General features: G+C 71.8%; 49 protein-coding genes (2 of these 49 only partly in view). 18 read left to right on the forward strand and 31 right to left on the reverse strand.

Going from position 1 to position 57,133, the window contains the following annotated elements; translation table 11 throughout:
* The 6 genes from RM812_RS22320 to RM812_RS22345 all read right to left on the reverse strand — a co-directional run.
* On the reverse strand, positions 1-939 hold the 5' portion of the coding sequence (locus RM812_RS22320; protein ID WP_311575004.1) for a CpaF family protein. It extends 399 nt beyond the left edge of the window; only the first 939 of its 1,338 coding nucleotides appear in the window; the start codon lies at positions 937-939; the stop codon falls past the left edge of the window.
* Positions 940-972: 33 nt separating this feature from the next.
* Positions 973-1,365, reverse strand: coding sequence for a TadE/TadG family type IV pilus assembly protein (locus RM812_RS22325; protein ID WP_311575005.1), 393 nt, complete (start codon positions 1,363-1,365; stop codon positions 973-975).
* Position 1,366: 1 nt separating this feature from the next.
* Positions 1,367-1,780 (reverse strand): TadE/TadG family type IV pilus assembly protein, encoded by a 414-nt coding sequence (locus RM812_RS22330; protein WP_311575006.1) that lies wholly within the window; start codon positions 1,778-1,780, stop codon positions 1,367-1,369.
* Complete coding sequence (locus RM812_RS22335; RefSeq protein WP_311575007.1) at positions 1,777-3,054, reverse strand: AAA family ATPase; 1,278 nt, start codon at positions 3,052-3,054, stop codon at positions 1,777-1,779. Before RM812_RS22335 ends, RM812_RS22330 begins: the two co-directional genes overlap by 4 nt.
* Positions 3,055-3,062: 8 nt before the next feature.
* On the reverse strand, positions 3,063-3,770 hold the full coding sequence (cpaB, locus tag RM812_RS22340) for a Flp pilus assembly protein CpaB (RefSeq protein ID WP_311575008.1): 708 nt from the start codon (positions 3,768-3,770) through the stop codon (positions 3,063-3,065).
* Positions 3,771-3,854: 84 nt separating this feature from the next.
* Positions 3,855-4,769 (reverse strand): hypothetical protein, encoded by a 915-nt coding sequence (locus RM812_RS22345; RefSeq protein ID WP_311575009.1) that lies wholly within the window; start codon positions 4,767-4,769, stop codon positions 3,855-3,857.
* Positions 4,770-5,154: 385 nt separating this feature from the next.
* Here RM812_RS22345 and RM812_RS22350 point away from each other — a divergent pair, with 385 nt between their 5' ends.
* Positions 5,155-6,861: a chitinase gene (locus RM812_RS22350; protein ID WP_311575010.1), complete on the forward strand. Its 1,707-nt coding sequence runs from the start codon at positions 5,155-5,157 to the stop codon at positions 6,859-6,861.
* A 73-nt stretch (positions 6,862-6,934) separates the two neighbouring features.
* Here the strand turns inward: RM812_RS22350 and RM812_RS22355 are convergent, their stop codons facing one another.
* The 7 genes from RM812_RS22355 to RM812_RS22385 all read right to left on the reverse strand — a co-directional run bounded on the left by RM812_RS22355 (position 6,935) and on the right by RM812_RS22385 (position 14,991).
* The gene (locus tag RM812_RS22355; protein WP_311575011.1) at positions 6,935-8,851 is read right to left on the reverse strand and encodes a hypothetical protein; all 1,917 of its coding nucleotides are present in this window, start codon (positions 8,849-8,851) and stop codon (positions 6,935-6,937) included.
* Positions 8,852-8,995: 144 nt separating this feature from the next.
* The gene (locus RM812_RS22360) at positions 8,996-10,318 is read right to left on the reverse strand and encodes an Nramp family divalent metal transporter (RefSeq protein ID WP_311575012.1); all 1,323 of its coding nucleotides are present in this window, start codon (positions 10,316-10,318) and stop codon (positions 8,996-8,998) included.
* A gap of 65 nt (positions 10,319-10,383) precedes the next feature.
* The gene (locus RM812_RS22365; RefSeq protein WP_311575013.1) at positions 10,384-11,079 is read right to left on the reverse strand and encodes a hypothetical protein; all 696 of its coding nucleotides are present in this window, start codon (positions 11,077-11,079) and stop codon (positions 10,384-10,386) included.
* 75 nt (positions 11,080-11,154) lie between these two features.
* Positions 11,155-12,633, reverse strand: a complete 1,479-nt coding sequence (locus RM812_RS22370) for a GntP family permease (RefSeq protein WP_311575014.1) — start codon at positions 12,631-12,633, stop codon at positions 11,155-11,157.
* Between the two features lie 113 nt (positions 12,634-12,746).
* Positions 12,747-13,166: a RidA family protein gene (locus tag RM812_RS22375; RefSeq protein WP_189228921.1), complete on the reverse strand. Its 420-nt coding sequence runs from the start codon at positions 13,164-13,166 to the stop codon at positions 12,747-12,749.
* Entirely contained in the window at positions 13,163-13,948 is a 786-nt protein-coding gene (locus RM812_RS22380) for an IclR family transcriptional regulator (RefSeq protein WP_311575015.1), read from the reverse strand. Before RM812_RS22380 ends, RM812_RS22375 begins: the two co-directional genes overlap by 4 nt.
* Complete coding sequence (locus RM812_RS22385) at positions 13,945-14,991, reverse strand: sugar kinase (RefSeq protein ID WP_311575016.1); 1,047 nt, start codon at positions 14,989-14,991, stop codon at positions 13,945-13,947. The genes RM812_RS22380 and RM812_RS22385 overlap by 4 nt, the downstream gene beginning before the upstream one ends.
* Positions 14,992-15,118: 127 nt before the next feature.
* Here RM812_RS22385 and RM812_RS22390 point away from each other — a divergent pair, with 127 nt between their 5' ends.
* Together RM812_RS22390 and RM812_RS22395 are read left to right on the forward strand one after the other, a co-directional pair.
* Entirely contained in the window at positions 15,119-16,420 is a 1,302-nt protein-coding gene (locus tag RM812_RS22390; protein ID WP_311575017.1) for an amino acid deaminase, read from the forward strand.
* A gap of 11 nt (positions 16,421-16,431) precedes the next feature.
* A complete protein-coding gene (locus tag RM812_RS22395) occupies positions 16,432-18,042 on the forward strand; it encodes an N-acyl-D-amino-acid deacylase family protein (protein WP_311575018.1) in 1,611 nt (536 codons plus the stop codon).
* 31 nt (positions 18,043-18,073) lie between these two features.
* On the opposite strand, the gene RM812_RS22400 is transcribed toward RM812_RS22395, so the two are convergent.
* The gene (locus RM812_RS22400) at positions 18,074-19,843 is read right to left on the reverse strand and encodes a P-loop NTPase fold protein (protein ID WP_311575019.1); all 1,770 of its coding nucleotides are present in this window, start codon (positions 19,841-19,843) and stop codon (positions 18,074-18,076) included.
* Positions 19,844-20,058: 215 nt separating this feature from the next.
* Between RM812_RS22400 and RM812_RS22405 the strand changes: the two genes are divergently transcribed.
* Together RM812_RS22405 and RM812_RS22410 are read left to right on the forward strand one after the other, a co-directional pair.
* Positions 20,059-21,270: a pyridoxal phosphate-dependent aminotransferase gene (locus RM812_RS22405; RefSeq protein WP_311575020.1), complete on the forward strand. Its 1,212-nt coding sequence runs from the start codon at positions 20,059-20,061 to the stop codon at positions 21,268-21,270.
* 91 nt (positions 21,271-21,361) lie between these two features.
* Entirely contained in the window at positions 21,362-21,784 is a 423-nt protein-coding gene (locus RM812_RS22410; RefSeq protein ID WP_311575021.1) for an SCO4983 family protein, read from the forward strand.
* Between the two features lie 111 nt (positions 21,785-21,895).
* Here RM812_RS22410 and RM812_RS22415 read toward each other — a convergent pair whose 3' ends face one another.
* Together RM812_RS22415 and RM812_RS22420 are read right to left on the reverse strand one after the other, a co-directional pair.
* Positions 21,896-22,072: a hypothetical protein gene (locus tag RM812_RS22415; RefSeq protein ID WP_311575022.1), complete on the reverse strand. Its 177-nt coding sequence runs from the start codon at positions 22,070-22,072 to the stop codon at positions 21,896-21,898.
* Between the two features lie 315 nt (positions 22,073-22,387).
* A complete protein-coding gene (locus tag RM812_RS22420; RefSeq protein ID WP_311575023.1) occupies positions 22,388-24,232 on the reverse strand; it encodes a phosphoenolpyruvate carboxykinase (GTP) in 1,845 nt (614 codons plus the stop codon).
* 285 nt (positions 24,233-24,517) lie between these two features.
* On the opposite strand from RM812_RS22420, the gene trhA reads away from it, so the two are divergent.
* The 3 genes from trhA to RM812_RS22435 all read left to right on the forward strand — a co-directional run bounded on the left by trhA (position 24,518) and on the right by RM812_RS22435 (position 26,684).
* Entirely contained in the window at positions 24,518-25,222 is a 705-nt protein-coding gene (trhA, locus tag RM812_RS22425) for a PAQR family membrane homeostasis protein TrhA (RefSeq protein WP_311575024.1), read from the forward strand.
* A gap of 61 nt (positions 25,223-25,283) precedes the next feature.
* A complete protein-coding gene (locus tag RM812_RS22430) occupies positions 25,284-25,919 on the forward strand; it encodes a TetR/AcrR family transcriptional regulator (protein ID WP_449657845.1) in 636 nt (211 codons plus the stop codon).
* 33 nt (positions 25,920-25,952) lie between these two features.
* A complete protein-coding gene (locus RM812_RS22435) occupies positions 25,953-26,684 on the forward strand; it encodes a Mut7-C RNAse domain-containing protein (RefSeq protein ID WP_311575026.1) in 732 nt (243 codons plus the stop codon).
* Positions 26,685-26,773: 89 nt separating this feature from the next.
* Here the strand turns inward: RM812_RS22435 and RM812_RS22440 are convergent, their stop codons facing one another.
* The 7 genes from RM812_RS22440 to RM812_RS22470 all read right to left on the reverse strand — a co-directional run bounded on the left by RM812_RS22440 (position 26,774) and on the right by RM812_RS22470 (position 37,012).
* Entirely contained in the window at positions 26,774-29,218 is a 2,445-nt protein-coding gene (locus RM812_RS22440; RefSeq protein ID WP_311575027.1) for a galactose oxidase early set domain-containing protein, read from the reverse strand.
* The gene (locus RM812_RS22445) at positions 29,215-30,405 is read right to left on the reverse strand and encodes a glycosyltransferase (RefSeq protein ID WP_311575028.1); all 1,191 of its coding nucleotides are present in this window, start codon (positions 30,403-30,405) and stop codon (positions 29,215-29,217) included. The genes RM812_RS22440 and RM812_RS22445 overlap by 4 nt, the downstream gene beginning before the upstream one ends.
* A complete protein-coding gene (locus tag RM812_RS22450) occupies positions 30,402-32,051 on the reverse strand; it encodes an ArnT family glycosyltransferase (protein WP_311575029.1) in 1,650 nt (549 codons plus the stop codon). Before RM812_RS22450 ends, RM812_RS22445 begins: the two co-directional genes overlap by 4 nt.
* Positions 32,048-33,310, reverse strand: a complete 1,263-nt coding sequence (locus tag RM812_RS22455) for a glycosyltransferase (RefSeq protein WP_311575030.1) — start codon at positions 33,308-33,310, stop codon at positions 32,048-32,050. Before RM812_RS22455 ends, RM812_RS22450 begins: the two co-directional genes overlap by 4 nt.
* Positions 33,311-33,520: 210 nt before the next feature.
* Entirely contained in the window at positions 33,521-35,551 is a 2,031-nt protein-coding gene (locus RM812_RS22460) for a thioredoxin domain-containing protein (RefSeq protein WP_311575031.1), read from the reverse strand.
* A gap of 199 nt (positions 35,552-35,750) precedes the next feature.
* Complete coding sequence (locus tag RM812_RS22465; protein ID WP_311575032.1) at positions 35,751-36,590, reverse strand: NmrA family NAD(P)-binding protein; 840 nt, start codon at positions 36,588-36,590, stop codon at positions 35,751-35,753.
* Entirely contained in the window at positions 36,587-37,012 is a 426-nt protein-coding gene (locus RM812_RS22470; RefSeq protein WP_311575033.1) for a nuclear transport factor 2 family protein, read from the reverse strand. The genes RM812_RS22465 and RM812_RS22470 overlap by 4 nt, the downstream gene beginning before the upstream one ends.
* A gap of 94 nt (positions 37,013-37,106) precedes the next feature.
* Between RM812_RS22470 and RM812_RS22475 the strand changes: the two genes are divergently transcribed.
* Together RM812_RS22475 and RM812_RS22480 are read left to right on the forward strand one after the other, a co-directional pair.
* Positions 37,107-37,706 (forward strand): TetR/AcrR family transcriptional regulator, encoded by a 600-nt coding sequence (locus RM812_RS22475; protein WP_311575034.1) that lies wholly within the window; start codon positions 37,107-37,109, stop codon positions 37,704-37,706.
* A gap of 183 nt (positions 37,707-37,889) precedes the next feature.
* Positions 37,890-41,099: a tetratricopeptide repeat protein gene (locus RM812_RS22480; RefSeq protein WP_311575035.1), complete on the forward strand. Its 3,210-nt coding sequence runs from the start codon at positions 37,890-37,892 to the stop codon at positions 41,097-41,099.
* A gap of 265 nt (positions 41,100-41,364) precedes the next feature.
* Here RM812_RS22480 and RM812_RS22485 read toward each other — a convergent pair whose 3' ends face one another.
* Together RM812_RS22485 and mca are read right to left on the reverse strand one after the other, a co-directional pair.
* The gene (locus RM812_RS22485) at positions 41,365-41,610 is read right to left on the reverse strand and encodes a hypothetical protein (RefSeq protein WP_311575036.1); all 246 of its coding nucleotides are present in this window, start codon (positions 41,608-41,610) and stop codon (positions 41,365-41,367) included.
* The gene (gene mca, locus RM812_RS22490) at positions 41,603-42,484 is read right to left on the reverse strand and encodes a mycothiol conjugate amidase Mca (RefSeq protein ID WP_311575037.1); all 882 of its coding nucleotides are present in this window, start codon (positions 42,482-42,484) and stop codon (positions 41,603-41,605) included. The genes RM812_RS22485 and mca overlap by 8 nt, the downstream gene beginning before the upstream one ends.
* A 212-nt stretch (positions 42,485-42,696) precedes the next feature.
* On the opposite strand from mca, the gene RM812_RS22495 reads away from it, so the two are divergent.
* Positions 42,697-43,095 (forward strand): DUF4307 domain-containing protein, encoded by a 399-nt coding sequence (locus RM812_RS22495; RefSeq protein ID WP_311575038.1) that lies wholly within the window; start codon positions 42,697-42,699, stop codon positions 43,093-43,095.
* A gap of 193 nt (positions 43,096-43,288) precedes the next feature.
* Complete coding sequence (greA, locus tag RM812_RS22500; protein ID WP_311575039.1) at positions 43,289-43,786, forward strand: transcription elongation factor GreA; 498 nt, start codon at positions 43,289-43,291, stop codon at positions 43,784-43,786.
* A gap of 428 nt (positions 43,787-44,214) precedes the next feature.
* Here greA and ilvA read toward each other — a convergent pair whose 3' ends face one another.
* Positions 44,215-45,444, reverse strand: a complete 1,230-nt coding sequence (ilvA, locus tag RM812_RS22505) for a threonine ammonia-lyase (protein WP_311575040.1) — start codon at positions 45,442-45,444, stop codon at positions 44,215-44,217.
* A 169-nt stretch (positions 45,445-45,613) separates the two neighbouring features.
* Between ilvA and RM812_RS22510 the strand changes: the two genes are divergently transcribed.
* The 3 genes from RM812_RS22510 (at position 45,614) to RM812_RS22520 (ending at position 47,084) form a co-directional block, all read left to right on the forward strand.
* Positions 45,614-46,114, forward strand: coding sequence for a MarR family winged helix-turn-helix transcriptional regulator (locus tag RM812_RS22510; RefSeq protein WP_449657846.1), 501 nt, complete (start codon positions 45,614-45,616; stop codon positions 46,112-46,114).
* 132 nt (positions 46,115-46,246) lie between these two features.
* Positions 46,247-46,765: a sigma factor-like helix-turn-helix DNA-binding protein gene (locus RM812_RS22515; protein WP_311575041.1), complete on the forward strand. Its 519-nt coding sequence runs from the start codon at positions 46,247-46,249 to the stop codon at positions 46,763-46,765.
* A 61-nt stretch (positions 46,766-46,826) separates the two neighbouring features.
* Entirely contained in the window at positions 46,827-47,084 is a 258-nt protein-coding gene (locus RM812_RS22520; RefSeq protein ID WP_311575042.1) for a hypothetical protein, read from the forward strand.
* 16 nt (positions 47,085-47,100) lie between these two features.
* Here the strand turns inward: RM812_RS22520 and RM812_RS22525 are convergent, their stop codons facing one another.
* On the reverse strand, positions 47,101-48,255 hold the full coding sequence (locus RM812_RS22525) for a cystathionine gamma-synthase (protein ID WP_311575043.1): 1,155 nt from the start codon (positions 48,253-48,255) through the stop codon (positions 47,101-47,103).
* Between the two features lie 97 nt (positions 48,256-48,352).
* On the opposite strand from RM812_RS22525, the gene RM812_RS22530 reads away from it, so the two are divergent.
* Positions 48,353-49,471, forward strand: a complete 1,119-nt coding sequence (locus RM812_RS22530; protein WP_311575044.1) for a hypothetical protein — start codon at positions 48,353-48,355, stop codon at positions 49,469-49,471.
* A 108-nt stretch (positions 49,472-49,579) separates the two neighbouring features.
* Here the strand turns inward: RM812_RS22530 and msrA are convergent, their stop codons facing one another.
* Positions 49,580-50,092, reverse strand: a complete 513-nt coding sequence (msrA, locus tag RM812_RS22535) for a peptide-methionine (S)-S-oxide reductase MsrA (RefSeq protein WP_311575045.1) — start codon at positions 50,090-50,092, stop codon at positions 49,580-49,582.
* A gap of 306 nt (positions 50,093-50,398) precedes the next feature.
* On the opposite strand from msrA, the gene RM812_RS22540 reads away from it, so the two are divergent.
* On the forward strand, positions 50,399-51,622 hold the full coding sequence (locus RM812_RS22540; RefSeq protein ID WP_311575046.1) for an FG-GAP-like repeat-containing protein: 1,224 nt from the start codon (positions 50,399-50,401) through the stop codon (positions 51,620-51,622).
* Here RM812_RS22540 and RM812_RS22545 read toward each other — a convergent pair.
* Together RM812_RS22545 and RM812_RS22550 are read right to left on the reverse strand one after the other, a co-directional pair.
* The gene (locus RM812_RS22545) at positions 51,619-52,917 is read right to left on the reverse strand and encodes a vanadium-dependent haloperoxidase (RefSeq protein ID WP_311575047.1); all 1,299 of its coding nucleotides are present in this window, start codon (positions 52,915-52,917) and stop codon (positions 51,619-51,621) included. The two genes, RM812_RS22540 and RM812_RS22545, sit on opposite strands and share 4 nt — an antisense overlap.
* A 235-nt stretch (positions 52,918-53,152) precedes the next feature.
* A complete protein-coding gene (locus RM812_RS22550) occupies positions 53,153-54,193 on the reverse strand; it encodes an NAD(P)-dependent alcohol dehydrogenase (protein ID WP_311575048.1) in 1,041 nt (346 codons plus the stop codon).
* A gap of 168 nt (positions 54,194-54,361) precedes the next feature.
* On the opposite strand from RM812_RS22550, the gene RM812_RS22555 reads away from it, so the two are divergent.
* The gene (locus RM812_RS22555) at positions 54,362-55,234 is read left to right on the forward strand and encodes a helix-turn-helix domain-containing protein (protein ID WP_311575049.1); all 873 of its coding nucleotides are present in this window, start codon (positions 54,362-54,364) and stop codon (positions 55,232-55,234) included.
* A 96-nt stretch (positions 55,235-55,330) separates the two neighbouring features.
* Here the strand turns inward: RM812_RS22555 and RM812_RS22560 are convergent, their stop codons facing one another.
* Positions 55,331-57,133, reverse strand: partial view of a S8 family peptidase gene (locus RM812_RS22560; protein WP_394816503.1) — the 3' portion only. 1,587 nt of this gene lie beyond the right edge of the window; the window shows 1,803 of its 3,390 coding nt (coding positions 1,588-3,390); the start codon falls outside the window, past its right edge — the gene reads right to left on this strand; it ends in the stop codon at positions 55,331-55,333.

Consider the following 57,133-nt stretch of genomic DNA (forward strand, 5'->3'; position numbering starts at 1 on the left):
GGAGCCGTCGTGGCCGGTCGACATGGCCTGGAGCATGTCCAGGGACTCGCCGCCGCGGACCTCACCGACGACGATGCGGTCGGGACGCATCCGCAGCGAGTTGCGGACCAGGTCGCGGATCGTCACCCTGCCCTTGCCCTCGACGTTCGGGGGGCGCGCCTCCAGGCGGATGACGTGCGCCTGCTGGAGCTGGAGTTCCGCCGAGTCCTCGATGGTGATGATGCGCTCGGTCTCGGGGATCAGGCCGGACAGGGCGTTGAGGAGGGTGGTCTTCCCGGTGCCCGTCGCGCCCGAGACGATGATGTTGAAGCGCGCCTGCACCAGCCCGGCCAGCAGGTACAGCATGTGCTCGTCGAGCGAGCCGAGGCCGATCAGCTCCTGGAGGGTGAAGGAGCGCGGGAAGCGGCGGATGGTGAGCGTGGCGCCGGTCAGCGACAGCGGCGGGATGATGACGTTGACGCGCTCGCCGGAGGGGAGGCGGGCGTCGACCATCGGGTTCGACTCGTCCACGCGGCGGTTGACCGTCGAGACGATGCGCTCGATGGTCTGCATGAGCTGGTCGTCGGAGGCGAAGCGGAGGGGGAGCTGTTCCACGCGGCCGCCGCGCTCGACGAAGATGGCGTCGGGGCCGTTGACCATGATCTCCGTGATCGAGGCGTCCTCCAGCAGGGGCTCCAGGATGCCGAGGCCGAGGGCCTCGTCCACGACCCGGCGGATCAGCTGGGACCGCTCGACCGTCGACAGGACCGGTCCCTCACGGCTGATGATGTGCCCGAGGACCCGCTCCAGGCGGGCGCGGCGTTCGGCCGGCGCCAGTGAGCTCATCTCCGCGAGGTCGATCTCCTCCAGGAGCTTGGCCCGGTAGGAGGCGACCAGGTGTCCGTCCTCGCCCCGGCTGCCGGGCTCCTCGGGAGTGTGGATGCGTGCGCGCAGGCTCATGCGTCCGGTGCTCCTTGCTCCTCGTTCACGACGTCACTCCCCCGCCCGGTGGTCGAGGGGCATCGTGGCGGTCTTCCGGGCGGGGTCGAAGTCCCAGCCGGGGACGATGGAGGGGATGTCGACGGTGGCGGTGACGGTGACCTCGTCGCCCCCTTCGGCGGCCCCGCATGTGGTCCCGTCGGCCAGCCAGTCGCTGACCGCGGCCGCGCACGCCTCCTGCGCGCTGCGCTGGAGCGAGGCCCCGCGCGCGCCGGCGCGGGCGGCGGTGCCGGCCTGCTGGGCGGTGTACGCGATCAGGCCGAGCTGTACGGCGGCCATGGCGACGATGATCAGGATCGGGAGGAACCCGAGGTACTCGACGGCCACCTGGCCCCGGTCCCTCGCGCCGGCGCGGACGGAGTACGGCGTGCGCACGGAGTACGGCATCTCAGTCGTCCTCCTCCTCGACGGCCCCCGCGTGCCCGTGCACGGTGAACGGGAAGCCGACCGTGCCCGGGAAGAGGATGGGCACCCGGAGCCGCACGTCGGCGGTGACGTAACCGCCCGCGGTGCCGCAGTCCACGCCGGCGCCCCCCTCCCACGCGCCCGGCAGCTTGTCGCGGCCCGCGTCCTGGCAGGCGCCCTGCCGCGCCCCCCGGTCGGCCGCCGTCGCCGCCCGTACCGCCTCGTCCGCAGCATTACCCGCGAGCGTGTACGTGTATCCCACGAGGACCAGTTGCCACAGCACCACCAGCGTGACGATGATCGTCGGGGTCATGCCGAGGAACTCGATGGTGACCTGACCGCGGTCCCGGTCCGGGTCCCGGCCCGCTGCCCGCACCCGACCGCGTGCGGCGCTCATCCCGCCCCGTCCTTCCCGCCGTCCTTCCCGCCGTCCCTCCGGCGCCGGAAGCCCACCGACCCCCGGTCGCCGCGGGACCGGCCGCCCTTGCGGTCGTGCCCTGGCGCCTTGGCCAGCCCCAGTTCGCCGGCGAGGGCCCACAGGGCCTGCTTCACCGTGCTCCTGCCGTCCAGTTCGTGGAGGCGGCCGGAGTCCACGGATCCCTGGAGTTCCTTGAAGTTGGCGGGGACGGCGGTGCCCGCGACCAGCGTGCCGGTGATCTTCCGGATCAGCGGCGGCTGGATCTCCGTACCCCGCGTGTGCCGGTTGACCACCACGGTCGTCTCCTCCGCCTTGCGGATCTGCAGCCGCTCCCACATCCGCACGGCCCGCTTGGCGCCCCGTACGGCGACCACGTCCGGGGTGGTGACCAGCAGCGCCGTGTCGGCCATCTCCACGGCCGCCGCGCCGGCCCCGCCGAGCTGGGCGCCGCAGTCGATGACGACGACCTGGTAGCGGGCGCGCAGGGCGCTGACGATCTGCCGGGCGGCGCGGTCGGTGACCTCCTCCCCGCGTTCGCCCTCGCCGGGGGCGAGCAGCAGGGCGAGGCCGCTGTCGTGGCGGAAGACGGCGTCGGCCAGGACGCGCGGGGAGATGTCGGTGATGGCGGCCAGGTCGGCCACGGAGCGGCGGAACTGGACGTCCAGGAAGGAGGCGACGTCGCCGGCCTGGAGGTCCATGTCGACCAGCGCCGTGGCGCGGCCCGACGCCTGTGCCGCGAGCGCCAGTTGGATGGCGGTCAGCGTCGCGCCCACGCCGCCCTTCGCGCCGCTGACCGTGACCACGGTGCCGCCGGCGCCGGCGAACACGTCGCCGCCGCTGCCGAGGTGCCGGCGTACGCCCACCGACCACTGGGCCACCGCCTGGACCCGGCTGGCGAGTTCCTCGTAGCCGAGCGGCAGGCCGACCAGGCCGCGGGCGCCGTGGTCCATGGCGGCCTGGAAAAGGCCCGGGGCGGGGTCGGAGGTGACGAGGATGACGCCGACGGCCGGGAAGCGGAGGGCGACCTCGCGGATCAGCTCCAGGGCGGGTACGGGGCCGATGCGTTCGTGGACGACGACGACCTCGGGCAGTTCGTCGACGCTCTCGGCGGCCAGCCGGGCGAGGGTGTCGACGAGCTGGGTGGAGTCGACGACCGGGGCCACCGGTTCGGCGTCCGGGAGCTGGCTGAGCAGGGTCGTGATGGACCGTACGGCGTCCGCGTCGCCGACCGCCGGGAGGATCCTCGTGGGCATACGGGCTCTCACTTGTCCTTCGCGAGTTCGTACGTCCGGTCCTTGTCCGGGACCGTGGTGCCGCTGCCGGGCGCCACCAGCGCGAGCCGGACCCGCTGGGCGAACGACTCGGCGTAGGTGATGCGCTGGGCGTCGATGGTGGACAGTGCGAAGGTGATGGGGACGGCGTCGGTGGGTTCCCGGTCGCGGCTGTTCTCGTCGGGCTTCAGGGAGGTGAGGTCGCCGACGTCGATGACTTTCGCGTTGGTTACGATGATCTTGGACTGAGCGGGGTCACCCTCACGCTCTCCCTCGAAGGTGGCATACACGTTGACGGTGGAACCCGGCGTGATCTTGCCGGCCACACCGGTCGCCGCGTCGATCATGATGGCGACCTCCTGCTGCCCGGGCTGCAGGGCGGGCTGGTCGACGATCATGTCGCTCTGCAGCACCGAGCCCTTCTTCAGCGTCGTCACGGCGATCTTGCCGCGAACCTGGGCGAGGTCGGTGACGGCGTTCTCCGACAGCCAGCGCTCGGGCATCTCGATCTTCTCGAACTGCGTCGCGCCGAGGGGCGTGTAGGGCTGCACATCGGCTTTGAGCCGGTACGCGGTGACCTCGGGGCCGACCTTGGACTGCACGTCGTTGATGACGAACAGCACGCCGGCGAAGGCACCGAGGGCGCAGAGGACCGACAGGATCAGCAGGATGATGCCGCGGCGCTGACGGGAGTTCATGTGCCGTGCAACCTCATTGGGGGAATCGGTCGAACCGGAACGGACGTCGGGCGGGCTGAGCGGTACGAGCGGCGCGGTACGGACCTACCCGGTGAGGGCTCGTCTCTCACGGCGACGACCGAGGGCGGGGTCCCGGCGGTGGCCGGGAGGGGCGTCCCGGTGGGCGTCGCGCTGGGCGTCGTGGGCCGGTGGTGTCGCGGAGCAGAACACGCAGCGGTCGCCGATGACCTCGATGCCGCACCAGTGACACGTGCTCTGCCGCACCGACGTGACCAGTTGGTAGAGGACCGAGAGGTCGGGCAGGTAGGCGCAGAACTCGGTCAGTCGTCCGGTCCCCCACCAGCCCGGCGACTCGGCGGGCAGCGGTGTCTCGCGCAGTCCCTGCACGTGCCAGGAAGGGGCGAGGGTGCCGGTGACCCAGTCGGACGGGAACTGGCCCTTGGCGACCAGCAGCCAGGTGCCGAACTCGGGGCCGTCGAGGGCCGCTTCCGGCCCGATCCTCACCAGCTGGGGCACGGGGTGGGCCACGACGCCGAACTGGCTGCCGGGCATCCAGGACTTGGCGTGCGACTTGAGGCCCACGGGGACGTGGTCGAGCCGGGCGACGGAACCCAGCAGCGCGCCGGAGTGGATGTAGTGGGTGAGCAGCCGGCCCGCGGAGGCGAGGACGCCGGGGCTGAGGTCGCAGGAGGCCAGCTGGCGCAGTTGGCGGGCGAGTACGGCGAGGCCGAGCGGGGGCAGGGGTGGCCGGAACAGGGCGATCCGGTCGGTCTCCAGGAGGGAACGGATGGTGTGCAGCCGTCGTTCCACTTCCGGGGAGACGGCCTGGGAGCACACCACGATGACATGCCCGTGCTGGTCGACCAGTGACTGCAGGTCGGCCAGCGACTGCTCCAGGGGGCGCCGGTCGACGTCCTGGAGCACGACCGCGGGCAGCGTCCGTTCGTCCTGTGGCGGCAGTGCCAGGTCGGCACTGGTCACGGCAATGGCAGTTGGCACGCGCGGCTCCCCGTCTCCCCATGCCCGTGGGTCTGACCGGTGTTACTCCGGCCCACCCGGATGACTTCACTGCGTGACTACCTGAGCACTGTATCCACGCGTCTGTGACCGGAGAACAGCGTTTCTGTAGCTCTGGAACAACTTGTGGGGCACAAGGTGCTGCAAACCGGGGCAGGTTGAGCATTTTCCCACCGCTCGCCGGGACTTCCGGGGGCCGTCTCAGGGGGCGCCAAGTCCGGTCCGCGGCGGCGAACTTGGTCCGGACCTACCTCTTGACACCCTCAATTGGTCTGGACCACCTTGTATCCCAACGGTGGCCACCGTCCCCCCGCCCCTCCCCTCCCCACTCCCACTCCCCACTCCCCACTCCCCACCGGAGGCTCCAGTGGACCCCGTACGCACTCGGCGCAGACGACGGCTCGGCACCTGGTCGGGCGCCGTCACCGCCGCCCTGGCCCTCACGGTCACGGCCGTCGGGCAGGCGTCCGCCGCGGACGTCAACAACGCCAGGAACGCCGGCTTCGAGTCCGGTCTGAGCAACTGGACGTGTTCCGCGAGCAGCGGCGCGACCGTCTCCTCCCCGGTACACGCCGGCTCCGCCGCGCTGAAGGCGACGCCGGGCGGGCAGGACAACGCCCGGTGCGCCCAGACGGTCAAGGTGAAGCCCAACTCGACGTACACGCTGAGCGCCTGGGTCCAGGGCGGCTACTCCTACCTGGGCGTGACGGGCACGGGCACGACGGACGTGTCGACCTGGACCCCGGACTCGGCCTCCTGGAAGCAGCTGGCGACGAGCTTCACCACCGGCTCCTCGACGTCCTCGGTGACGGTGTACACCCACGGCTGGTACGGGCAGTCGGCCTACTACGTCGACGACCTGTCCGTCTTCGGCCCCGACGGAGGCGGCGGCGACGGCGAGCCGGAGCCCACGGTCCCGGCCGCCCCGGCCGGCCTGAAGGTCTCCGGTACGACGTCCTCCTCGGCGACGCTCGCCTGGAACGCGGTGTCGGGCGCCACCGGCTACTCCCTCTACCGCGACGGCACGAAGGTGACGGCGGTGACCGGCACGTCGGCCACGGTGACCGGCCTCGCGGCCTCGACGTCTTACTCCTTCCAGGTCACGGCGACGAACGCGGCCGGTGAGTCGGCGAAGTCGGCGGCGGTGACGGCCCGTACGGCGGCGCCGGGCGACGGCGGGGGCGGCGACCTGCCCAAGCACGCGGTGACCGGTTACTGGCAGAACTTCAACAACGGGGCGACGGTCCAGAAGATCTCGGACGTACCCTCCCAGTACGACATCATCGCGGTGGCGTTCGCCGACGCGACCACGACGCCGGGCGCGGTGACCTTCAACCTCGACTCGGCCGGGCTCGGCGGGTACACCGTCGACCAGTTCAAGGCGGACGTCCGCGCGAAGCAGGCCGCCGGCAAGAAGGTCATCATCTCGGTGGGCGGCGAGAAGGGCACCGTCTCGGTGAACGACTCGGCCTCCGCGACCAACTTCGCGAACTCGGTGTACTCCGTCATGCAGGACTACGGCTTCGACGGCGTCGACATCGACCTGGAGAACGGCCTCAACGCGACCTACATGACGCAGGCCCTGCGCGCCCTGTCGGCGAAGGCGGGTCCGGACATGATCCTGACGATGGCGCCGCAGACCATCGACATGCAGTCGACGTCGGGTTCGTACTTCCGGACGGCGCTGAACGTGAAGGACATCCTCACGGTCGTCAACATGCAGTACTACAACAGCGGTTCGATGCTGGGCTGCGACGGCAAGGTCTACAGCCAGGGTTCCGTGGACTTCCTGACCGCGCTGGCCTGCATCCAGCTGGAGGGCGGCCTCGACCCCTCCCAGGTCGGCCTCGGCCTCCCGGCCTCCACGCGCGCGGCCGGCGGCGGCTACGTCTCCCCGTCGGTGGTCAACGCCGCCCTGGACTGCCTCACCAAGGCGACGAACTGCGGCTCCTTCAAGCCGTCGAAGACGTACCCCGACCTGCGGGGCGCGATGACCTGGTCCACCAACTGGGACGCGACGGCGGGCAACGGCTGGTCGGGCGCGGTCGGACCGCACGTGCACGCGCTGCCGTAACGGCGAGGGCACAACGGGGAGGCCCTCCGTACGCGCGGGCGCGTGCGGAGGGCCTCCCTCTGGAAGTGACCACTCAGCCGTGCGCCCGGAACCTCTGTTGCAGGGCGGCCAGGCGCTCGGACAGTGCCTGCATGCGTTGGTGAACGACGCCCACCGTACTGACGCAGTCCTTGATGAGAGCGGTCTTGTCCTCGTCGGGCAAGTTCCCCCCTCGCCACCTCTCGAACGCGGCGAAGCGGCCTCGCAGGTACTGCTCGACCTCCCCTACCGCTTCCCTCACCTGTTCGGCGCCGCTCAGGAATTCTTCTTCCGTGTCGACCATCATGCGGTCCGGACGTTCCTTGATCTGCCTGATCTCCCCGTCCACGGCCGCATACGCACTCGACACGTAGGCCAACAGGTCGACGACCTGCTTGTGGACACGCCCCACGTTGGGTACTTCGCGCGACGCGTACGGCTTGTCCATGTCGTACGCCACACCGAAGTTCTGCCCGATGTCCATGACTTCGTGCAGCGTGTGGTACGCGAATTCAGTCGTGTGGTCGAAATTGACGCGCCAGAAGGAGAAGATCCCCCAGGCGACCGCGGCGATCTCCTCCGTCGACGCACCACTGTGTTTCGCCAGCTTGAACATACGGGCCGCCGTGTAGGACTGGCCCGCCCAGACGGGAAGGTTCCTTTCGCGGGCCAGCTTCGTGGTGGGCGAATCCTCGTTGCGCGTCGAAGGCTGGTGTGCCTTCACCTTGCCCGGAGGATTCTTCAGCGTCATCTGACCGCGGTCACTCTCTTGGTGCAGGTCGGTCAGTCGCTCACCGTTGGGACCGAATCCCGTGGTGCTCTGGGAATCCACCTTGTCGATCTCGGCGACGAACCTCTTCCCCTGGGTATTGGGGGTGTGATGCGAGTGACCGAAATACTCACTCAGGTCGTGAAGGCCGATCATCTTGTCCCGGAACGAGAACTTCTCCGGGTTCTTCATCAACTCGAGGAGGCCACCTTGCTGAATCAGCTGTGACTTCAGCGGGGTGCCGTCGAACTTCGGATTGAACGCGAAGTGCGAGAGGTACGCGCCGACAGGGGCGTTCGACTTCCTCGGGTCCGGGAACGGCTTACCCTGGGCGTCGAGGAGGAGATTTCCCTGTTTGTCGGTCGCCAGATCCTGCAGATTCGGATCGGACAGGCCGGTAGTGAGCTCGTGATCCATTTTCCGCATCATCTCATCGGTGAATTCTTCACCCATGGAACGATCCTGCATCTCACGGCGGGACATGTCGTAGATACGCTTCAACAGAACGTTCAAGAACACATCGACGTGCCCTTCTTGCTGGACCTGCTTCGCGACCTCCTTCTCTTGCTTCCTGTTCTCCTTGGCGTAGACCCAGCCCATGAGATTCAGGGCAAGCTCTCGGTAGTCGTTCACCTTGATGTCATGGTTCTTGGCGCCGAAATCCGGATGGGCACCGACCTTGCCCTTCAGGACGGGGTGCTCGCCCTTGTAACCGATCGGGGCCACGATGGCCTTCTTGAGCTGCCAGATGATTCTTTCGCTCTCATTGAGGAACTTTTCCCTCTGGTCCTCCGGCAACTCCTTGTGGATCGCCTCGCTCAACCGGGTGATCGCCTGATGCGACAGCGCCTCCAGGACCTCGCCGTGCTCTTCCTCCGGCAGCCCGGCTGTCTGTTTCCTGTACTCACCGGTGTAGTCCTTCTGGTCGACCAGGAGGGCGCGCTGCACCGGGACCGCGCCACCGCTTCTCCCCCCGGACCGACCAGCCGTTCGGGGCGCGTCGGGCGCATGCCGCTGCACCGCCATGGCCCGTCCGACCGCGGTGTTCCCGGCGAGCCCCTGCAGGGCCATCATGTCCGGGGCCGGGAGGCCCGCGAGTCGCTGAAGGTCCCCCGCACCCGGCCGCCTCGCCGGAGCCCGCCCCGTGGGCTGTCCGGTCTCCTCCCCGCGCCGACGCCCCGGGCCGGGTGCGTACTCGTGCATCGTGACAGTCCTCCGTTGAGCGGGTGCGTGGGTATACGCACCTCCTGCATAGCGGACCGGACACACAGGGGGAAGAGCCGCCAGGGCCGTCCTGTCTGCCCCTACGGACAGCCTCCTCCGCCACGGGCCGGCGGCCCGCTCGGCTCAGAAGAACTCCGACCACGGCTGGTCCCAGACCTGCTTCACGCACAGGACGAGGAAGAGCAGGCCGGCGATGCCCAGCATGCCGTTGCTCAGCCAGCCGTTGCGCCATTCGGCGGGCGTGCGGGCGGAGTTCAGGAGCCAGACCAGGGTCAGGGCGAGGAAGGGCATGAAGGCCGCGCCCAGCACGCCGTAGATGATGACCAGCCGGAAGGGCTGGCCCTGGAAGAGCAGGACGATCGGCGGGAAGGTCAGCCAGAGCAGGTAGAGGCGGAACGGCCAGGAGCGCTCGCGTTCGCCGGAGGCGACCTTCTCCCCCGTCGCCGCCGTGCCGGCCCGCAGCCGGGCCACGAAGTCGGCGAACATCAGGCTGACGCCGTGCCAGACGCCGATGAGGGAGGTGAAGGAGGTGGCGAAGAAGCCGATCAGGAAGAACTTCGCCGTCGCCGTGCCGTACTCCTCCTCCAGGATGTCACCGAGCTGGACCAGGCCCTTGTCGCCGCCGGCGATGGCGATGTTCGCGCTGTGCAGCAGCTCCGCGCCGACGAAGAGCATGGCGACGACGAAGACGCCGGTGGTGATGTAGGCGACCCGGTTGTCCAGGCGCATCACCTTCATCCAGCCGGTGTCCGTCCAGCCCTTGGCGTTGACCCAGTAGCCGTACGCGGCCAGCGTGATCGTGCCGCCCACGCCGCCGATCAGGCCGAGGGTGTTGAGGACGGAGTCCTTCTCGTCGGGGAGGACCGGGAGGAGGCCGGCGAACGCGTCGGCCAGGTTGGGGGTGACGCGGATCGCGAGGTAGACGGTCACCACGAACATGATGCCGACCAGGACGGTCATGACCTTCTCGAAGACCGCGTACTTGTTGAACCAGACGAAGACCAGGCCGACCACCCCGCAGGCCACGCCCCACCACTTGAGGTCCATCACGTCCGGGAAGAGCGCCTGGAGCGGGAGCGCGCTGGACGACATGGCCGCCGCGCCGTAGACGAAGCCCCAGACGACGACGTAGACGGCGAAGAACCACGTCGTCCAGCGGCCGAGGCTCGCCCAGCCCTCGAAGAGCGTGCGGCCGGTGGACAGGTGCCACCGGCCCCACGCCTCGGCGAGGGAGATCTTCACCAGGCACCCGAGGACCGCCGCCCACAGCAGCGTGTAGCCGAAGTTGCTGCCCGCGATGAGGGTGGCCACGAGATCACCGGCGCCCACACCGGTCGCCGCGACGACGATGCCCGGCCCGATGTAGCGCCAACTGGACTTGCGGGGCGCCGCGTCGGCCGCGTCGGGTGTGCCGGTGTCCGTGATGTTGCCCGTGGTGTCCGCCATGGGGGTCAACCAAGCCCATGGCCGCCGGTGGGGCAAGAGGGCGTGCGCATGTTCACGCGATGTGGTTACTCGGCGTCGGCCCTGTCACCCGCACCGACCTTCTCGGCCTGCGCCTCGTCCCGCACGTCTTCCTGCCCCTCGTCCCGTGGCGCGTCCTTCGTGCCGTCGTCCTCGAAGTACGCGTCCAGGACCTCGTCCAGGGCGGATTCCCACTCCTTGAAGCGGCTCCTGGACGTCGCCTCGATCTCGATCGGGTACCAGCGGCGGTCGGGCGTGTGCACCGTGACGGTGAACCGCTTGCCGAAGCGTCCCGTCTCCGTCTCGACGGCCCCGACCTCGTCCCAGCGGAACTCGCAGGCCTGGTCGTCGAGGGACAGGCGTACGCCCTTGTGGTCGGCGACGATCCGGGCGCGGCGGTCGGCCGCCTCGAACACCGGGCCGTCGGGGGCCTCCTCGTCCGGTTCCCCGGCGGACTCCTCGGCCGAGTCCCCGGCGGACTCCTCGGCCGAGTCCCCGGCGGACTCCTCGGCCGAGTCCCCGGCGGGCTCCTCGGCGGACGTGTCCCCGACAGTGGTCCGCTCCGCGTCGCGGACATCCCCGGTCCCGGTCTCCGACTCCGTCTCCGCGTCGGCCTCCACCTCCGTCTTCGCCGGTCTCACGTCCTCCGGCTCACCGGGCACGGGCGTGAGCCCGGGGATGAAGGCCGGGTCGAATCCGGCGCCTTCCAGGGGCTGGCTGGTCGATCCTCTGCGCTGCTCCACAGCGGGCAGTATGGTCGACGGACCTGTGCCGGACACAGCCAGCCCCAACTTCGTTATCAGATGCCTACACGCGTCCTACACGAACAGGCTCAGCACCGCCGCCACCGCGAACCCGGCGACCGACAGCACGCTTTCCAGGACGGTCCACGTCTTCAGCGTGTCCCGTTCGCTGATGCCGAAGTACTTGGCGACCATCCAGAAGCCGCCGTCGTTGACGTGCGAGGCGAAGATCGAGCCCGCCGAGATGGCCATGATGACCAGGGCGACGAAGGCCTGGGAGTGGTCGCCCTCGGCGAGCAGCGGGGCCACGATGCCCGCCGTCGTCACGATGGCCACCGTCGCCGAGCCCTGGGCGACCCGCAGCACCAGGGAGATCAGGTAGGCGAGGACGATCACCGGCAGGCCGACGTCGTTGAAGGTGTCGGAGAGGGCCTGGGCGACGCCGCTGCCCTTGAGGACGGCGCCGAAGACCCCGCCCGCGCCGACGACCAGCAGGATGTTGCCGACCGGCTTCAGCGAGGCCGTCGAGACCGTCTCCAGGGACTTGCGGGACCAGCCGCGCCGGATGCCGAGCAGGTAGTAGGCGAGGAACAGGGCGATGGTCAGGGCCACGAACGGGTTGCCGAAGAACTCGATCACCGAGCGGGCGGTGGAGGGGTCCAGGGCGATGGAGGAGAAGGTCGCGGCGAGGATCAGGACCAGCGGGGTGCCGATGATGCCGATGACGGTGCCGAGCGCGACCGGGCTCTCGTGCGGCGCGACGCCGGCCTTGCGCTGCTCGTCGACGACGGCCTGCTTGGCCTCCTGGGCCGCCTCGACCATGTCCTGCGGCACGGGCACGAAGATGCGGCGGCCGATCCAGGCGGAGAACGCCCAGGCGGCGAGCACGGCGGGGATGCCGCAGACGACGCCCATGAGGATCACCCAGCCGAGGTCCACGTGCAGCAGTCCGGCGGCGGCCACCGGGCCGGGGTGCGGCGGCAGGAAGGCGTGGGTCATGGACAGGCCGGCCAGCAGGGGCAGGCAGTAGAGCAGGACCGACTTGCCGGAGCGCTTGGCGGCGGCGTAGACGATGGGCGCGAGGACGAAGATGCCGACGTCGAAGAAGACCGGGATGCCGAAGATCAGGCCGGTGAGGCCCATGGCGAGGGGGGCGCGCTTCTCGCCGAAGAGGCCGAGCAGGCGGGAGGCCAGGACCTCCGCTCCGCCGCTGACTTCGAGGATGGCGCCGAGCATGGTGCCCAAGCCGATGATGATGGCGACGTGGCCGAGGATGCCGCCCATGCCGGACTCGATGGTGGAGACGGCGTCGGACTTCTGGACGGTGCCGAAGAGTTCGGTGACCGACAGGCCGGCGAGCAGGCCGACGGCTATGGAGACGGCGAGCAGCGCGACGAACGGCTGGAGCCGCACCTTGATGATCAGGAAGAGCAGGAGCGCGATGCCGATCGCGGCGACGGTCAGCAGGCCCGCCGTGCCGTCGATCAGAGCGAGCAGGCCACCGGTGTGCGGTGGGGTCTCGGAGGCGGCGAGCTGGAGGGGCACATAGGACATTCGGGGGTCCTCTGGGTAAACACATGCGGCTTTCGGGCAGGGAGGAGCGCGGCACGGCGCCCCGGGGGTGGAGGGCGCCGTGCCGTTCACAGACAGGCGGGGGAGGAAGGACGTCAGCCGAGGACGGCCAGTGCGTCGATCTCGATGAGGAGTCCGGCGGGCAGACCGACGTAGACGGTCGTGCGCGCGGCGGGCGGCTGGGTGAGGCCCTGCTCCTCGAAGTAGGCGTTGTAGATCTCGTTCATCTCGGCGAAGTGGTCCACGTCGGTGAGGTAGACGCGGATCATCATCACGTCGTCCCAGGAGGCGCCGCCCTCCTCCAGGATCGCCTTGACGTTGGCGAGGGTCTGGAGGGTCTGCTCGCGCAGGGTCGGGCCGGCCGGGGTGGGGGCCTTGCCCTCCTCGTGGGGGAGGAAGCCGACCTGGCCGGCGACCTGGAGGATGTTGCCCTTCCTGACGCCGTGGGAGAACTTCGCCGGGGGGACGGTGTGGGTCGCGGGGGTGAGGGCGGTCTTCTCGGTCTTGTCGGTCATACCGTGTCCTTCTCGGGGTGGTGCTCGGGGTCGTGCACGGGGGTCCTGCCGGAGTACTCGCCGCTGATGGCGTCCGCCGTACGGCGCACCAGCGGGAGCAGGGTGAGGAGTTCTTCGGCGGTGACGACGACGTTCGGCGCGGAGACCGACATCGCGGCGACCACGCGGCCGTCGGCGCCCCGGATGGGCGCGGCGACGCAGTTGATGGACTCCTCGTGGCCACCGAGGTCGGTGGCCCAGCCCTGTTCGCGCACCTTGGCCAGCTCCTTGAGGAAGCCGTCGGCGTGGGGTGTGGAACGGGCCGTGTAGAGGGGGTAGTCGAGCTTCTCGACCACGGCCCGGCGCTCGTTCTCGGGGAGGTCGGCGAGCAGCAGCTTGGCGACGGCCGCGACGGTGATGGCGACGGGCTTGCCGATCCGGGAGTACATGCGGACCGGGTAGCGGCTCTCCACCTTGTCGATGTAGAGGACCTCGTCCTCCTCGTAGACGGCGAGGTGGACGGTGTGGCCGCACCGCTCGTTGAGGCGTACGAGGTGGGGGTGGGCGATCTCGCGGACGTCGAGGTTCTCCATCGCCTCCTGGGCGAGGGCGATGAGCCGGGCGCCGAGGCGGTAGCGCTGGTCGGACTGGCGGTAGACGAAGCCGTGTTCGTGCAGGGTGCGCAGCAGGCGCAGGGCCGTGGACTTGTGCACGCCGAGCCGGTCGGCGACGCGGCCCAGGTCGGCGGGGCCCTCGGCGAGCAGCGGCAGGATGCTGAGCGCGCGGTCGACGGTCTGGCTCATGGTGTGCGTACCTCCTCCTCGGCCCTCGCGTCGGCCTGTGTCCAGCCGGGGCCGAGTCGAAGTGTCCCCCACGCCGCGTCGTCGAGGGCGGCCAGGCGGTCGGCGTGGTGCCGGGCGGGGGGCGCGGCGAGGTCGCCGGGGACGGTGAGGGCGGCGGCGGCCGTCAGGTGGCCGTGGCGCAGGCGCTCGCGCACGGGCAGTCCGCGCAGGGTGGCGGAGAGGAAACCGGCGGCGAAGGCGTCGCCCGCGCCGACGGCGGCGACGACGTCGACGCGCAGGGCGGGGACGGAGGTGACGTGCTCCCCGTGGAAGGCGGTGGCCCCGGCCGCGCCCTGCTTGACGACGAGCAGTTCGGGCTCGGGCAGCGCGGCGCGGACGGCTTCCGGACCGCCCATGTCCCAGGCCTCGTCCTCGCCGACGAACACGAGGTCGGCGCCGCGGGCCAGCTCCAGCAGCACCGCCGGGCCGTCGCCGTCCCGCCACAGTCCGGGGCGGTGGTTGACGTCGAAGGAGACCAGGGGCCGGCCGGGGGCGCGGGCGGTCAGCGCGCGCATCAGGTCCAGGCAGTCGGCGGAGAGCGCGGGCGTGATGCCGGAGAGGTGGAGGACGCGTCCGGAGCGGATCGCGTCGAGGTCCATGGTGCGGACGGACATCGCGGAGGCGGCGGAGCCCGCCCGGTAGTACGCGACCTCGTGGTCGTCGGTGGCGCGGTCCCCGGCGGTGCGGAAGTAGACGCCGGTGGGGCGGTCGGGGTCGCGGCGCACGGCGGAGACGTCGACCCCGTAGGCGCCGACGGCCTCGACGAGGTGGTCGCCGAAGCCGTCCGCGCCGACGCGGCTGATCCAGCGGGTGGTGTGTCCGGCGGCGGCGAGCACGCAGGCCACGTTGGACTCGGCGCCGCCGATGGCGCGGTCGAAGGAGGGTACGTCGGCGAGGCGGCCGGGGCGGGAGGGCAGGAACGTGACCATGGACTCGCCGAGCGCGACGACGTCCACGACGTCGGGGGTGGTGCTGCGGGGTCCGTCGACGGTCACGATGGTCATGGCTCCTGGTCGCGTCTCGCGGGCGGCGGCTCCGTTGACCCCGCGTTCGCCGAGATGTTAGACAGCAGTAAGCGATATACGCAACGGTCGTTGCAGGTGTTGCAACGCATCAGATCAGGGAGGCTCCATGGCCCTCGACATCGGCCCTGCACACGGCCGCGAAGCCCTCGCCAAGCTGGCCGAGGAGCAGGTCGACCACCGCTTCAAGGGCCTCCCGCCGGACGCGCACGGCCTGACCGTCGCCGAACTGGCCGACCAGCGCCGCAACCTCTTCACCGGCGGTTTCACCACCCCGGTGCTGGCCCTGTCCGCCGAGCGCCTGGAGCACAACCTGAGGCTCATGGAGACGTACTCCGCCCGGCACGGCCTCGCCTTCGCGCCGCACGGCAAGACCTCCATGGCCCCGCAGCTCTTCCACCGCCAGATCGAGCACGGCGCCTGGGGCATCACCCTCGCCGTGCCGCACCAGGTGCGGGTGGCGCGGGCCTTCGGCGTCCAGCGGGTCTTCCTGGCCAACGAGCTGGTCGACGCCGCCGCCCTGCGCCGGCTCTCCGCCGAACTGGACGCCGACCCGGACTTCCGCTTCGTCTGCTACGTCGACTCGGTGCGCGGGGCCGGGCTGATGGACGCGGCCCTGACACAGGCGGGCGCCACCCGCCCGGTGGACGTCGTGGTGGAGCTGGCCGCCGGTGAGGGCGCGCGGACCGGGGTGCGTACGGAGGAGGAGTGCGCGGCGGTCGCGGACGCGGTGGCCGGGGCGCGGTCGCTGCGGCTGGTCGGTGTCGCCGGGTACGAGGGCGAGGTGCCGGACGCCGACCCCGAGAAGGTGCACGCCTGGCTGCGGCGGCTGGTCGCGCTCGCCGTCGACTTCGACAAGGCGGGGCGGTTCGCGGCGGCCGGGCTCGACGAGATCGTGGTGAGCGCGGGCGGCAGCGCCTGGTTCGACGCGGTCGCCGACGTGTTCGCCGGGATCCCCGCGCTGTCCCTGCCCGTGCTGAAGCTGCTGCGCTCGGGCGCCTACGTCTCCCATGACGACGGCCACTACCGCGAGCTGACCCCCTTCAACCGGGTCCCCGAGGAGGGCGCCCTGGAGCCCGCCTTCCGCCTGTGGAGCCAGGTCGTCTCCCGCCCCTCCCCCGAGCAGGCCTTCACCAACGCGGGCAAGCGGGACGCGGCCTACGACCTCCACCTGCCCTTCGCCCAGGTCGTGCGCCGCGACGGTGTCGAGCGCCCGGCCACCGGCATCGAGGTGACCGGCCTGTCCGACCAGCACGCCTGGCTGCGCACGACCGGGGAGGCGGACCTGGAGGTGGGCGACTGGCTCGGGACGGGTCTGTCGCACCCCTGCACGTCCTTCGACAAGTGGCAGCTCATCCCGCTCGCCGAGGCGGACGGGACGGTCGTCGACTACATCCGCACCTTCTTCTAGAGGAGCCGGGCATGGAAGAGCTGGTCATCAGGGACGCGGACGTCGTCGACGGCTCCGGCGCCGACGCGTACCGCGCCGACGTCGTCGTCGACGGCGGGCGGATCGTGTCGATCGTCAAGGAGGCGGCGGCAGCGGGCTGCCAGCGCCCCCGGGCCCGCCGTGAACTGGACGCCGAGGGCCTGGTCCTGGCCCCCGGCTTCATCGACATGCACGCCCACAGCGACCTGGCGCTGCTCAGGGACCCCGACCACAGCGCCAAGGCCGCGCAGGGCGTCACCCTGGAGGTCATCGGCCAGGACGGGCTGTCGTACGCGCCGGTCGACGACCGCACCCTCGGCGAGGTCCGCCGCGCGATCGCCGGGTGGAACGGCCCCGGCGACGACATCGACTTCGACTGGCGGTCGGTCGGCGAGTACCTCGACCGGCTCGACCGGGGCATCGCCGTGAACGCCGCGTACCTGATCCCGCAGGGCACGGTGCGCGCCCTCGCGGTCGGCTGGGACGACCGGGAGGCGACCGAGGCCGAGCTGGAGCACATGCGGCGACTGGTCGCCGAGGGCCTGGAGCAGGGTGCCGTCGGCATGTCGTCCGGGCTGACGTACACGCCGGGCATGTACGCCAAGGACGCGGAGCTGACCGAGCTGTGCCGGGTGGTGGCCGGGTACGGCGGCTACTACTGCCCGCACCACCGCTCGTACGGGGCCGGCGCTCTCGAGGCGTACGAGGAGATGGTGGCGCTGACCCGCGAGGCGGGCTGTCCGCTCCACCTCGCCCACGCCACCATGAACTTCGGCGTCAACAAGGGCCGGGCGCCCGAGCTGCTGACGCTGCTGGACGACGCGCTGGCGGCCGGCGCCGACATCACGCTCGACACCTACCCGTACACCCCCGGCTGCACCACCCTCGTGGCGCTGCTGCCGAGCTGGGCGAACGAGGGCGGCCCGGAGCAGGTCCTCAAGCGGCTGGCGGACGACGACACCGCCGAGCGCGTCCGGCACCACCTGGAGGAGATCGGCTCCGACGGCTGCCACGGCGTGCCCGTGGAGTGGGAGACGATCGAGATCTCCGGCACGGGCGACCCGGCCCTCGGGGAGTACGTCGGCCGTACGGTCCTGGAGTCGGCTCGGCTGCGCGGCGAGAGTCCGTGGACGGTCGCCCGCCGCCTGCTGCTGGCCGACCGGCTGGCGCCGACCATCCTCCAGCACGTCGGCCACGAGGAGAACGTGCGCGCGATCATGCGGCACCGCGTCCACACCGGCGGCTCGGACGGCATCCTCCAGGGCAGCAAGCCGCACCCGCGCGCCTACGGCACCTTCCCGCACTACCTGGGCCACTACGTGCGCGAACTGGGCGTGCTGTCGCTGGAGGAGTGCGTCGCCCACCTCACCTCCCGCCCGGCGGCCCGGCTGCGGCTGCCCGACCGCGGGCTGGTCCGCGAGGGGTACCGGGCCGACCTGGTGCTCTTCGACCCGGCGACGGTCGCGGCGGGCAGCACCTACGAGGAGCCGCGCCGGCTGCCGACGGGCGTGCCGTACGTGCTGGTCGACGGGCAGTTCGTGATGGCTGACGGACGGCGGACGGACGTACTGGCGGGGCGGTCGGTGCGGCGCGGCCCGCGCTGACCCCTCCCGCGGTCCCGGGGCGGCGGCCGGTTCAGCCCCGGCGCCGGCGGATGTCCGCGACGGCCGTGTCGACGTAGCGGAGGAAATCCGGGCCGCCGTCCGCGATCCGGGCGCCCAGCTCGCGGCACCGCCGTTCCCGGGCGGGCGTGATCCGGCCGGAGAAGAACACCGCAGGACCGTCGAAGGTGCCCCGCTCCCGCCAGCGCGCGAGGTCCGCGAAGCCGACGTCGCGGTGGGTGCCGCGGGCCACGTCGGAGAGCAGCAGGTCGATCGGCAGCGTGCCGAGGACCTGCTCGGCGGTGCGTCCGTCCTCGGCCTGGACCACGTCGGCCCCCCGCAGTTCCAGACGGCGCACGTACTCCGTGTTGTTGCCCGGGTGGTCGTCCACCCACAGGATCCGGACGCCCGCGTAGTCGCCCCGCGGCGAGGGCGGAGCACCGTCCGCCGCGGGGTCCGGGTCCGGGGCGCCGCGCAGCGCGACCGGCCTCGCGGCGCCCCGCTGCAACCGCGTGACCAGCTCGTCCACCTGGTCGAGCCGCATCCACTCCTCGACGAGATGGACGAAGCCCTGGTCGCGGGCGAGCGCCGGGTAGACCGTGGGGAGCTCCTCCTCCAGCCGCGCGAGCACGGCCGCCCCGCCCTCGGGGTCGTCGGGATCCGGTGCCGCGAGGCCGTGCGCGGTCACCGAGGCCGTCGCGATCCGCCACTCCTCCGGGTCCGCCCGCACCCCCAGGCCGAGCACCCGCCGGGCCACCCGGTAGTCGAGGAACTCGCGGGCCGCGTGCGCGTGGAGGCCGTCGCGCGCGACGAGGACGCGGTAGAAGTCCGCGTACAGGTGCTGGAGCAGCAGTGTCCGGAGCACCGCTTCCGGTGTGAACCCGGCCCACACCGGGTTGAGCGCGCTCTCCAGGCCGAAGCCGTTGATCAGCCGCTTGATCCGGCGGGGGTTGCGGGACGAGCGGTCGGCGATCAGTCTCACCAGGTCGTCGTCGAGCAGTTCCCGCAGCCCTGAGCGTTCGGCGCAGTGCCGGACGTACGCCTCGATGTCGCCGTCGGCGGCGACCGGCAGCCGGTAGCTCGTCTGGAAGACCTTCTCCATGAACGCCGAGCCGGCCGGTCCCAGGTCCCGCAACAGCCCCGAGGGGCCGAGGGCCGACCGGTCGCAGCCGATGACGAAGGCGAGGCCGGGCACGTCCAGGTAGACCTTCACCGCCTCGCAGACCGCGAGCACCGTCTCCTCGGAGCAGCGGTCGAGGTCGTCGAGGAAGACGACCAGGAGCCGGCGGGGCTCGTACTCGGCGGACTCGGCCCACTCGGTGGCCAGGTCCCGCAGCGCGTCCCGCATGGCGTTGCGGGAGGAGGCGTCGACGGACAGGGCGCTCCACAACCGGTCGACGAGCCCGGCCGCCCCGAACGGCGCGCCGATCACGGTCAGCGTCGCCCCCACGGCCCTGATCAGCGTCCCGTGCTCGGACACCCGGTGCAGCGCACGCCGCAGGAAGCGCCGGTCGAACCGCATGAGGACGGACTTGATGAGCCCCTCCAGCGCGTCGGCCCCGGTGGAGGTCCAGGCGTTGTACCAGACGGTCTCGACGTCCTGCCGTTTCCGCAGCTCCGCCTCGACCAGCCGCATCAGCGTGCTTTTGCCCATGCCCCACCCGGCGTCCACGGCGAGTGTGAACGGGGTCGCGGTGCGCGAGTCGTGCAGCAGCCGGGCCAGCTCGCGGGCGGCCCGTCCGGCGCCCAGCAGATCGGCCTCCGCGTCGGCGACGGGTTCGTCGTTGAGCAGCGAGAAATCCACGGTGTCCCTCCCCCTTCGGCGCGCCAAACTACCCGTTCGGGGGATCGTGGGAGCCCCTTTCCGCGGCGCTGTCCGCGTCCGGGGCCAGGGTGGGGGCGGGCGGCCCCGACGAGGCCCGCGGGGGGCCGCCGTGAGCGATATCCGCACAAACCGCCGGGTCTCGCGTGGCGGACGACACGGCCCACGGGGCGCGACCGGGTCGTAAGCTCACGGACATGCAGGTGATCCAGTCGACCAAGCTCGCCAACGTCGGTTACGAGATCCGGGGCCCGGTGCTCGAGGAGGCGATGCGGCTGGAAGCGGCCGGTCACCGCATCCTGAAGCTGAACACCGGCAACCCGGCCGCCTTCGGATTCGAGTGTCCGCCCGAGATCCTGGAGGACATCCTCCGCAACGTCTCGACGGCCCACGGCTACGGCGATGCGAAGGGACTGCTGGCGGCGCGACGGGCGGTCGTCATGCACAACCAGACCCTCGGCATCGAGACGGACGTCGAGCACGTCTTCATCGGCAACGGCGTCTCCGAGCTGATCGTGATGGCGATGCAGGGACTGCTGGACGACGGGGACGAGGTCCTCGTACCGGCGCCCGACTACCCCCTGTGGACGGCCGCCGTCTCACTCTCCGGCGGTACGGCGGTGCACTACCGCTGCGACGAGCAGTCCGACTGGATGCCGGACCTCGCGGACGTGGAGCGGAAGATCACCGACCGCACCAAGGCGCTCGTCATCATCAACCCGAACAACCCGACGGGTGCGGTGTACGACGAGGCGATGCTGCGCGGGCTGACCGACATCGCGCGCCGGCACAACCTGCTGGTCTGCTCCGACGAGATCTACGACAAGATCCTCTACGACGAGGCCACGCACACCCCGACCGCCGCGATCGCCCCGGACCTGCTCACCCTCACCTTCAACGGCATGTCGAAGGCGTACCGGGTGGCCGGCTACCGGGTCGGCTGGATGTCGGTCTCCGGGCCGCGCGCGCACGCCGAGTCCTACATCGAGGGCCTGACGATCCTGGCGAACATGCGCCTGTGCGCCAACATGCCGGGTCAGCACGGCGTGGTCGCTGCGCTCAGCGGGCGGCAGACCATCAACGACCTGGTGCTGCCGGGCGGGCGGCTGCGGGAGCAGCGGGACGCCGCCCACGAGGCGCTGACCAGCATTCCGGGCGTGACCTGTGTGAAGCCGAAGGGCGCGCTGTATCTCTTCCCGCGGCTCGACCCCAAGGTCTTCAAGATCAAGGACGACCGGCAGATGGTCCTGGACCTGCTGCGCCAGGAGAAGATCATGGTCGTCCACGGCACCGGCTTCAACTGGCCCGAGCCCGACCACTTCCGGGTGGTGACCCTGCCCACGGCCAGCGACCTGCGCGAGGCGGTGGACCGGATCGGGAACTTCCTCGACGGCTACGGGCAACCCTGAGGCACGGTGCCCGGGCCTACCCCTGACGCCTCTCAATTTTAGATTGGATCTAATGTAGGATGGCTTCCTGGAGCATTCAGGAGGCCATCCCATGTACGAACCGATCCGTGCCAAGTCGGTCCACAGCACGATGGCCGACACCGCCTCGGACTTCCCCCACCGGTCCCGGGAGGAGGAGCTGGACATCCAGCTCGCGGGCCATCTCGCGGCGCTGCTCGCCGTCACGGACGAGCTGCGCGCGCTGGCGCCCGCCACCGACCTGGACACCGCGGCCGACCGGCTCGCCGGGCAGGTGGCCCGGCTGCGGGGAGGACAGGCGCCGGTCCGCATGCCGGTGACCGCCGCCCGGCCCGAGCCCCATCTGGCGGCCCTGCACCGGCGGGCGCACACCCTGGCGGGCCGCGCGCTGGTGGTGGCGGCCTCCCGCGCCGACACGGCGGTCGCGATCCTGACCGCCGAGCGCATGGACGCGCACGCCGCGGCCCTGGAGCCGCGCGGACTCGCGTCCCACTGAGCCCGTTCCCCGGGCTCCCCCGTACGGCCCCGGTCCGCGCGCACCCGCAGCGACGCGCGGACCGGGCGCCACTCACCCGGAATCCGGTGCGCCGGCCGAACGTCCGGCGCGTCAGCCCAGGACCACCGTCAGGATGACGAACAGCACGATGATCGCGAGGACGATGGCCCACACGGGCCAGTTCCCGCGCCGGTGCGGTTCCTCCGGGCCCCCGCCACGGGGGCGGTCCTCCTCCAGGTGCGAGTCGTCGGGCCGGTCACGTCGGTAGAAGTCGCCACCGTCTGCCATGGCGCATCCCTCCATCCCTCCTTCACCGGGCACTCGCACACCGGGTACCGCGGGCGGAGCGGCGCATTCCCGTCACCTGCCGGAGCGCCCGCCCGCCGGAGGACCACCCGGACCGAGGGACGGGGACACACCGAAGGGCCGGGTCCGTCGCACGCCGTTGTGCGGGGACCCGGCCCGATCGGGGCTCCCCCACGCTCCGGGGTACTGCGAGCTACTGGAGCGGAGGGAAGCCCCCTCGCGGCCGGCCTTCGTGACGACTTCGCGGGTCAGGGCTAGTCGGACCGGCCGCGGAGCCGGGTGGGGACGGGGTGACGGTCAGCCCAGGCGCTGCACCAGGGCCCGGTACTGGTCCCACAGCTCGGTGGGCGTGTGGTCGCCGAAGGTGTTCAGGTGCTCGGGGACGAGCGCCGCCTCCTCGCGCCACACCTCCTTGTCGACGCTGAGCAGGAAGTCCAGGTCGGCGTCGGAGAGGTCGAGGCCGTCGGTGTCCAGGGCCTCCTTGGTCGGCAGCACGCCGATCGGGGTCTCGACGCCGTCGGCCTTGCCCTCCAGGCGCTCCACGATCCACTTCAGGACGCGGCCGTTCTCACCGAAGCCGGGCCAGACGAACCTGCCCTCGTCGTCCTTGCGGAACCAGTTGACGTAGTAGATCTTCGGCAGCTTGGACTGGTCCTTGTCCTTGGCCACGTCGATCCAGTGACCCATGTAGTCGCCCATGTTGTAGCCGCAGAACGGCAGCATGGCGAACGGGTCGCGGCGCAGCTCGCCGACCTTGCCCTCGGCGGCGGCGGTCTTCTCGGAGGCCACGTTGGCGCCGAGGAAGACGCCGTGGTTCCAGTCGAAGGACTCCGTGACCAGCGGTACGGCGGTGGCGCGGCGCCCGCCGAAGAGGATCGCCGAGATCGGCACGCCCTTGGGGTCCTCCCACTCCGGCGCGATGATCGGGCACTGCGCGGCGGGCGTGGTGAAGCGGGCGTTGGGGTGCGCGGCGGGCGTACCGGACTCGGGCGTCCAGTCGTTGCCCTTCCAGTCGGTCAGGTGGGCGGGCGTCTCCTCGGTCATGCCCTCCCACCACACGTCGCCGTCGTCGGTGAGGGCGACGTTGGTGAAGACGGAGTTGCCCCACAGGGTCTTCATCGCGTTGGCGTTGGTGTGCTCACCGGTGCCGGGCGCGACGCCGAAGAAGCCGGCCTCGGGGTTGATGGCGTACAGGCGGCCGTCCTCGCCGAAGCGCATCCAGGCGATGTCGTCGCCGATGGTCTCCACGGTCCAGCCGGAGATCGTGGGCTCGAGCATGGCGAGGTTGGTCTTGCCGCAGGCCGAGGGGAAGGCGGCGGCGACGTACTTGGGCTCGACCCGGCTGGAGGCAAAGGGCGGCGGGGTCAGCTTCAGCACCAGCATGTGCTCGGCGAGCCAGCCCTCGTCGCGGGCCATGACGGAGGCGATGCGCAGGGCGTAGCACTTCTTGCCGAGCAGGGCGTTGCCGCCGTAGCCGGAGCCGTAGGACCAGATCTCGCGGTCCTCGGGGAAGTGCGAGATGTACTTGGTGCTGTTGCACGGCCACGGGACGTCCGCCTCGCCCTCGGCCAGCGGGGCGCCGAGGGTGTGCACGGCCTTGACGAAGAAGCCGTCGTCGCCGAGCTCGTCCAGGACCGGCTGTCCCATGCGGGTCATGGTGCGCATGGAGACGGCGACGTACGCGGAGTCGGTGATCTCGACGCCCAGCGCGGACAGCGGGGAGCCGAGGGGGCCCATGCAGAAGGGCACGACGTACATGGTCCGGCCGCGCATGGAGCCGCGGAACAGTCCGCCCTCGCCGCCCGTGCCCCGGAAGATCTCCCGCATCTCGGCGGGGTCCTTCCAGTGGTTGGTCGGGCCGGCGTCCTCCTCCTTGGCGGAGCAGATGAAGGTCCGGTCCTCGACGCGCGCGACGTCGGAGGGGTCGGAGGCCGCGTAGTAGGAGTTGGGGCGCTTGATCGGGTCGAGTTTGCGGAAGGTGCCCTTCGCCACGAGCTCCTCGCACAGTCGCTCGTACTCGGCCTCGGATCCGTCGCACCAGACCACGTCGTCCGGCTGGGTCAGTTCGGCGATCTCGTTCACCCACGAGACCAGTTCCCGATGGTTGGTGGGGACGGGGGGAGCCGCGATGTCGCGCGCCACGATTGCTCCTAAGTGAGGGTTTTTTGTTGGGAGGCCCCGTGGGGGCTGCGACCCGGATGCGTGACGACGACCCCTTGGGCGCTCATCCGGTGCCGACCGCACTCATTTGATCATCCGACGTGCGCGCCCATCTGTCCAGAGGGCGTCACACCTGAGCGGAGTGAGGATCGCCACGTACCGGGATCACGGGTGCGCCGCCGGGTACCCCGTGAGACGATGACCACTCAGCGAAGGCCAACGCCCGTACTGATGCGTAACTTACGGTCCCGTAGGTACCATGCGCCCATGACTGCGTCCGCCTCCGACGCGCCCACGGACACGCCGGCCGCCGGCCGCGGTCCCGTGGCGCACTCTCTGCCGCATCCGGTCAAGCCCAAGCTGCGCGGCTGGCTGCATCTCGGTATGTTCCCGGCCGTGCTCGTCGCGGGCCTGGTGCTCACCGCCCTCGCCGAGTCGCCCGAGGGGCGCATCGCCTGCGGGGTCTACGTCCTGACGGCCTGCCTGCTGTTCGGCGTCAGCGCGCTCTACCACCGGGGCAACTGGAGCCCGCGCATGGACGGCGTCCTGCGCCGCCTCGACCACGCCAACATCTTCCTGATCATCGCGGGCACCTACACCCCGCTCACGATGCTTCTCCTGCCGGACTCCCAGGGCCAGTGGCTCCTGTGGGGCATCTGGGCCGCCGCCGCGGCGGGCATCGTCTTCCGCGTCTTCTGGGTCGGCGCGCCGCGCTGGCTCTACACCCCCTGCTACCTCGCCATGGGCTGGGCGGCCGTCTTCTACCTCCCCGAGTTCATGCGGGCCGGCGGCATCGCCGTCCTGGTCCTGGTGATCGTGGGCGGCGTGCTCTACAGCGCGGGCGGCGTGATCTACGGCATCAAGCGGCCCAATCCCTCACCGCGCTGGTTCGGCTTCCACGAGGTCTTCCACTCCTTCACCCTGGCGGCCTTCATCGCGCACTACGTCGGGATCTCACTGGTCGCCTACTAGGCCTGGTCGCCTACCAGGACCTGTCGCTCACGCGTGCGACCGATGCCCGACAATGAACCGTATGACGGCCGCACGTTCCCCGCACTCCCCCGCCGACCGCCCCCGACCGGGCCTGTGGGAGCGGAAGAAGGCCAGGACCCGTGAGGCGATCCGCACCGCGACCTACGGGCTGATACGGGAACAGGGGTACGACGCCACGACGATCGAGCAGATCGCCGACCGCGCCGAGGTGTCCTACTCGACCGTCTGCCGCTACTTCCCGGTCAAGGAGGACATCGTCCTCACGGACGCGTACGACCCGGTCATGGCGGCGGAGCTCGCCGCCAGGCCCGCCGACGAGCCGTGGCCGACCTCGCTGCGGCACGTGCTGCGCAAGGTCGTGGGCGTCGGCATCGACGAGGACCTCGAACTGACCAGGCTGCGGACCCGGCTGATGGCCGAGGTGCCCGCGGTGCGCTCGCGGATGCTGGACGGCATGTCGGGCACCGGCCGGCTGGTCGCCCGCGCCATGGCCGACCGCACCGGCCTCGACCCCGAGGGCCTGGAGGTGCGGGTCGTCTCGATGTCCCTGATCGGCGGCCTGATGGAGGCATCGCGGTACTGGGCCGAGCACGGCCACGAGGGCAGCCTGGCCGACCTGGTCGACCGCGCCCTGGACGCCATGGAGCACGGCCTGCCCGCCACCGGAAAAGGCTGAGGCCGCGCCCCTGCCCCATGGCATTCTGGCCGGGTGAACGGTCCCGAGATCCACGTCGAATTCGCCCCCGAACTGCACCTGTTCGTCCCGCAGGCCCGCCGTACCGGCGCCGCCCGCGCCGCCACCGACGGTGTCTCCACACTCGGTCACGTCGTCGAGTCCCTCGGCGTCCCGCTCACCGAGGTCGGCACGCTCCTCGTGGACGGCCGCGAGGTACCGCCCGGGCACGTCCCCGCCGGCGGCGAGTCGGTGAGCGTACGCGCGGTCGAGCACCCCCAGAAGGTCCCGGGCGCCCCGCTGCGCTTCCTGCTCGACGTGCACCTCGGCACCCTCGCCCGCCGACTGCGGCTGCTCGGTGTGGACACGGCGTACGAGTCGACGGACCTCGGCGACCCGGCGCTCGCCGCGCTGTCGGCGGCCGAGAAGCGGGTCATGCTCAGCCGCGACCGCGGCCTGCTGCGCCGCCGCGAACTGTGGGCCGGCGCCTACGTCTACAGCACCCGCCCGGACCAGCAACTGCACGACGTCCTGGACCGGTTCCGGCCCGAGCTGCACCCGTGGACCCGGTGCACCGCCTGCAACGGACTGCTGCGGGCTGCCACCAAGGAGGAGGTGGCGGACCAGCTCAAGGGCGGGACCGAGCGGTCGTACGACGTGTTCGCGCGGTGCCGGGCGTGCGGGCGCGCGTACTGGAAGGGCGCGCACCACGAGCAGTTGGAGGCCATCGTGGCGCGGGCGGTGAGCCGGGGCACTCAGGAGGGTTGAGTACGCGGACCGGTCCCCCGGGCCGGTCCCACGGTCCTGCCCCCCGGTCCGGCCCACCGCCCGCGCGCTCACGCCGGGCGCGCCGGTCCTCAGCGGCGCCTGACGTCCCCCTTGCCGCAGGCGACGCCGTCCCCGTCCGGGTCCAGGCGCAGCGGGTCGTCCTGGCCGTTGACCGCCAGGCGGCCGTAGTCGTTGCGCTTCAGCCAGTCGCAGCGGGCGGCCGTCGTCTGCTTCACCTCGGCCGGGAAGGCGGTCGGCACGCAGACGTTGGCGGAGCCGTAGTGCCGGTCGCAGCCGGAGACGGTGGGGCCGACCGGCTGCGAGGCGCGCTCAGGGCCGGGCTCGGTCACCTCGCCCGAGGGCGCGTCGGCGAAGGAGTGCACGTGCGCCGAGGCGTCGTCGGCGGCGAGGGCCTGCGGACCCTGGAGGTGCACCCACTTGGCGACCGAGGGCACGCCGTTCGCGTCGACGGCGAAGAGCATGTACCAGCCGGGCGGGGCCAGGTTGGGGTTGCTCGTCACGTTCAGGTCGACGTTGTTCCCGTCCACCGACAGCGGCAGGTCCACGAACCGCTGGTTCGGGTCGGAGGAGTGGGTGACGGCGGCCGGGCGGATCAGCTCGGCCTTGGCGATGGGCCGGTCGACGGTGATCCGCTGGGTGTCGCCGTAGTTCCACTCCGTGTCGATGACCGAGGTGATCGCCGGACGCTCGCCCTTGAGCAGGTAGGGCGGGGTGTAGATCGACACGTCGTGGTTCCAGGAGCCGTTGCCCGGGTTGTCGCCGGTCGTCATCACGCGCCCGTCGGGCAGCAGGAACGCCGAGGAGTGGTAGCCGCGGGCCTCCGGGTCCACCGCGACCGGGTCGAAGGTCTCCGTCTCCGGGTCGAAGATCGACGTCTCGAACACCGGGTTGGCCCGGTTGTGCAGGGCACCGCCGGTCTCCAGCACCTTGCCGTCGGGCAACAGCACGGTGGAGACGTACATCTTGCCCTGGCCGCCGGTCTGCGGGACCGGGCCGTTGCCGAGGTCGACCGTGCCCTGCGGGAGCGGCGGCCCGGCGACGTAGGCCGGGTTGGGCCGCTTGAGGTCGATGATGTCGGTCAGGCGGTTGGCGTCCGGGTTGGAGTCGATGTTGCCGCCGCCGACCGTCAGCACCTTCTGGTCCTGCGCCGGGGGAAGCAGCACGCTGGCGGACTGGTCGCGCACGTCCTTGTCCTGGAGACCCGGCACCTGGGTGACGGTGTTGGCGTCGTAGTCGTAGATCGCCGAGCCGGTGCCCGGGATGTTGTTGCCGAAGACGTGGCTGCCCGAGTAGAAGAGCCGGCCGTCCTGCATCAGGATCATCGACGGGTACAGGCCCCAGTACGACCAGGTCTGGTTGACCTGCCAGGTCGGCAGCCACTTCTGCTGCGCGTCCGACCACCGCTCGGCCGTCACCGACCCGGTGGAGTCCTCGCGCAGCCCGCCGAAGGAGACGACGTCGCCGTTGCCGAGGATCGTCGCCGACGGGTACCAGTGGCCGTCGTTCATGTCGTTGGTCCTGGTGTAGGTCTCGGTCTCCGGGTCGAAGACGTACGAGTCCTTGTAGCCCTGGTAGCCGATGGTGCCGTCCGCGGACGGGTAGCCCTTGTTGCCGCTCATGACGAGGACGCGGCCGTCCTTGAGCTGCACGTGCCCGGCACAGAACATGTCCTTGGGCGTCGGGATCGTCCGGTACCGACCGGTCGCCGGGTCGTACACCGCCGACGTGAAGGTGCCCGCCTCGAACATCTCCGGGTCGTTGCCGGAACCCGCGATCAGCAGCACCTTGCCGTTGTGGAGCACGACGGAGTGCATGGAACGCACCGGGTTCCGCGTGGGCAGCACGTCCCAGCGGCCGTTGGCGCACTCCTCGGCGGTGCCCGTGCACTCCGGCTGCGGGACCGGGTCGGCGACCTGCTCCATCGTGTAGTCGTCGGTGGTCGCGGAGCCGGTGCCGTAGACGGAGACGCCCCAGCTGATGCGGTCGGTGCCGGCCGGGACCTCGGGCGTGCGGACGCTCGCCCCGGTCCAGTCGGCGGCCATGTCGAGGGTCTTGAGGTCGGCCCAGTACTGCCAGCCCGTGGTGGCGTCGTGCCGGAAGAGGGTGAGGGCGGCGTCGGGGGTCGTGGTCCTGTACCAGAGGGACAGGTCGTACTGCTTGCCCGCCGTCACCACCGGCGCGCACTCGGCGGACTCGGTGATCAGGGCCTTGCGGTCGCCGTCGACCCGGCGGGTCAGCTCGACCTTCATGGCCCTGGACCCGGTGTGCGCGTCGGCGGTGGTGGTGAAGGCGAAGTCGTTGTCGCCCCAGCCGGACTTCTCCCAGCAGTACGGCATGTCGCCGCCGCCGGCGGTCTCGAAGCCGGGGTTCTTGATCAGGTTGGCGGCCGAGGCGGGCTGGGGGGCGGTCAGGAGGAGCCCGCCGGTGAGCGCGGACACCGCCAGGAGGGCGGAGGTCCTCCTTCGGGGGCTCGTTCGGGGGCCTCTTCGGGTACTCCGTCGGGGTCTTCTCATGCGTCACTCCTTGCTGTGCGGGCCGTACGGCGTCGGCGCGGGAGGTACACGAGCGCCTCCGTCCCGGCGAAGCGCAGGACGAAGGTGATGACGAGGGCCAGGACGGTGGCGGGCAGCACGGCCAGCCCGAACTGCCCGACGAGCAGGGCGATGAGCGGGATGCGCAGCACCAGGTCGGCGTTGGAGATCAGCGCGAACCGCAGGGTACGGTCGGCCCAGTGCCGGTGCCGGCGCCGGTCGTGGAAGAGCAGCCGCTCCAGCAGCAGGAAGTTCCAGGCCACGCCGAACTGGTTGGCGAGGATCTCGGCCGGCAGGTAGTGCAGTCCGGCCTCGGTCAGCGCCCACAGGGCGGCCAGGTTGGGCACGAAGCCGCTCAGCCCGATCAGCCCGAACACGATCATGCGGGCCGGCGCCGAGGCGGTGCGCAGCCCGAACAGGTGGCGCAGGAAGCGCAGTCCCTCCCGCACGGTGGACCTGGACTCGCCGGCGAACCGCTCCTCGAAGACGAACGGCACCTCGGTGACCGCCCGGGGGCGGCGGCGGACGGCGAGCCCGAGCAGGGTCTTGCAACCGGGCGGCTCGAGCACGTCCGCGGTGACCTCGCTGCGGCGGATGGCGAAGAAGCCGCTCATCGGGTCGCTGATGCCCCGCAGCCGGCGCGGGAAGAGGGCCTTGGTCAGCCAGGTCGCCGCGCGTGAGAGGGCCACCCGGTGGCTCACGGCGCGGCCGGCGCGGCTGCCGCCCCTGAGGTAGCGGGAGGCGACGACGAGGCCGGCGCCCGCCCGCTCGCCGGTGGCGACCAGGTCGGGCACCAGGGAGGGCGGATGCCGGCAGTCGCCGTCCATGACGACGATCCAGTCCGACCCGGCCGCCTTCACGCCCTCGGCGACCGCGCCGCCGAGCCCCCCGGCCGACTCGTCCCGGTGCAGGACGGTCACCGGGAAGGGGCAGTCGAGCGCCGCCGCGCGGATCACGTCCGGGGTGTCGTCGGTGGAGTCGTCCACGAAGACGACCTCGCAGGGCAGCCGGGCGGGCACGGACTCGGTGATCAGCCGCAGCAACCGCCGTACGTCGCCGGACTCGTCGAAGGTCGGTACGACGAGGGTGACGGCGCCCGGCTCGGGCACCTCCGAGGCGGGTACGGCCGGACGGTCCAGCTCGCCGGGGACGGTGGACTCGTGGCTCATCGGGCGGCTCCGGAGGGCTGGATCCGGCGGATCTCGATGCGGTCCGCACCGGTGCCGAAGACGGCGACCGGGGTCGAGTGGTTCATGGCGGCCTCGACGTTGGGCAGATCGACCGCGTCGCGCCGCACCGTCGGGGAGGCGACCACGTAGTCGATGTCGCGCCAGCCGCCCGGCATCGTCCTGGTCACCGCCGGGTCCAGGTCGGCCTTGTAGAACCAGATGACTCCGAGTCCGGGCCGGTACCCGGCGTGCACCAGGTCCAGCCAGAGCGCGTCGTCGACGAGTACCCGGGTGTCGGCGGGGTCCGCCACCTCGGTGGCCAGCCAGTCGGCGGCGGCCTCGTAGGGCGCGTTGGCATCGGCGGTGACGGCGGTGCGGTCGCCCTCGTACCAGCGGGGTACGACGTGGGCGGCGGCGGCGAGCACCAGGACGCCGGCGAGGGCGTACCGGCCGGCGGTCAGGGCCCGTCCCTCGCCCTGCGCCCGCCCTCTGCGCAGCACGGCGTGGACGACGCTCGCCGCGCCTCCGGCCAGGACCAGGGCGAGGAAGGGCAGGGCCTGGATGACGTACATCGCGGGCAGGTAGCCGTTCGGGCGCAGGGCGAGGGCGGCGAGGATCGCCACCGCCAGGGCGGGTCCGGCCAGGGCCCGTGCGGTGACCGACCAGCGCCAGGTGGCCAGCAGGAGCAGCGCCCCGGCGAGGCCGCCGAGCGGCAGGACGCGGTCGTAGTACAGCCAGGACTGCAGGACGCCCCAGGAGCCGGAACCCTCGTCGAGGACGAAGCCCGAGCCGGGGCGGGTCAGCTGGTACTCGATGCCCTCCCACAGGGAGACGTGCCCGCCGCCCGGCAGCAGCTCGCCCTTGAGCAGCGCGAACAGCGGATAGGACAACCCGATGAGCACACAGGCCGTGACGGCGCCGGTCACCGCGAACTTGCGGGTGTCCCTGTGGCTGTGCCGCCACAGGGTGACCAGCAGGGCGGGCAGGACGACGAGCATCGTCTCCTTGGTGAGCACCGCCGTGGCGGCGGCGATGCCCGCGCCGAAGTGGTGCCACAGGTGCCGGCTCGGCGAGGCGGCGAGCGCGAACGCCAGCAGGGTCCACATCACCGCGAGGTTGTCGAGGAAGATCTCCCGCTGGAGCACGACCGACAGCGGGGAGAGCCCGAAGAGGGCCATGGCGAGCCCGGCCGCCCAGCGGGGCAGGGAGAGCCGGCGGGCGATGACGAAGACCAGGACCGCGGAGACGGCGCTGACGAGCAGCATCGCGCCGCGCATGGCGCCGACGGTCATCGACTCGGGGCTGAGCAGCGCGGGTATCCAGGTCAGCAGGGCTATCTGGATCCAGCCGAGCGGCGGGTGGTCGTACCAGTAGGTGTAGTGGGCGAGGCCCTCGCCCTGCTGGACGGTCCAGGCCTGGGCGAGGTAGGTACCCTCGTCGTCGCTGAGGGCCGGGTAGTCGGAGATGTTCCAGCCCTGCACGAGCATGATCGCCACGAGGAGGGTGCCGCACAGCAGCAGGTCGGTGCGCAAGGAGCGCGGGCGGCCCGGCGGTGCGGCCGCGCGAGGTGCCGTACCGGTGTCCTGCGCAGGCCGGTGCCGCGCGGGGACCTCGGTACCGGTCGCCGCGGGACGGGTGGAGGTCACGCGGGAACGTCCTCTCGGTCCACGGGCACGAGGTGCGCGCCGACATGGCTGGTCAACTCCCACTCGTCGCGACCGCGTTGCTCACGCCATACGGCGCGGACGGCGGCCCCGGCGAGGAGGACCTGGTAGAAGGGGCCGCCGACGATCAGCTTCACGTAGTGCGTGAAGCGGACCCTGAGGCCGTACTGCTTGCCGAAGTCGTGCAGGCCGACGACCTCGAAGACGAAGGTGACCAGGGCGGTGACGGCCGGCAGGAAGGTGACGAAGGCGATGCCGACGGGCACGTCCAGGAAGAGCGCCACGGCCACGTTGAGCGGGATGATCACGCCGGTGAAGGCCTGGAGGAAGGGCGTCATCAGGGTGTAGCGGGCCAGCAGCCGCTGGGTGAAGGTGGGCAGTTGCCTCCAGTCCTTCTTCCGGTACACCTGGAGGAAGCCCTGGTTCCAGCGGGTGCGCTGCTTGAGCAGGGACACGAGCGTGCCCGGGGTCTCCTCCCGGGTGACCATGTCGGAGTCGTAGGCGACGACGACCTTCTTGCCGGTGCTGGAGAGCCGGACGCCGAGGTCGCAGTCCTCGGCCAGGCAGTCGGGGTCCCAGCCGTCGGCCGCCCGGAGCACGTCGGTGCGCACGAAGACGGTGTTGCCGCCGAGCGGGATGAACCCTTTCTGCGCGTGCAGGTGCAGCCGGGAGCGGAACCAGAAGAAGTACTCCAGGCAGTTGCGCAGGCTGTACCAGCTGGAGTGGAAGTTGATCAGCTGGACCCCGCCCTGGACGACGTCGGCGCCGGTGGTGCGGAACGCGTGGTCGACGTGGGCGAGCAGCGCGGGGTGGACCTGGTCCTCGGCGTCGAAGACCCCGACGACGTCGCCGCGGCAGTGCGGCAGCGCCGTGTTCATGGCCTTCGGCTTGTTCTTCTTCTCGTGGGTGTCGACGACGACCCGCACCCGCGGATCGCGGTCGGCGGCCCGTTCGGCGACGGCGGTGGTCTCCGGATCGTCGTGTCCGACGATCACGATGATCTCGAAGTCGGTGTGCGTCGAGGTCAGCAGCCGCTGGATGGTGTGGTCGAGCACGGCCTGCTCGTGCCGCGCGGGCACGAGCAGCGAGAACGACACGTGCTCGTCCCCGTCCGGCCGGCTGAACCGGGTGGAGGCGAGCACCTCCGGCGTACGCCAGGCATGCATCTGCCACCACAGCGTGAACGCCGCCATCCAGAAGAGCGCCAGGGAAACCGCGGCGATGACGACGGACGTGAGCAAAAGATCCCCCCAGATCTTGAAATCCCCCGGCCGCGGCGGCGGCGCACCCGTGACCCGGGCACCCGCTCCACCGCGGTTCGGGGAAGAGGTTAGGGGGTTTCTGTGAAACTCATCCACCCTTTCGGTGAAGAAGGTATTTCCTCACCTTGCGGACGGGGTCTGGACAGTTCGCCCGCCGGTCGCGTTCCGCATGCTTCCGTTCATGTCGTTTCAGCTGTTCAGAGCGGTACGCAGGCGCTCCGGATCGGTCGTCGGCGCGTCGCAGGTGAAGTTGCGGCAGACGTACGCGGCCGGTGCCCCGCCCACCAGCGGGCGGTCGGCGAGCAGCGGGAACTCGTCGCTCCCCTCGACTCCGAAGGCGACGACCGCACCGGGCGCCGTCCCCAGGAGTGCCGTACGGTGCAGTCCCCGTGCCGCGCTGTCACCCGGCTCGGGTCCCACGACGGCGACTTCCCGGGGGCCGTCGAGCAGCGCCTCGGCGGCGGCGAGCCCCCAGCCGATGAAGCGCGGAACCCTCGGACCGAGCGCCTTCACCACGCCCAGGGCGTGCTCGGCGGCGGTGCGGTGCGGTCCGGAGCCGGTGTGGGCGGCGTAGGACAGCAGGGCGTTCGCGGCGGCGGTCCAGCCGGACGGGGCGGCGTTGTCGGTGGGGTCCTGCGGGCGGCGGATCAGTTGCTCGGCGTCGGCCGCGGTGTCGTAGAGGGAGCCGGAGTCGTCCGTGAAGCGGGTGAGGACGTGGTCGAGCAGCAGCCCGGCGAAGTCCAGCCAGACGCCCTCCCCGGTGACCGACGCGAGGGCGAGGAAGCCCTCCGCCACGTCGGCGTAGTCCTCCAGCACCCCGGCGTTGGCGCCGGCCCGGCCGTCCTTGCTGGTGCGGGAGAGCCGGGCCTGCTCGTCGAGGTGCAGCCGCACCAGCAGGTCGGCGGCGCCGACGGCGGACTCCACCAGGTCGGGACGCTCGAAGTAGGCGCCGGTCTCGGCGAGTGCGGCGATCGCGAGGCCGTTCCAGGCGGCGACCACCTTGTCGTCCCGGCCGGGGGCGGGACGCCCGGCCCGCGCGGCCAGCAGCCGCTCCCTGACCGAGGCGATCCGCCCGGCGTCGAAGACGCCCTCCTGCTGCGGCAGTTGCAGCACCGAGGAGCCGTGCTCGAAGGTGCCCTCCAGGGTCACACCGAAGTACCGCGCGGCGAGTCCCGCGTCCTCGGCGCCGAGTACCTCGGTGAGCTGCGCGGGCGTCCAGACGTAGTACGCGCCCTCGACGTGCCGCCCCGTCCCGTCGTCACTGTCGGCGTCCAGCGCGGAGGCGAAGCCGCCCTCGGCGGTGCGCAGTTCACGCACCATGAAGTCGGCGGTCTCCAGCGCGACGCGGCGGGCGAGGTCGGAGCCGGTGGCCCGCCACAGGTGGGCGTAGACCCGGCACAGCAGGGCGTTGTCGTACAGCATCTTCTCGAAGTGGGGCACGACCCACTCCCGGTCGACGGAGTACCGCGCGAAGCCGCCGCCGAGCTGGTCGTAGATCCCGCCGCGCGCCATCCGCTCGCAGGTGTCGCGGGCCATCTCCAGCGCGCCGTCGGCACCGGTGCGCGCGTGGTGGCGCAGCAGGAACTCGATCACCATGGACGGCGGGAACTTCGGTGCCCCGCCGAACCCGCCCCGCTGCGGGTCGTACTCCCGGGTGAGCCCGAGCAGCGCCCGCCCCAGCTCGCCCTCCCCGGGCACCCGCGCGTCGCCGTAGGAGATCTCCCGCCCGGCGAGGTCCCGCACGATCTTCCCCGCGACCTCGGTGACCTCGTCCCGCCGGTCCGCCCACGCCTGCTGGACGCCCTGGAGCACCTGCCGGAACGAGGGCATGCCGTGCCGGGGCTCGGGCGGGTAGTACGTGCCGAAGTAGAAGGGCTGCGCGTCCGGCGTGAGGAACACGGTCATGGGCCAGCCGCCCTGCCCGGTCGCCGCCTGCACCGCCTCCATGTAGACGGCGTCGACGTCGGGGCGCTCCTCGCGGTCGACCTTGACGCTGACGAAGTGGGAGTTGAGGAACTCGGCGGTCGGGCCGTCCTCGAACGACTCGTGCGCCATGACGTGGCACCAGTGGCAGGCGCTGTACCCCACGCTCAGCAGGACGGGGACGTCCCGCCGACGGGCCTCCTCGAACGCGGCGGGCTCCCACGGCCACCAGTCCACAGGGTTGTCCGCGTGCTGAAGGAGGTACGGAGACGTGGCGTGCGCGAGTCGGTTGGACATGCCTCCATCCTCGCGCACCCACCGGGCACCGCGCCCGTGCGCCACGGGAAGGGGCACGGGGCCGGCGCCCCCGCCGTCGGCAGGTGAACGGCTCCCGAGCGCCGGCCCGGCACCGCCCCACCGCGCCCCCGGGCGCCGGCTTCAGCCCTCGCCCGCCGCCCGGGGCGGGCGGGCGAGGGTGCGTGGACGCCCTTCCGGCTCACCGCGTCTCACGTTCCAGGTGTGCGCGGAACGTGCGCGCGGGCCGCCCGGTGAGGCGCTGGACGGTGTCGGTGACCCGGTCCTCCGCCCCCTCGGCGATGGCCAGGTCCATGCCGGCCAGCATCGCGGCGAACTCCGCCGGCACCTGCGCCGTGAGACGGTCGCGCATCTGCTCGTAGGTCAGACGGAGGTGGTCCACGGGTCGGCCGGTGACCTCGGTGATGGTGGCGGCGATGTCGTCGTGGCTGAGGGCCTCGGGCCCGGTGAGGACGAGATCGGTGTCGGGCGCGTGCTCGTCGGTCAGCGCGTGGACGGCGACGGCCGCGATGTCCTCGGCGTCGACGAAGCCGACCCGGCCGGTCCCGGTGGCGGTCCGGATGACGCCGTCCTCACGGATGCTCACGGCGTGTGCGTGCGTGCCGGTGAAGTTCTGCATGAACCATGAGGGCCGCAGGACAGCCCACTGTTCGAACAGGTCGGGCAGGGCCCGGTGCACGGCTCCCACAGCCGGGCCGCCCGCGGGGATGGCCGAGGAGCTGAGGAGCACCGCGCGGTGCACGCCGGCGGTGCGCGCCTGCCGGAGGAACGGGAGCATGACCGCCGCCGGGTCGGCGTCGCCCAGGGGCGGCAGGAGGTAGACGCGGTCGGCTCCGTCGAGGGCGGCGGCGTGGGTGGCGGGGTCGTACCAGTCGAAGGGGACCGGTTCCGCGCCGGGGACCGGGGTGGCGCGACGGCTGGCCGCTTTGACGCGGTGGCCCGCGGCCGTCAGCTGGGCGGCGGTGCGGCTGCCGGTGGTGCCGGTGGCGCCGATGACCAAGGTGGTGCCGGTGACGGTCATCGGTCGCTCCCCGTGAAGTCGGCGCCGGGTTCGGCCACGGCGAGCGGGTTCCAGTAGTCGCGGTAGGAGGTGAAGAGCCCGTCCCGGACCGTCACGACGGCGATGTAGGTCATGTCCAGAGGACGGCCGGTCTCCACCAGGCGGCCGACGCCGCGCATCTCGACCACGACGGTCTCGGGGTCGGTGGTCTCGTGGATCCGCACCTCGGGGAAGTCGTGCAGATCGATGTGGTCCGGGTAAGGGCGCATGTACGCGGCGATGGCCTCCCTGCCCTCCAGGCGCTTCGGCCAGCCGTCGGGGGCGAACGGGAACTCCATGAGGCCGTCCTCGGCCCACAGGGCGACCCAGCCGGGAATGTTCTTGTCCAGCAGCAGCCGCAGGCTGTGGCGGTAGAGATCCGCCGGAGAAGTCGGTGCGGACATGGGTGTCCTCCCTCTCGTAGAACTCGTAGAATGCGGACCGTGGGTCCGCTTTGACGATACGGACCCACGGTCCGCTTTGCAAACGAGGAGCCGCATGCCCGAGCGCAAACCCCGCAAGGACGCCGTCCGCAACCGGCAGGCCGTCCTCGCGGCCGCCGACGCCCTCTTCGCCCACCGCGAGAGCCCGGAGGACGTCACCATGGCCGACATCGCGGCGGCGGCCGGTGTCGGCAAGGGCACGCTCTTCCGAGCCTTCGGCGACCGCACCGGCCTGATCCGCGCGCTGTACGAGGCGCGGCTGGAGCCGGTCCGGGAGGCCGTCGAGGCCGGCCCCCCGCCCCTGGGCCCCGCCACCCCGCCGCGGCAGCGCGTCCCCGCCCTGCTCGACGCCGTCCTGTGCTTCAAACTCGACAACCGCCGCCTCGCGCTGGCCCTGGAGGAGGGCGGGAACGGCTCCCCGTACCAGGCGGAGCACTACGAGCGGTGGCACGGCCTGCTGCAAGGCGTACTGGAGCAGATCCCCGGCCTGACCGGCAGCGCCTTCACCGCCCACGCCCTGCTCGCCGCCACCCGGGCCGATCTCGTCGAGCACCTGGCCGGGAGGGAGCGCGTGCCGCGCGACCGCATGCGGGCGCAGTTGGCGGACTTCACCGCCGGAGTCCTGGACGGCGGCGCCGGGAACGGCGGGAGCTGAGGCCGGCGGCGCGTCACCCGACGGCCGCCGCCCCGCCTCACGCAGCCCCCTCCCCAGGGTCTCCCCCTCGCAGGACACTTGACCGACGCCCAACCGGGGAAGGACCCCCGGAATGGGCCGGGAGAGCCCCAGCGGGGTCTGGGGACACCCGGGTGATACCGATGCCGCCGGAGGGGGCGCGACATGCGGGACAGTCATCGCGCGGAGGCCGAACGGCTGCTGACGCGGGCCGTGGAGGAGGAGGTACGGCGCTCCGGCGGACGTACCGACGGGAACGTACTGCTGTCCAGGGCGCGCGGCGCGCTGGACGCGATGGCGGGGACGGCCGCCGAGGAGTACGCCGCCTACACCCACGCCCTCGACGAGGCGGCGGCCGGTCAGCTCACCTTCCGGCAGCGCTACGCCCGGGAGGGCGCCGGCACGCCCCTGCTGGTGGCCGCCGTGGCGGCGGTCGCCGCGGTGGTGGCCGACATGGCGCTCGGCACCGGCACGGGCACGGCGGTGGGCGCGGGTGTGACCGTCGGGGTCGTCGGCGCCGCGGCGACCGTGGTGAAGGTGGTCGGGTCCCACGTGCCGGCCGCCCACCACCGCGCCGGGGCCGTCAGCCAGCCCGGCGGGCCCGAGCAGCTGCGGTTGCAGTGGCTGACGGCGCTGGAGGTGCGGGGCATCCGGCCGTTCCTGGACCAGCAGCGGATGCTCGCCGCGTCCACCGGGCCGGCCAGGACCGGGCCGAAGCTCCGGGGGGCCGACAAGAGCGCGGCGGCCCGGGGGCGCAGCGCGCTGGAGCAGTCGTTCGGGCAGCTGCCGGAGCCGGCGGGCGTGTTCACGGGCCGGCGGCAGGAGATGGCGCGGCTGCGGCAGTGGGTGCAGGCGGCCCGCGCGAGCACGGAGACCAAGCCGACGGTGGTGGTCCTGCACGGGGAGCCCGGCAGCGGCCGCACCGCCCTCGCCGTCCGGGCCGCCCACGAACTGCGGGACCACTTCCGCGGCGCGTGCGTGGTCGATCTGCGGGGAGACAGCCCCTCGTCGACGGGCGAGTCGCCGCTGAGCACCCGGGACGCCCTGCTGCATCTGCTGAACCGGCTCGGGGCGCCCCGCGAGCAGCTGCTGTTCCGTGAGCGCTCCTCGGCGGACCAGCAGGTCAAGCGGCTCGGCGAGCTCTACCACCAGCATCTGACGGGCGTGCCGGTCACGGTGGTCCTGGACGACGCCTCGGACGCCGAGCAGGTGTGCACACTGGTGCCGGAGCGGTCGGACAGCCTGGTGCTGGTCACCGCGCGGGAGGCCCTGCGACTGCCGCCCGGCCTGCCCGCGCGGGTGCACCACCTGCCGGTCGAGGCGCTGGACGCGGCGGGCGCGGAGGAGCTGCTGGCGGCCGCCGCGCAGGACGCGTCGGGGCCCTACGACGCCGAGTCCGCCGACCGGATCCGGCACCTGTGCGGCGGGCTGCCGCTGGCGCTGCGCATCGCGGGGTCGTCGCTGGGCCCGCGTTCGCCACGCGCCCTGGCGACCGACCTGGGCGCCTACGGGCCGGTGGAGCCGGTCGAGCGGGCCCTGTGGCTGCGCTACACCGACCAGCCGGAGCCGGCCCGGCGGCTGCTGCGCCGGCTGGCGCTGGCCGGGCGCACCTCGCTGGGTGCCCCCGCCGCCGCCGCGCTGCTGGCCACGGACGAGACGGAGGCGGTCCGGCAGCTCACGGCGCTGTCGCGGGCGGGCCTGATCGACCACGTCCGGGGCAGCCGCTACCGGCTGCACGACGTGGTGCGGGCCTTCGCCCGGGCCCGGCTCGCCGACGAGGAGGAGCCGGGTGAGCGGGCGGCGGCGCAGGAGCGGCTGATCGCCAACTACGCCGAGCTGGCCGACTCGGTGCTGCGCCTGGTCGACGGCAACATGTCGACCCGCTCGGACCGGTTCGGGCAGTACGGCTTCACCTCCCTGGACGAGGCGTTGCGCTGGCTGGACGACGAGTCGAGCTTCATCACGGCGGCGCTGCGGCACGCGGAGGGCGTCGACCAGGGCACGGTGCTGAACCTGCTGGGCGCGCTGTGCGACTACTGCCTGCTGCGCGGCGACCTTTACCGGCTGGGCGAGATCAGCGAGCTGGCGCAGTCCGTGGACCAGGGCCTGCTGGTGCGTTCGGTGCAGTGGCGTACCGGTATCGCGGCCCGGCAGCTCGGCGAGCTGGACAAGGCGCGGACCACGCTCACCTCCGTGGTCGACCTGTACCGGGAGGCCCACCACGACGCGGGGGCGGCCCGCGCCCTGTGCTCGCTGGGCATCACCCTGCACCACCAGGGCAACCTGACCGAGGCGGCGGCCAAGCTGCGGGAGGCGCTGGACCTCCAGGCCCCGCCCGAGCTGGCCACGGACCGGGCGTGGACGATGCACGCGCTGGCGGCGGTGCAGCGGGACCGGGCGCGGCTCGCGGAGGCCATGGACCTGCTCACCGAGTCACTGGTGCTGCACCGCGCGGGCGAGTCGCTGCACGGCCAGGCGTGGGCCCACTTCCAGCTCGGCCAGCTGCGGCTGCGCATGGGGGACGTACCGCGGGCCGAGGCGGACCTGCGGGAGGCCCTGGAGTTGTACGGCCGCACCCAGGACGCCCGCGGCGAGGCCTGGGCGCTGACCCAGCTGGCGCGGGCCCGGCTGGTGGACGGGGACGTGTCCGCGGCGGTGGAGGGGCTGCGGCGGGCGGCGGCCCGGCACCGGGAGAACGAGGACGCGCGCGGCAAGGCGTGGAGCATCTACTACCTGGGCCAGGCGCTGGAGGAGACGGGCGCCCTGGACCAGTCGGTGCGCGCACTGGAACGCTCCCGCACGATGTTCTCCCGGATGCGGGACGCGTACGGCCTGGCCTGCGCACGGCACCATTCGGCACGCGTGACCCGCGACCAGCGCGCCGCCCAGACCGGCTCGCTGCGCAACTCCGGTTTCGCCCGGCAGCTCCTGGTGGACGCGCGCGCCGACTTCCAGCGCATCGGCGTCGGGCACGGGGAGGCCTGGACCTGCCTGGAGCTGGCGGTCGTGGACGCGGGCAACGCCCGTACGCCGCAGGCGCTCGCCCTGTGCGACGAGGCGGCGGCGCTGTTCTCCGCGTACGGCGATCTACGGGGCGAGGACTGGGCCCGCTTCCTGCGCTGCACGCTGCTGCCGTACGCCGCCCCCGGTGGCGTGGAGGTCGGTACGGCGGTGGCGCAGGAGGAGCTGGCCCAGCTGGCCCGGGCGCGCCATCCGGCACGGGACGGGAAGCTCGACGACTACGTGGAGGCGTACCAGCTCCTCCTGGAGCGGGGCGTCCAACTGGAGGCGGGCTGGCAGGCCTGGCGCCTCGGCATGGTCCCGAACCGCCAGGCACGCGAGGTGATGGGCGTGGCGGTCACGGCCCGGCACTGAGCCCACCGTGCCACCCACCCCTGCCGGCCCGCATCCGCTGCGGCTCCGTGGGTGTCGTTCGCATCAGGCCGGCCGGCTCCGGGTGACGGCGCATCGCTAGGCCGGCTCCGGGTGACGGCGCATCGCAGGCAGGCCGAGCGGGGTCAGGTGCGTGCGGCCGCACGGCGTAGGAGGGCGCCGGGGCTGAGCCCCGGCGACCGAGCAACGCGGCAGACGGTCTTGCCGGACCTCACGACCCCGGCAAGACCCGAACGACACCGCCCAGCTAGCCCCGCTGCGGCTTCACCCGGCCGCCGGAGGCGGAGGCCTCCGCCTCCGCCTCCGGCGTCTCCTTGAAGTCGACCTTGCCCATGTGCCGGCTCATGGACCGCATCAGACCCCACACCGCCAGGGCCATCACCGCGAAGACGACGAAGCCGAGGACACCGGGGGTGACCTTGTCCTCGTCGAGTTCGGCGAGAGTGACGAGGTGCGTCATTGCCAGGCTTGCGCTTGCACTCATGTCAGGCATTGTCCCGGATGCCCGCGAAGAGGTCGTCCTCGGGGAGGGATGTGTCCACGAGAGACTTGGCGAGCTCGTACTCCTCCGTGGGCCAGACCTCCTTCTGGACCTCCATCGGCACCCGGAACCAGCCGCCGTCGGGGTCGATCTGCGTGGCGTGCGCGATCAGCGCCTTGTCGCGGATCTCGAAGAAGTCGGCGCAGGGCACGTGCGTGGTGAGCGTGCGCTCCTTGCGCTCGAACTCCGACCACCGCTTGAGCCAGTCCCCGTACGGCGACTCCAGGCCGCGCTCCAGCAGCGCGTTGTGCAGCGCCTCGGTGCGGGGGCGGTTGAAGCCCTGGTTGTAGTACACCTTCAGCGGCTGGTACGCCGCCCCGTACTCGCCCTCCGGGTACTTCTCGGTGTCGGACGCACCCTCGAAGGCCACCATCGTGATCTTGTGGGTCATGATGTGGTCGGGGTGCGGGTAGCCGCCGTTCTCGTCGTAGGTGGTGATCACCTGGGGGCGGAAGGAACGGATCTTCCGCACCAGCTCGCCGGCCGCCTTGTCGACGTCCTCCAGGGCGAAGCAGCCCTCCGGCAGCGGCGGCAGCGGGTCGCCCTCGGGCAGGCCGGAGTCGACGAAGCCGAGCCACTCCTGCTTGATCCCCAGGATCTCCCGGGCCTCGTCCATCTCCTTCTTGCGCACCTCGTGAATGTGCTCCTCGATGTACGCGTCGCCCTGGAGCTTGGGGTTGAGGATGGAGCCGCGCTCGCCGCCCGTGCAGGTCACCACCAGCACGTCCACCCCCTCGGACACGTACTTCGCCATGGTGGCCGCGCCCTTGCTCGACTCGTCGTCGGGGTGGGCGTGGACGGCCATCAGTCGCAGCTGGTCAGTCAAGACTCAATCCTCGGTCAGTCGGCGCCCTGGGTGTACGGCGCGATCCAATGGTCGCCGCCCCGCAGGGGCGTCCGTGAGGGGCGGCGGTCGGGTGGCGTGTGGAGGCTTCTATAGTGACCGAATCGGGGGGCGAATAATTCCGGAGCCGGGGAAGACCGGGCCCCGGGGCCCCTTCCGGGACGCGCCCGTCCCGCTCCTGCCGAGAGGACGATATGAGCACGGCGACCACGCGCACGCCCGAGAGCCGGTACGGCCGCTCCTCGGACGAACGGGCGGACCACACGCTCAAGGTCGTCGGAGCCGTGCTCGGCGCCCTCCTGCTCGCGGTGATCGGCTGGTACGGCTACCACTACGTCGGCCAGAACAAGATCAGCGGCGAGCTGATCGGTTTCGAGCTCGCCGAGGACTCCGTGCAGGTGCACCTGGAGGTCCGCAAGGACGCCGGTGTCACCGGCTACTGCACGGTGCGCTCCCAGGCCGAGGACGGCGGCGAGGTGGGCCGAGCCGACTTCCGCTTCGCCGGGGACGCCACGCGCGTCGACAAGGTCGTCACCCTGCGGACCAAGGCCCCCGGCACCACCGCGGAGCTGCTCGGCTGCCACCCTCAGTGACGTCGCCGAGGTCCGTCACGGAGGTCCACCAGTGCGAATCCGCCACCTGTGACCTGCGGTGACATGAATCTGGTGGCTTATGTCCTCCCCCTTTGGCCACTCAATTGTTAGGCTCGTGGTTTCGCCCTTCCGTGGAGGAACATCCTTCTGGGTAGGGCGTGATTTGTATCCCCAGTACCGACGAGGAGCACCCGTGACCCAGACCAGCGAGAACGTCACCTGGCTGACCCAGGAGGCGTACAACAAGCTCAAGGAGGAGCTTGCATACCTTACTGGTCCCGCGCGTACCGAGATCTCTGCCAAGATCGCCGCGGCGCGCGAGGAGGGGGACCTGCGCGAGAACGGCGGGTACCACGCGGCCAAGGAGGAGCAGGGCAAGCAGGAGCTCCGCGTGCGCCAGCTGACCCAGCTCCTCGAGAGCGCCAAGGTGGGTGAGGCTCCGGCCGCGGACGGCGCGGTGGCGCCCGGCATGGTCGTCACCATCGCCTTCGACGGTGACGAGGACGACACGCTGACCTTCCTGCTCGCCTCGCGCGAGTACGCGAGCTCGGACATCGAGACCTACTCGCCGCAGTCCCCGCTGGGCTCGGGCGTCATGGGCCACAAGGTCGGCGAGGACGCGCAGTACGAACTGCCCAACGGCAAGCCCGCCTCCGTGAGGATCCTCAAGGCCGAGCCGTACAACGGCTGACCGGCCCGTCCCCGGCCGGCGCGCCCGGCCGTCCGCCGTTGACGATCCCCCGACGTCCTGGTGAGACCGACCGCGTCTCCCGGTGACGCCGGGGGTTTCGTCATGTCGCGGCCGAATACTGCGGCCGGACGTCGCGGCGGAATACCGCGGCCGAATACCGCGGCCGGGCAATCCGCGGCACGCGGGTCGGGTCGCGCTTGCCGACGGCCGCGGTCGTCCGCGGGTGGACGGCCGCTTGTGGACGGCCGCTTGTGGACGGCCGCTTATAAACGACACCCCGACGCGCTCGCCGCCCGGTGCGGCCTTGAGCCGGTCGGAAGGCGCCGCGGGCGATGACGCGGCCGCGGACGACCGACGAAGGCCGGAGGCCTCACGCCTCACGCCTCACGCCTCACGCCTCACGCCTCACGCCGGGAAGATCGGACCCCTCAGCCGATGACGGGGTACCCCGCCTCCCGCAGCGCCCGGTCGACCTCGGCGCAGTGCTCCGGGCCCTTCGTCTCCAGGTGCAGCTCGACCTCCGCCTCCGTGAGCCCGAGCCGCGGATCGGTCCGGACGTGGCTCACGTCGAGGACGTTGGCGTCGACCGCCGACAACACCCCGAGCAGCGTGGCCAGGGCCCCGGGCCGGTCCGTCAGTCGCAGCCGGACCGCCAGATAGCGGCCCTGCGCGGCCATCCCGTGCCGCAGCACGCCCTGCATCAGCACCGGGTCCACGTTGCCGCCGGACAGCACCGCCACCACCGGCCCCTCGAAGGCGCCCGGGTCGCTCAGCAGCGCCGCCACCGGACTCGCCCCGGCGGGCTCCACGACCAGCTTGGCCCGCTCCAGGCACAGCAGCAGCGCGGTGGACAACTCGTCCTCGGAGACCGTACGGACCTCGTCCACCAGCTCGCCGACGATCCCGAACGGCACGTCACCGGGCCGCCCCACCTTGATGCCGTCGGCCATCGTCGCCGGGTTCTCGACGGCCACCGGGCGCCCCGCGGCCAACGACGGCGGATACGCCGCCGCGCCCTCCGCCTGCACGCCCACGATCCGCACGTCCGGCCGCAGCGCCTTCACCGCGACCGCGATCCCGGCCACCAGCCCTCCCCCGCCGATGCCGACCACGACGGTCCGCACCTCGGGGCACTGCTCCAGGATCTCCAGCCCGACGGTGCCCTGGCCCGCGATGACGTCCGGATGGTCGAAGGGGTGGATGAACACCGCGCCCGTCCGCTCCGCGTACTCCTGCGCGGCGGCCAGCGTCTCGTCGACCACCTGCCCGTGCAGCCGCACCTCGGCGCCGTACTCCCGGGTCGCGCTGATCTTCGGCAGCGGGGCGCCCTTCGGCATGAACACCGTCGAACGCACTCCGAGCAGCGACGACGCCAGCGCCACGCCCTGCGCGTGGTTGCCCGCGCTCGCCGCGACCACCCCGGCGGCCCGCTCCTCGGGCAGCAGGCCGGCGATCCGGACGTAGGCGCCGCGCAGCTTGAACGAACCCGTCCGCTGGAGGTTCTCGCACTTGAGGTGCACCGGCGCGCCGACCAGCTGGGACAGGTGCCTGCTGCCCTCCATCGCCGTCACCCGCGCGACGCCCGAGAGCATCTTCTGGGCTCCGCGCACGTCGTCGAGGGTGACGGGTCGGACAAGGGCGGCCGCGCTGTAGCTCATACGTCCCAGCATCGCAGTTCACCGAAGTCCGGGACCTTTGTGACCAACCTCCGAGACCGGCTTTGTCCGGCGCCCGTACGCCTCGCCGCCCGGCCGCGTACCCTGTCCCCCAATTAGCAGCCCTCCAAGAAGTGAGCCCCCGGCCATGCCCACAACACCCGAAATGTCGATGGCCATGACGACCGCCGGTGACACCGGTCTTCTCGAGACGCTCCAGCACGAGGTGGCACTCTTCGCCCGTCGTGCCGAACAGACCCGGCTCGGCGGCGTCGGGCAGGTGCGCAACTCCATGGACCGCGCCGCCTACCTGCTGCTCAACCGCCTCGACAAAGAGGGCCCGATGGGCGTCAAGGCACTCGCCGCGAGCATGGGGATCGACTCCTCGACGGTGACCCGGCAGGTGGCCCCGCTCGTCGACACCGGGCTCGTCAAGCGGACCTCGCACCCCGAGGACGGACGCGCGGTGGTGCTCCAGCTCTCCCCGCGCGGCGTGTCGCGGCTGGAGGAGGTCCGCTCCTCCCGGCGTCAGCTCATGGCCGAACTGACCCACGACTGGGCGCCGGAGGAGCGCGAGGCGTTCTGCACGCTCCTCACGCGCTTCAACGGCGCCCTGTCCGCCCGTATGACCCCCCAGGGCGTGACGGGCCCGCAGTCGCCGTCGGTCTCCTGAGCGACCCCGCGAGGGTTTCCGCGGCGGATCGCACCGGACTCTTGACCGGCGGGCCGCCCCTGGCCTGAATAGGAGACCTCAAGGGTCGTCGTACGAGACCCGGGGGCCGTCGCCCTCCGGGCGGGAGGCGCGATGCGAGAACGGCATGCGTCCCGTAGTGCCCACCGGGCAGGGGAGTTCGAGGCGTTCGTCGCGGGCGCGGCAGGGCGGCTGCTGCACACCGCCACCCTGCTCACGGCCGAGCCGCCGGACGACAACCCGCACGCGCGGCGTCTGCTGGGCCTCTCCCTCGCCCACACCTACGCCTGCTGGGACCGCCTGCGCGGGGAAGACCCGTACGACCTCGCCCGCCAGTATCTGGCCACCCGTTTCGCCCGCGAGGCCTGGCACCGGTACCGCGGAGGCCTCGGCCGGTCCCGCCGGCACCCCGCCGGCACCCTGGGCGGGCTCGCCCCGCAGGAACGCCTGATCCTGGTGCTCAGGCTCTACGAGGGCGTCGCCGAGGAACAGACGGCCGCCCTGCTGGGCCTGCCCGTCGAACGCGTCCGGACGATCTGCGACCGGGCTACGGCCACCCTGCTGCACCCTCCCGCCCGGCCGGCCCGGCGGGCGGCGCAGGCGGAGGCGGAGGCTAAGGCGGCGACGCCATGACGGGCACGACGACCGGCTCGACGACCGGCACGCATACGTGGCGGACGCGGAGGCGGCCCCGGTGAACCGCCCCCAACGGGAAGCCGCCGCACGGCGGATCATGGAGCAGTCACCGCCGAGAGTGCCGCCCGAGCTGTACGCCGACGCCCTGCGCCGGGGCGGACGCATGCTGCGGCGCAGGACCGCCGCCCGCCGCCTGCTGTGGCTGCTGCTCTGCGCCGCGGCCGTGGCGTTCACGGTCTGGGCGCTCGTCGCCCAGCCCTGGGTGGAGCCGCCGTCGGACACCACCCCACCCGTGACGGGCTGGGAGGGCTGGTGAGCTGGTGAGCTCCGGACTAGCCCAGGGCCTGGTGCAGGTCAGCCAGCAGGTCGTCGACGTTCTCGATGCCGACCGACAGGCGCACCAGGTCCGCCGGCACCTCCAGGGCCGAACCGGCGGCGGAGGCGTGCGTCATCCGGCCCGGGTGCTCGATCAGCGACTCGACGCCGCCCAGGGACTCGCCGAGCGTGAACACCTTCGCGCGGTTGCAGACCTCGACGGCCGCCTCCTCGCCACCCTCGACGCGGAACGACACCATGCCGCCGAACGCCTTCATCTGCTTGGCCGCGACCTCGTGCCCGGGGTGCTCGGGCAGCCCCGGGTAGAGCACGCTCGTCACGCGCGCGTGCCGCGTGAGCATCTCGGCGACCTTCGTGGCGTTCTCGCTGTGCCGGTCCATGCGCACCGCGAGCGTCTTGGTGCCGCGCAGCACCAGCCAGGAGTCGAAGGGCCCGGCGACCGCGCCCATCGCGTTCTGGTGGAACGCCAGCTCCTCCCCCAGCTCCTGGTCGTCGACGATCAGCGCGCCGCCCACGACGTCCGAGTGGCCGCCCATGTACTTGGTCAGCGAGTGCACGACGACGTCCGCGCCGAGCGCCAGGGGCTGCTGCAGATACGGCGTGGCGAAGGTGTTGTCGACGACGAGCCGGGCCCCGGCGTCGCGGGCGACCTGGGCGACGGCGGCGATGTCGGTGATGCCGAGCAGCGGGTTGGACGGCGTCTCCACCCACACCGCCTTGGTCTTCGGGGTGAGCGCCGCCCGCACGGCGGCGGGGTCGCTCGAGTCCGCCACCGACCACTCCACGCCCCACCGGGTGGCGACCTTGGCGAAGAGGCGGAAGGTGCCGCCGTACGCGTCGTTGGGGATGACCACGTGGTCGCCGGGGCGCAGCAGCGTCCGCAACAGGCAGTCCTCGGCGGCCAGTCCGGACGCGAACGCGAGGCCGCGACGCCCGCCCTCCAGGGCGGCGAGGTTCTCCTCCAGGGCCGTACGGGTCGGATTCGCGCTGCGGCTGTACTCGTAGCCGCCGCGCAACCCTCCGACGCCGTCCTGCTTGTAGGTCGACACCTGATAGATCGGCGGGACGACCGCGCCCGTCAGGGGATCGGCGGTGTTGCCCGCGTGAATCGCGAGCGTCTCGAAGTGCTGACTGATGTGCCTGTCACTCATGGGCACCGAGGGTAGCCGCGCAGGACGCTCCGCGCGTTCTTCCACAGGGCGCGGCACAGGTTGGCCAATTGTCGGCGGCGTCTGGTTCGCTTGAGGCATGGAGATTCTCTGGGTCCTGATAGCACTGGTCATGCTGGGCTTCGTGCTGCTTCCCGTTCTGCGGCGCCGACGGAGCGCGGTCGGCCTGGTCCACCCCGGCCACCCGGACGCGGCGGACCCCGCGAACTACGGCTTCGCCCGCGAGGAGGAGCTGGACATCCGCATGCCCGGCCCCGACCAGGACCTGCTGGACGTCCTGGACCTGGTGCAGCGCACGCAGGACTACCGGGGGGCCCAGCAGCTCCTGGCCGGCACCGAGGCGGAGGGTGAGCGCCGCTGGCAGCGCGTGCAGGCCTTCGCGGGCGCCGCGTCACTGGAGCTGGCGCAGCGGCCCGGAGGGGTCGGCGAGACGCCGGGTGGGCAGTGGCTGCGCGTGTGGCGCGCCGAGGCCCCCAAGGACGCGGGCGGCGCCGCGGTGCACGCCGAGTTCCTCGTGCAGCAGGCGTGGCGGACGGCGACGCCGGGCACGGACGAGTTCCGGATCATCATGGAGGAGGCAAAGGCGGCCTGCGGCGAGGCGGCGCTGCTCGCCCCCGGCGACCCGGTCCCGTACATCGCCGAGCTGTCGGTGGCCCGGGGCCTCGGCTACCCGCGCGAGGACTTCGAACAGCTCTGGCTGAAGATCCTCGACCGTGCCCCGAACCACATGGGCGCGCACCTGGCCGCCCTGCACTACTGGTGCGAGAAGTGGCACGGCTCCCGCGAGCTGGCGTACTCCTTCGCGGAGGCCGCCGCCGCCCGTGCCCCGCAGGGCTCGCTCCTCGCCGCGATGCCGCTCTTCGCGGTCTTCGAGCACCTGCCGGAGGTCAATCTGGTCAGCGGCTTCTACCAGAGCGAGGTCGTCACCAAGGCGGTCCACGGCGCGCTGCACGCCGTCCACTCGGCCCGCCGCGACGACCCGATGCAGGCGCACGTGCGCCATCTGCTGGTCTTCTTCCTGGTCCGCGGGGAGCGCTGGGCCGAGGCCATGAACCAGCTCATACTGATCGACGGCCATGTCGGTGCCCTGCCGTGGTCCCTGTCCACCGACCCGGCGGCGGAGTTCGCGGTCTACCGCGCCCTGGCGGTGGCCGGCTACGAGGCGAACGGCGGCAGCCCGGCGACCCTGCCCCACTGAGGGGTCTCCCCGGTCTGAGTGGTCTCCCCCGATGCGCGGCGGCCCGGCGGGATTCCGCCGGGCCGCGCCCACCTCACGGTCGGTCCCCGCGCGGTCGGTCCTCGGGGATCAGTCCTGGGCGCGGGCGGGCAGCCGCCACCCCGGGCGCGGGAAGTGGCAGGTGTAGCCGTCCGGGTAACGCTGCAGGTAGTCCTGGTGTTCGGGCTCGGCCTCCCAGAAGGGGCCGACCGGCTCCACCTCGGTGACGACCTTGCCCGGCCACAGTCCGGAGGCGTCCACGTCCGCGATCGTGTCCTCGGCGATCCGCTTCTGCTCGTCGTCCACGTAGTAGATCGCCGAGCGGTAGCTGAGGCCGATGTCGTTGCCCTGACGGTTCTTGGTGCTCGGGTCGTGGATCTGGAAGAAGAACTCCAGGATCGTGCGGAAGTCGGTCCGCTCGGGGTCGAAAAGGATCTCAATGGCCTCCGCGTGCGTGCCGTGGTCACGGTACGTCGCGTTCGGCACGTCTCCCCCGGTGTATCCGACCCGGGTCGCCGTGACGCCCGGAAGTCGGCGGATCAGCTCCTCCATCCCCCAGAAGCATCCGCCCGCAAGCACGGCCCTCTGCGTTTGCGCAGCCATTGCGCCCTCCAATATCTGTACCTCGGTCGATCGGGCTCCGCGGCTGGCACATCACCGGCACCTCACGCCCACACTCGTCAACGCACGAGGGTTCCAGGCGATTCCGTGCCCGCCCGACCGGCCGCGCGGCCATGCCCGGTGCTTCCGATCTGTCCCGTCCGACTGCGATGCTGGGGACACTCAACGCTGCTCTATGATCACCTGGCTCGCGTCGGACACCCCTGGAGCCCGGCGGCACCCCCTGGAACACCGGCGTGCTGACGGAAGAGGGCCCGGCGCGCACGAAAGGGGAGGGGAACGGAGCACATGCGGAATCGTTTCAACCGGGGCGTGGCGACACTCGTCGGCCTCGCGCTCGCCGGTACCGGCCTGGCCACCGTGAACGCCGCTCCGGCGGTCGCGAGCTCGTACGACTGCCCGGCGGGCTACTTCTGCGGATGGACGGGCGAGAGCGCCAACGGCTCGATGTGGAAGACGAACAAGAGCGTCGCGGATCTGGGCAGCTGGGACAACAAGATCCGCTCGTACGTCAACCGCACGACGTCGATCGCCTGCGTCTACGAGGACAAGGACTACGTGCCCTGGGGCGGTTACTGGGCCCAGGAGCCGAACTCGCCCGGCGAGCTCAACGGGGACCCGGTCGCGACCACCAGCTCGATCAAGTTCGTCCGTACCGAGCGCGAGTGCAGCCGGCCCGCCTACCCGAGCTGGGTCTCCGAGACGTCACCGACGGCGCTGGGCTTCGGGGACATGAACGGCGACCGCAAGGCCGACGTGATCACTCGCGACGAGGCCGGACGGCTCTGGTTCTCTCCGGGCGACGACACCGGCCGCCTCATCGGCACGGCCGGCTGGAACGGCATGAGCGCCCTCACCCGGCACGGTGACTTCAGCCGCGACGGCCGCGAGGACCTCATCGCCCGCGAGGCCTCCACCGGCAAGCTGTGGCTCTACCCCGGCACCGGCACGGGCTCCCTCGGTACCCGCGAACTGATCGGCAGCGGCGGCTGGAACGGCATGAGCCAGATCACCGCCTTCGGCGACCTGACCGGTGACGGCCGCTCCGACCTGATCGCCATCGAGAAGGCCACGGGCAAGCTGTGGCTCTACCCGGGCACCTCCACCGGCACGCTCGGCACCCGCAAGCTCATCGGGACCGGCGGCTGGAACACGATGAACGCGCTCGTCGGCATGGGCGACGTGGACGGCGGCGGCCGTCCCGACCTCTACGCGCGCGAGGCGTCCACGGGCAAGCTGTGGCTCTACCCGGGCACCTCCACCGGCACGCTCGGCACCCGCAAGCTCGTCGGGACCGGCGGCTGGAACACCATGGCGGACTTCCTCTCGGTCGGCGACTTCTCCGGCGACGGGCGCCCCGACCTGGCCACGGTGACCAACGACAGGTACGTGATCGACGGCTCGGCGGGCCACCTGGGCTGGTTGGTCACCTACCAGGGGCGCGCGACCGGCGCCCTGGCGGCCGGTCAGCGGGCCGACGGCGAATGGTGGGGCCTCAACGGCTTCTGCTAGGGCCTGTCCGGACGAGCCGTTCGGGTCCGCGGGGACGGCCGGGTGCCGTCCCCGGCGACCGGCTGGAAGTAGTGGTCCAGCGCCCACGCGGCCACGTCCGAGCCGGCCCGGCAGCCGGCCACGTCCGCCGTGCGGGTGTGGACGCCGCCCCACACGCGGGCGTCGGCGACGTCCCGGTTGAGGTCGTCGGCGGACCCGTAGAACCGCGTGGTGCCGGTGACCTGGGAGGGGACGTGGAGGTCGATGCGCGAGGTGCCGAGGACGCCGGTCAGTGCGCGTGCCACGGCAGCGGCGACGGTCGTGTGGCCGGCGACGTGGTCCGGGTGCGGCGGGGTCGGGAGCAGCGGCTCCCAGGCCGGGTCCGCCGTCGTGGCGGGGTTGCCGTCGGTGTCGGCGAGGTGGATGGCCGTGATCGGCCGCCAGGAGGCGTAGTGGAGCTTGGCGTCCCACGCCGTGACGACGGCGTCGGTCGCCGACGCGTTCACCGCGGCGAACAGCCGGGCCGTCTCGACGATGCCGAGCCGGTGCCGGGCGGCGTGGTCCCGTACGGCTGACTGGACCTGTTCGACCAGGTTGCCGCTGAAGAAGAGGGCGGTCTCGGTCTGCCGCGCGCTCCTGCCCGAGCCGGTCTTGCGGCCCATGGCCTGCACCTCCCGGACGTCCTCGGCGTAAGCGGCCGAGGAGAGGGCGGGTGGTCCGGCGGGGCGGAACTGCCGCGGGGAGACGAGCAGGAGGGGGCGGAGCCTGGCGAGCCAGGTGTCGATGAAGGGCTGGAACGCGGGCGGGGTGGGCCGCCAGACGCCCGGTGCCGGGGAAGCGGTGAAAGGAACGTCCGCGAACCTTCCGTCCCCTTCCCGGAGTTCGACGATGCGGGCGGCGGCGCGCTTTCCGTAGTCGACGCCCCGGTCTCTGGCCTGACCGGCCGGAAGAGCGGCGAGCGAGTCCGCGTAGGCGGTGTCGAGCCGCTCCTGGAAGGCAGGGAAGTAGGTGACCAGCACGTCGTGGGCCGCGGTGGCGGCGGCCGCCTCGGCGGACGCCCGGGCCGGACCGCGCTCGCGCCACTCGTACAGGGCGTAGCCGCCTTCGATCCCCACCACGGCGTTGTACACGGCGACGGAGACGAACCCCTCCCAGATCGCCGCCTGCCCGGACGGGCGGGGGCCGAGGCTGGTCTTGATCGTGTCGGTGGCGATGGCGTTCCACTCGCGGACCACGGCTGCCGGGTCCGCCGCGGTCCGGGTGTCCGCGTCGGAGGGACTCGTCGCGGCGGTGAGCGTCCCGAGGGCGACGGCCACGGCGGCGCAGACGAGTCCCCGGACACGTGAACGCGCGGGAACGGGAGAAGGGGGCTCTCGGTACACAGCGTGCTCCCTGGAGTCGAGTGCCCAAGGCTTAGCAACGCCCCATCGCGCGAGCAAGACAACTCGCCGCACACCGGACACTCCAGGGTCCCCTCGAACCCCTCACCACCCGCTCCGAGGAGTTCACCCTCGGAGCGGTCGGACCGGTCCGACCGCTCCGACCGGTCGGTCAGATCGTCGCCGTGTCGATCACGAAGCGGTACCGCACGTCGCTCGCCAGGACCCGCTCGTAGGCCTCGTTGACCTCGGACGCGGAGATCAGCTCGATCTCGGCGCCGATGCCGTGCTCGGCGCAGAAGTCCAGCATCTCCTGGGTCTCCCGGATGCCGCCGATCATGGACCCGGCGAGGGTCTTGCGGCCGCCGAGCAGCGAGAACAGGTTGAGGGAGACGGGTTCCTCGGGGGCGCCGACGTTCACCAGGGCGCCGTCCGTGCGCAGCAGGCCCAGGTAGGCGCCGAAGTCGAGCGGGGCCGAGACCGTCGAGACGATCAGGTCGAAGGTGCCCGCGAGCTGCTCGAAGGTGGCCGGGTCGCTGGTCGCGTAGTAGTGGTCGGCGCCCAGCTTCAGGCCGTCGTCCTTCTTGCGCAGGGACTGCGACAGCACGGTCACCTCGGCGCCCAGGGCGTGCGCGAGCTTGACGGCCATGTGGCCGAGGCCGCCCATGCCGACGACGGCGACCTTCTTGCCGGGGCCGGCGTTCCAGTGCTTGAGCGGGGAGTACGTGGTGATGCCGGCGCAGAGCAGGGGCGCGGCCTCGTCCAGCGCGATGCCCTCGGGGATGCCGAGGACGAAGTCCTCGTCGACGACGATCTTCTCCGAGTAGCCGCCGTAGGTCGGCTCCCCGTCCTTGCCCATGCCGTTGTAGGTCCCGATGTTGCCGCTGGCGCAGTACTGCTCCTGCCCGGCCTTGCAGTTGTCGCACTCGCGGCAGGAGTCGACCATGCAGCCGACGCCCACCCGGTCGCCGACGGCGAACTTCGTCACGCCGGGGCCGACCTCGGAGACGATGCCGGCGATCTCGTGGCCGGGGACCATCGGGAAGATGGCCTCGCCCCAGCCCTCGCGGACCTGGTGGATGTCGGAGTGGCAGATGCCGGCGAACTTGATGTCGATCAGGACGTCGTGCTCGCGCACCGCGCGCCGCTCGATGGTGGTGCGCTCCAGCGGAGCCTTGGCGGCGGGTGCGGCGTATGCGGCGACAGTGGTCATGCCGGGGGGTCTCCGGATTCTCGTGAGCCTCGTGGCCCGTTTCTCGGGTGTACGTCCACCCTGCCTGGCCCGCGGGCATTCGCCCAGGTCACGGTTGTGCCTACGTCCCGCGTGCGTACCACTGGCGGGGTCAGCCTCCGGTGCGTACGACCGGGAATACTGGAGGGCATGGATGGACAGCTGGACCGGCGTGCCGAACTGAGCGAGTTCCTGCGCACCCGGCGGGCCCGGCTGAAGCCGGAGGACGTGGGGTTGCCGTCGTTCGGGAGGCACCGCCGGGTGCCGGGGCTGCGGCGGGAGGAGCTCGCGCAGCTCGCCGGGGTGTCGGTGGCGTACTACACGCGCCTGGAGCAGGGCAACGGACGGAACGTGTCGGTGGAGGTCCTCGACGCGATCGCCCGCGCGCTGAGGCTGTCCGACGCCGAGCAGGCGCACCTGATGCATCTGGCGAAGCCGAAGCAGCAGCGCAGGCGGGCGGCCGGGCGGGCCCAGCAGCCGGTGCGGGTGGCGCTGCTCCAGCTGCTGGAGTCGATCGACACGGTGCCGGCGTACGTGGCGGGCCGACGGTCGGAGATCCTCGCCTGGAACCGGATGGCGGCGGCCCTCTTCGGCGACTGGGGCGGGCTGCCGGCCCAGGAGCGGAACTGGGCGCGGCTGGTGTTCCTGAACCCGGAGTACCGCGAGCTGTTCGTGGACTGGGACCAGAAGGCGTCCGACATGGTCAGTTTCCTGCGCATGGACGCGGGCCGGCACCCGGACGATCCGCGGCTGTCCGCTCTGGTCGGCGAGCTGTCCGTGAAGAGCGAGGAGTTCCGGCGGCTGTGGGCCACGCACGACGTCAAGGAGAAGAGCTACGGCGTCAAGCGGCTGCGGCACCCGCTGGTCGGTGACCTGACCCTGTCCTTCGAGACGTTCCGGATGGTCGACGACGAGGAGCAGTCCTTCGTCACCTACCACGCCGAGCCGGGCTCACCGTCGGCGGAGGCGCTGCGGCTGCTGGCGAGCTGGGGAAAGGACGCGGCGGTTTCCCTGCCGACGTGACGCGATCCGGCCCGGCTCAGCCGGTCGGGACAGGTGTGCGTACGGCGACGGCCCGCCCGGCGGGGTGCCGGGCGGGCCGTCGGGCCGGGTAGCGGGCTACTTGCCGTAGTAGGCGTCGTGGATCGAGATCACCGACTCGTTCTTGTTCTTGTCGACGATCGTGGCGCGGAAGGAGACGGACTTCCCCTTCGCCGGGTTCTTGACGCTGATCCTGCCCTTCGTCACGGTGACCTTCTTCCAGGTCCTGCCCTGGTCGTAGGAGACCTGCACCGTGAGGGACTTGAGGTTGCGGCCCGCGGCGGCGCCCTCGACGGTGACGGGGATGCTGACCGTCCTGCCCGCCGCGACCTTGCTGTCCAGGCCGGTGGTGACGGCGAAGCGGGCGGTGGACGCGGGGAGCTTGGTGAGGTCGGCCGTCCTCTTGGAGCGGAACGTCCAGCTCGCGTCGATGCGGCTGGAGGCCGCGGCGACCTTGGCGGAACGCTTGACCGACGTCGTCAGCCGGTACCGGGCGTCACCGGAGGGGACCGTGAACTCGCCCTCGCCGAACAGCGGGTCCTTGTGCGAGCCGACCTTGGTGCCGTTGCGGTAGAGCGTGGTGGCGACCGAGGTGAAGGCCGAGGAGCCCGCGTGGCCGTGGCCGTCGGCGAACAGCGGGACGCTGCCGGTGATGATGTCGCCGTCGCGGTGGAGACCGAAGTCCGAGGTGAGGCGCGGACCGAAGACGGCGGTGTTGAAGGTCGCCGAGTAGCTCTTGCCCGCCTTGTAGCGCTGCGGGGTGCCGAGCGTGTAGGCGGCCTCGACGACCGGGAAGCCGTCGGCGTCGACGCCGCCGTACTGCTCGAATCCGACGTCCCACGTCACGCCGTCCCCGGTGGACAGGTGCAGGGTGCGGTTGCCGGGCAGGGGCTGCTCGACGGCGAGCGAGGAACTGCCGGCGCCGCCGGGCAGCCAGCCGGTCGCGGAGACGGCACCCTTCCTGCCGCTCGCGGAGGCGCCCAGGCCGGCCTTGAGGGTGGCCAGCTCGCCCGCCCGGTAGTGCCGGGTGTAGCCGGTGGCGAGCTGCTTGACCTTTCCGCCGGCGACGGTGTCGTACTCCTCCTTGCCGCCCTTGGTCCAGTGGCCGTTCCACTGCTGGCTGAGCGAACCGTCGGTGACCTGCGGGCCGAGGTGCTTGGTGCGCAGGCCCGCGTAGGAGTCCAGCCACCAGCCGTAGCCGTAGCTGTCGCCGCCCGCCTCCACCGTGAAGTCCACCAGGGCGGACCCGGACTTGGCCGCCCTGTCCGGCACGGTGACGTCCACCGGCTTCGCGGTGCGCGCGTCCAGGGTGACGGTGGTGTTCCCGGTGACGTTCAGCTTCGGCTGGGCGATCCAGTCGGCGCCCTTCCACGTCTCGGGATCGCCGCTCACGAGGATCGAGGAGTTGAGGACGTAACCGCCCCTGGGTACGCGGACGGTGACGGTGCCGTCGGCCTCGTACGGGTTGAGCCACACGTCCTTGGCGAGGCCGGAGACACCGGTGAGGTCGGTCTGGTAGTTCGCGCTCGGCCTGCCGTCGCGGCCGATGGTCTTCAGCGTGACCTCGTACGACTCCACCTCACGCTGTACGGCGGCGGCCGTGCGGACGGTCTGCCCGGCGCCGGTCGCCGTGACGTACGCCGAGTAGGCGCCGTCGACCGTGCCGCCGAGCCTGGTGTCGGCGGTGAGGGCGACCGAGGCCTTGCCGCCCGCCGGGACGGTGACCGACGTGGCGCCCAGCGTGAAGAAGCCGGCGGGGGCCGCCCTGCCCCTGGGGTCGGTCGCGGTCGACGTCAGCTTCAGCGTGACGTCCTCGGTGCCGAGGTTGCGGTACGTCAGCTGCTTGGTGACCGGTTCGTCGTCGGTGTGGGGCCACTGCTG

The organism is Streptomyces lancefieldiae (assembly GCF_031845825.1).
Classification (GTDB): domain Bacteria; phylum Actinomycetota; class Actinomycetes; order Streptomycetales; family Streptomycetaceae; genus Streptomyces; species Streptomyces lancefieldiae.

Bases quoted from the DNA above. Each gene is read 5' to 3' on its own strand.
- RM812_RS22325 (WP_311575005.1), bottom strand. From the start codon at position 1,365: ATGCCGTACTCCGTGCGCACGCCGTACTCCGTCCGCGCCGGCGCGAGG.
- RM812_RS22330 (WP_311575006.1), bottom strand. From the start codon at position 1,780: ATGAGCGCCGCACGCGGTCGGGTGCGGGCAGCGGGCCGGGACCCGGAC.
- RM812_RS22335 (WP_311575007.1), bottom strand. From the start codon at position 3,054: ATGCCCACGAGGATCCTCCCGGCGGTCGGCGACGCGGACGCCGTACGG.
- cpaB (WP_311575008.1), bottom strand. From the start codon at position 3,770: ATGAACTCCCGTCAGCGCCGCGGCATCATCCTGCTGATCCTGTCGGTC.
- RM812_RS22355 (WP_311575011.1), bottom strand. From the start codon at position 8,851: ATGCACGAGTACGCACCCGGCCCGGGGCGTCGGCGCGGGGAGGAGACC.
- RM812_RS22360 (WP_311575012.1), bottom strand. From the start codon at position 10,318: ATGGCGGACACCACGGGCAACATCACGGACACCGGCACACCCGACGCG.
- RM812_RS22370 (WP_311575014.1), bottom strand. From the start codon at position 12,633: ATGTCCTATGTGCCCCTCCAGCTCGCCGCCTCCGAGACCCCACCGCAC.
- RM812_RS22375 (WP_189228921.1), bottom strand. From the start codon at position 13,166: ATGACCGACAAGACCGAGAAGACCGCCCTCACCCCCGCGACCCACACC.
- RM812_RS22380 (WP_311575015.1), bottom strand. From the start codon at position 13,948: ATGAGCCAGACCGTCGACCGCGCGCTCAGCATCCTGCCGCTGCTCGCC.
- RM812_RS22385 (WP_311575016.1), bottom strand. From the start codon at position 14,991: ATGACCATCGTGACCGTCGACGGACCCCGCAGCACCACCCCCGACGTC.
- RM812_RS22390 (WP_311575017.1), top strand. From the start codon at position 15,119: ATGGCCCTCGACATCGGCCCTGCACACGGCCGCGAAGCCCTCGCCAAG.
- RM812_RS22395 (WP_311575018.1), top strand. From the start codon at position 16,432: ATGGAAGAGCTGGTCATCAGGGACGCGGACGTCGTCGACGGCTCCGGC.
- RM812_RS22405 (WP_311575020.1), top strand. From the start codon at position 20,059: ATGCAGGTGATCCAGTCGACCAAGCTCGCCAACGTCGGTTACGAGATC.
- RM812_RS22410 (WP_311575021.1), top strand. From the start codon at position 21,362: ATGTACGAACCGATCCGTGCCAAGTCGGTCCACAGCACGATGGCCGAC.
- RM812_RS22415 (WP_311575022.1), bottom strand. From the start codon at position 22,072: ATGGCAGACGGTGGCGACTTCTACCGACGTGACCGGCCCGACGACTCG.
- trhA (WP_311575024.1), top strand. From the start codon at position 24,518: ATGACTGCGTCCGCCTCCGACGCGCCCACGGACACGCCGGCCGCCGGC.
- RM812_RS22430 (WP_449657845.1), top strand. From the start codon at position 25,284: ATGACGGCCGCACGTTCCCCGCACTCCCCCGCCGACCGCCCCCGACCG.
- RM812_RS22440 (WP_311575027.1), bottom strand. From the start codon at position 29,218: ATGAGAAGACCCCGACGGAGTACCCGAAGAGGCCCCCGAACGAGCCCC.
- RM812_RS22445 (WP_311575028.1), bottom strand. From the start codon at position 30,405: ATGAGCCACGAGTCCACCGTCCCCGGCGAGCTGGACCGTCCGGCCGTA.
- RM812_RS22460 (WP_311575031.1), bottom strand. From the start codon at position 35,551: ATGTCCAACCGACTCGCGCACGCCACGTCTCCGTACCTCCTTCAGCAC.
- RM812_RS22465 (WP_311575032.1), bottom strand. From the start codon at position 36,590: ATGACCGTCACCGGCACCACCTTGGTCATCGGCGCCACCGGCACCACC.
- RM812_RS22470 (WP_311575033.1), bottom strand. From the start codon at position 37,012: ATGTCCGCACCGACTTCTCCGGCGGATCTCTACCGCCACAGCCTGCGG.
- RM812_RS22475 (WP_311575034.1), top strand. From the start codon at position 37,107: ATGCCCGAGCGCAAACCCCGCAAGGACGCCGTCCGCAACCGGCAGGCC.
- RM812_RS22480 (WP_311575035.1), top strand. From the start codon at position 37,890: ATGCGGGACAGTCATCGCGCGGAGGCCGAACGGCTGCTGACGCGGGCC.
- RM812_RS22485 (WP_311575036.1), bottom strand. From the start codon at position 41,610: ATGCCTGACATGAGTGCAAGCGCAAGCCTGGCAATGACGCACCTCGTC.
- RM812_RS22495 (WP_311575038.1), top strand. From the start codon at position 42,697: ATGAGCACGGCGACCACGCGCACGCCCGAGAGCCGGTACGGCCGCTCC.
- ilvA (WP_311575040.1), bottom strand. From the start codon at position 45,444: ATGAGCTACAGCGCGGCCGCCCTTGTCCGACCCGTCACCCTCGACGAC.
- RM812_RS22510 (WP_449657846.1), top strand. From the start codon at position 45,614: ATGGCCATGACGACCGCCGGTGACACCGGTCTTCTCGAGACGCTCCAG.
- RM812_RS22515 (WP_311575041.1), top strand. From the start codon at position 46,247: ATGCGAGAACGGCATGCGTCCCGTAGTGCCCACCGGGCAGGGGAGTTC.
- RM812_RS22525 (WP_311575043.1), bottom strand. From the start codon at position 48,255: ATGAGTGACAGGCACATCAGTCAGCACTTCGAGACGCTCGCGATTCAC.
- RM812_RS22530 (WP_311575044.1), top strand. From the start codon at position 48,353: ATGGAGATTCTCTGGGTCCTGATAGCACTGGTCATGCTGGGCTTCGTG.
- msrA (WP_311575045.1), bottom strand. From the start codon at position 50,092: ATGGCTGCGCAAACGCAGAGGGCCGTGCTTGCGGGCGGATGCTTCTGG.
- RM812_RS22540 (WP_311575046.1), top strand. From the start codon at position 50,399: ATGCGGAATCGTTTCAACCGGGGCGTGGCGACACTCGTCGGCCTCGCG.
- RM812_RS22550 (WP_311575048.1), bottom strand. From the start codon at position 54,193: ATGACCACTGTCGCCGCATACGCCGCACCCGCCGCCAAGGCTCCGCTG.
- RM812_RS22555 (WP_311575049.1), top strand. From the start codon at position 54,362: ATGGATGGACAGCTGGACCGGCGTGCCGAACTGAGCGAGTTCCTGCGC.